Source organism: Aliiroseovarius marinus (assembly GCF_050881025.1).
Classification (GTDB): domain Bacteria; phylum Pseudomonadota; class Alphaproteobacteria; order Rhodobacterales; family Rhodobacteraceae; genus Aliiroseovarius; species Aliiroseovarius marinus_A.
Genome location: NZ_JBNNXQ010000001.1, coordinates 285497 through 341144 on the forward strand (window position 1 = coordinate 285497; position 55648 = coordinate 341144).

Sequence of the window (55648 nt, forward strand, 5' to 3'; positions counted from 1 at the left end):
GGCTGTTGTAGATGGCCTGCAGAAGAGGTTCGTATTCGTCTTTCAGGGTGCGTTCCAGATCAACCTCGGCCGCATTGGCACGGTCACCAAGGTCCTGCCCAGAACAAAAGGCCCGGCCGGACCCGGTGATCACCAGCGCGCGCGCCTTTTCGCCCGCTTCTTTCACCGCATGCGCAATTTCCGCCCGCATCTGGGTGTTCAGCGCGTTCATGACATCAGCACGGTTCAGGGTCAGCACCGCCAGATCGTCGGTGATCTCAAGCGTGATTGTATCGTAGTCCATCTCGTCCTCCCGGAGTTTGGCGCAGTTTAACCGACCAGCTGGTCAGGTAAAGATGAACGCCCCGTCATTTTGTGAAATTCCCCATCACCACAGGGTCAGTCTTTCAAAAGCTCCTGAAGCCGCGCTTCTTCGTCCGCATTCAGTGCCCCGGCCCCATCCTTGGCATTGGAGCGACGACGCAGATACAAGCCCCCCGCCACAAGGGCTGCCAGAAACAGCGCAGGGCCAGCAGCCCAAAGCACCAGATTGGCACCAGAGGTGTTGGGCTTCATCAAAACGTATTCGCCATAGCGCTCGACCACAAAATCCACGACCTGCGTGTTGCTGTCGCCTTCTTGCAGGCGTTCGCGCACCAAAAGGCGCAGATCGCGGGCAATCGCGGCATTGCTTTCATCGATGTTTTCACCCCGGCACACCACGCAGCGCAGCTGGGCCGAGATGTCGCGCGCGCGCGTCTCCAGCGCCGGGTCATCCAACACCTCGTCGGGGTTTACAGCCATGGCCGGCGTGCCCAACAGGGCTGCGGCCACGCAAAGCGATCGGATCAGCTGTTTCATTCTGCGGGCACTCCTTGAGCACGGGATTTTGCAGCCCCGGCAGCCACGCGGAACCGGCGGTCTGTCAGGCTGATCATCCCCCCCAAAGCCATCAGAGCGGACCCAAACCAGATCCAGTTGGCGAAGGGTTTCAGGAAGGTGCGCACGGCAAAACCGCCGCCTTCCTGCGGGTCCCCGATGACCAGATAGATATCGGTCCAGAACCCGTTCGAAATCGCCGCCTCGGTGGTGGGCATGGCCTGCACCGGATAGACGCGTTTTTCGGGATAAAGCGTGGTGACATGGTTGCCATCGCGCGTCACCCGCATTTCAGCCTGCGTCGAGATATAGTTCGGCCCTTGTTCACGGCCGACCGCCACAAGGGTAATCTCGTAGCCCGCCACCGGGAAGGTCTCGCCCACGCGGGCCACGCGAATATCCTCGACCTCCCACGCCATCAGGCCGGAAATGCCCATGAAGGTGATCCCCAACCCGGCATGTGCAGCCAGTTTTCCCCAATCAGCGCGCGGCAGCCGGGTCAGGCGTGACAGACGTGCAGACGGCGTGCCGCGGCCTGTGCGGCTGGCAATGTCGATCAGCGCGCCTGCCACCAGCCACGTGCCCAGGAACATGCCAATCGGACCCAATGCGGATTTGCCCGACTGCATGGCCCAGACCAGCGCCAGAACGGCCACGGCCAGAACAGCCGCCGGGATCAGCTGTTTCGCCACCCGCCCGATCTTGGCGCGTTTCCATGGCAACATGGCACCGATCGGAAGGACCAGCGCCAGCACGACCATGAACGGGGTGAAGGCGGCCTCGAAGAAGGGGGCGCCGACGGAAATTTTGCGGCCAAACAACTCGCCGATCAACGGCCAGATGGTGCCTACGAACACCACGAAGGATGACACCGCCAGCAGGATGTTGTTCACCACCAAAGCGCTTTCGCGACTGACCATTCCAAAGACGCCCTTGGCCTCCATGGCGCTGGCGCGTGCGGTGAAAAGGATCAGCGCACCCCCGGTGAAGAAGGCCAGGATCATCAGGATGAACACACCGCGCTCGGGGTCAGTTGCAAAGGCGTGCACCGAGGTGATGACGCCCGAGCGAACGATGAATGTGCCAATCAGGGAGAAGCCAAAGGCCAAAATCGCCAGCAGAATTGTCCAGCTTTTCAGGCTTTCGCGTTTTTCGACCACGATGGCCGAATGCAGAAGCGCTGCGGCAAAGAGCCAAGGCATGAACGAGGCGTTCTCGACCGGGTCCCAGAACCAAAAGCCGCCCCAGCCCAGCTCGTAATAGGCCCACCAGCTGCCCAGCGCGATGCCAATGGTCAAAAACACCCAGGCCGCCAGCGTCCAGGGCCGCACCCAGCGCCCCCAAGCCGCATCAATCCGCCCTTCGATCAGCGCGGCAACGGCAAAGGAAAACGCCATCGAAAGGCCCACATAGCCCAGATAAAGGAATGGCGGGTGAAAGGCCAAACCGGGGTCTTGCAACAGCGGGTTCAGGTCACGCCCGTCAAAGGGCGGCTGAGCAAGGCGCAAAAACGGGTTCGAGGTGAACAGGACAAAGCCCAGAAACGCCACCGCAATGGAGCTTTGCACCGCCAGAACGCGCGCTTTCAACGTTTTGGGCAGGTTGTCGCCAAACCACGCCGCCATCGCGCCAAACAGCGTGACAATCAACACCCACAAATGCATCGAGCCTTCGTGGTTTCCCCAAACGCCCGATATTTTGTAAAGCATCGGTTTTGCGGAATGCGAGTTCAGCGTGACCAGCTTGACCGAGAAGTCCGAGGTCACAAACGCATAGGTCAGCGCCAGAAACGAGGCAAAGACCAGTAGAAACTGGGCCGTTGCCGCGGGCACGGCCATCTCCATCCAGCTGGTCCAGCCCTTATGTGCCCCAATCAGCGGCACAATCGTTTGCACGATGGCCACGCCAAACGCCAAGATCAGCGCAAAATGTCCGAGTTCTGTAATCATAGGCGCGACACTACAGGGAGTCGCGCCCCGCCTCTAGCCCTGCAATGCGCAGATTTGGCACATGCGGCAGCAGGTCACGGGAAGTTGACGGTCAGACCAACAGGTAAATCACCGTGGACACCACCACGGCCCCGAAAACAGGCAACAAGAACGCCGCCCCGTGCAGCCCGAAAGAGCGATGGATCACGCTGAAATGCAAAAGCGCACCGGAGAGGTAAAGCGCAAGGGGGGCAAAATGCAGCGGGCTTTCGGCCATGGCGGCAGGTTCTCCGGCCAGCGAAAAAATCCACCACCACCCAAGAACAAGGCTTGCCCCCGACCAGCTATAGGCCATGCCCAGCGCAAGCGGCGTTGCGCGTTGCAGGTAAAGCCACAGGAAGGTCAGCGAAATCATCAGGCCCATCAGGGTGATTGCCCCGTATCCGATCTGATAAATGGCGTCGTAACCGGCCACCAGATAACCCGCCTGCAACAGCACAGCCAAAACCATCATCAGCGCAAATGCTTGTTTCATTTCTGCAAGACCTCTCGCACAGTGGCGTCTAATTCGGCCACCGCATGTTCGTTTCGTTCAATTGCGCGCTTCAGGCGATCCCCGGTCATCAGGTCCCGAAGGCGCGTTTTCAGGCAGGATATCCAGCGTCTGATCATCCCCGCCCCCCGCCTGCTGGCAGGCGTTCACGGATGATCGTGGTGATTTCGATCAACACGGATGAGTTCTTGTCCAGAACCGCCCGCGTGGCCTGATCTTTCTGCAAATCGCGATACAGAAGATAGAACACCAACAGCACCCACGGGCCATGTTCCGCCACCAGTTTCAGGATCAGATCACTTGCCACGGCGCGCCTCCTGCCAGTCGCGCAGTGCGGGATTGCCCTGCACATCGACCTGCCCCTTTGGCGTGACCGCAGGGGCCTTGCGCACAACCGAACGGGCGGTTGTTTTTGCGGGTTCGGGTTTCGAGAGGTCTTGTTTGACGGGTGACACCGAAGCATCGGGCGTGACCGCAAGCGTGGCGGGGCCTGCGGGCGGTTGCTTTGCCTTGGGCTTTGAGATCAGCGCGCCTTTCGGCGCGGGCAGGTCTTCAGCTTGGCGTGACCGGGTTTGAAACTCCTGCGCCTGCGCCAAGGTCCGGGCAATCGAGCGCTGAACCTCCTGCCCTTTCACCTGATGGCGCGCGCCGAAATAGAAGCTGACAATCGCCCCCATCAGCCACCAAAGCGGTTCAGGCACAAGAGCCACACCCTCCATCCGGCTGGCGAACCAGACAGGGTTGGTCATGGCCGCCACAAACAAGCCCAGCGTGGACAGCGCCAACGCCGGGCGCGGAACACGGTTCAACCCATCCATGAACCGGTCAAACCGTCCCTTTCGCGCATGGGTGAACTCGGCCGCGTAAGCCGCGATCGAGGCCGCCCGCAGATCATAGTCCCGTGCCGAGGCGGCCTCGGCATTTTCGCGGAAAACCTCTGCTGTTTCGCGCACCACATTGCCGCCCGATCCAAAAATCGTGCTGAAAACGCTTCCCATCAACCCCATGCGCGTGTCCTTTCGCGATGTTGTGCCTCGGTCAAATGATATTTCGCCGACATGAATTCTTCGGCGCGGATGATCCAGCCGCCCTTACCCCCCGATCTGCGCCGGGCATATTTGCGCGAGGCCCGACGCCGGTCGGCGAGGCGGTAATAATAGTTACGGCGTTCAATCCCGTAGGCGTCCACAAGGTGATCGGGGGCAAGGCGCATCGCCGCATGGGCAATGCCAATGGTCTGAGGCCCAATCGCGCCATCCTGAGACAGCTCGAACCCCATCTTGGCAAAGAGCTTTTGCAACAGGCGCACCGCATTGCCACCCGCATTCACATACATGTCGAACACCGACGCCTGCAGCGGCTCGGGCAAGTCACCGATCCGTGGCTTGTGATAGTAATGCCTCAGGAAAATATCGCGCGCCTGCGCCCGTGTCAGACGTTTCACATCCGCGGGCGTCACCTTGCCATCCCCTGTCAGGTCCATGCCCAACCGGCGCATCGTATGGATGGTCACCCCGAAATTGGTCGCCCCGCCGGGGTCATCGGGGTCGTTCACATAGCCGCCCTCGCGGGCGACAATCTGGTCGGCAATCTGTGTAACGCTTTGCATCCGGGCCTTTCCCCGCATCTGAAATACGGGGACAAGGCTGGTTAAGAAGCGTTAAGAAGCGTTAAATCAAGAGGACGGCTCGACGTAAACGCCGCTTTCCTTCAGGCTGTCCACGACCTCTTTCGGCATGTAATCTTCGTCGTGTTTCGCAAGAATTTCAGAGGCTTCAAAGACGCCATTCACATAGGTTCCGGTGCCGATCATGCCCTGGTTTTCCCCAAACAGATCCGGCAACACGCCCGTGTAGCTGACAGGCACCGTTTCGGCCCCATCCGTCACTGAAAACGTCACGGTTTCCCCCTGCCCGCGCACGATTGTGCCCTCGGCCACCAGCCCGCCCATGCGGAACACCTCGTTGGTGGCCGGCGGTTCCGCGATCACTTCAGCAGGCGAGCGGTAATAGTTGATCCCGTCTTGCAGCGCATAGCCAATCAACCCCGTCGACAGCGCAAGCGCCACGAAGGCCAGGACGATGATCTGAACACGCCGGGTTTTCTTCAGGTTCTTCAGGCCAGCCATATCTGCTTCCTTTTCAATCTGTTACGGGCCGTCACGGAAAGACCGGTGGCATCATAAGCCCCGTGGTCTCGTCTTCGCCCAGCATCAGGTTTGCGTTTTGCATCGCCTGCCCGGACGAGCCTTTGCACAGGTTGTCCAAAGCCGACACCACCAATGCGCGACCGGGGATACGGTCGCCTGACACGCCAAGATGGCACTGGTTCGACCCCATCACCTGCCCCATACCGGGCAATTTTCCCTTGGGTAGCACGGTCACAAAGGGCTCGTCTTGATATTGCTCAACCAGAGCTGCGTGGATCGCTTGCGGATCGCCATCCACATAACAATCGGCCAGAATGCCCCGGTTCACCGGCACCAGATGCGGCATGAACTGGATGCGCACGTCCCGTCCCGCCAGCATCGAGAACTCCTGATCAAACTCGCCCAGATGACGGTGCGTGCCGCCCTGCGCATAGCCCAGAACATCGGTCGAGCGTTCGGCAAAGAGCATATTTTCCTTCAGCGCACGCCCCGCCCCCGAGATGCCGTTTTTCAGGTCGCAGATGATCCGGTCCAGATCAATCAAACCGCCAGAGATCAACGGGCGCAGCGCATATTGCACCGTGGCCGCATTGCAGCCAGTGCCCGCCACAAGCCGCGCGTTCCGGATGTCGTTGCGATAGAACTCGGTCAGCCCATAGACCGCCGATTTCTGCAATTCGGTCGCCACATGGGGGGCGCCATACCACTTTTCGTACTCGGCCGGGTCACGCAGACGGAAATCCGCGCCCAAATCCACCACTTTCACGCTTTCGGGCAGGTCGCGCACCAACGCCTGAGACAGCCCATGCGGCAGCGCTGCGAAGGCCAGATCCACGCTAGAGAAATCAATCTCGTCCATCTTCACAAGCTTTGGCAGCTCCAGATGGCGCAGATGCGGATAGACATCTGCCATGTCCTGCCCGGCCTTCCGGTCCGCAGACAAAGCGACGATCTTCATCGTCGGGTGGGTGGCAATCAGCCGGACCAGTTCGGCGCCGGTATAGCCGGACGCGCCCAGAATGGCGATGTTATGGGTCATCAAGACCTCCTCGAACGTTCGTCGATCAGAAATAGGGGGTTTGGTTGCGCGCTGCAATCACGCAGCGTCGAAAGTGATCTTTCGTCGCAGGAACTGGGTCGCACGGTTGGAGACTTGAACCGGGTCACCGGTGGTCAGAAATTTGCTTTCTGTCCCGCTCCCGCGCATGTCGGGATGCCGTTCCAGGTAATCGGCAAGGCTGTCGGCCACCAGATTGGCCTGGCTATAGACCTTTACATCTGCGCCCAATGCATCCTGAAATTCCGTTTCCATCAACGGGTAGTGAGTGCAGCCCAGAATGGCGGCTTCAGGTTTGGGCATCTTGCGTTTCAAGGCGTCCACATGGCTGCGCACAAGGGCATCAGCCAGGATCATATCGCCGTCTTCAATCGCATCGACCACACCGCCGCAGGCCTGTGCCTCGACATCCACGCCAATGGCGCGGAAGGCCAGTTCGCGTTGGAAGGCACGGCTCGAGACCGTCGCGGGCGTGGCAAACAGCGCCACATGTTTCACCGCCACTTCACGCGGCGGGGTGTTGTCCCCCCAGTCCCGTTCGGTCATCGCCTCGATCAGGGGCACGAAGACACCCAAAACGCGCTTGTCAGCGGGGATCCAGCTTTCCTGCATCCGGCGCAGCGCCGCCGCCGAGGCGGTGTTACACGCCAAGATCACAAGGTCACACCCCTGATCCCACAGCGCCGAAACCGCCGTTTTGGTCAGCTCGTAGATGTCATCGGCATCACGCACCCCGTAAGGCGCATGTGCACTGTCGGCATAATAGACGAAATCCACATCCGGCAGACGCTTTGCAACCGCGTCCAGAACCGTCAACCCGCCCAGACCGCTATCAAATACGCCAACTGCCATTGTCTTCATGCCTTCTGCCAGAACATTCCACGCCCCGCGCAGGCAGGGCATGGTCTAGGCATAGGTCTGTTTGCGACGGAAATCCATCGCCTATTTGTCACGCAGGCCTACTCGGCAGCTTGCGTGACCGGAGCCGTCCCGTCGAAGGCGGCCCAAAGTGCGGCGCGGCGGGTGGCGGCGGCCTCGACGCTGGCCTCTTTCACCGGGCCAAAACCGCGGATTGACAGGGGCAGCTCGGCGATTTCCAGCGCAACTGACAGGTTGTCGTCGCCCAGCCCGGCCAGCAGCCGGTCCAAATCCGCCTCATATTCCGCAATCAAAGCACGCTCGGTGACCCGTTCTGCCGTGCGCCCGAAAGGATCAAACGCGGTGCCCCGCAGCCCTTTCATCCGCGCCAGAAGCGGGGCTGCGCGCTCAAACCACGCCCCGAACGCACGTTTCTTCGGGCGGCCATTGGCATCCGCCCCGCCCAGCATTGGCGGCGCAAGGTGATAGGTCAGCTTCAGATCGCCATCAAACTCATCCTCTGCCTTGGCCCGGGTTTCACACAAAAGCCGCGCGACCTCGTATTCATCTTTATATGCCAAGAGCTTATGATAGCCTTTCGCCACAGCTTCCTGCAGCGCTTCGGGCATATTGGACACCTGCGTGCGATACTTTGTGGCCAGCGCGTTGCCTTGGAATTTCACCAGATGATCCGCGCGGAAATCGACGATTTCGGCCAGCGTCTTGGGCAGGTCAACCACCTCGGCCTCAAGGCATTTCGCGGCATCTGCCGGATGCTCAATCGCCCAGCGCCCCAGCTCGAACGCGTGCTTGTTGCGATCCACCGCCTGCCCGTTCAGCGTGATGGCCTGCATCAGCGCCTCATAGGTCAGGGGCACATAGCCCGCCTGCCAGCTGGCCCCCAAGATCATCATGTTTGAAAAGATGCTGTCACCCATCAAAACGCGCGCCAATTCGGTGGCATCAAACATCGCCAGACGGTCGCGCAGACGTGCCTCAAGCGACAGTTTCAGCTGATCGCCGGGAATGGTGAAATCCGTGTCGCGGGTGAACTCGCCGGTCACGGTTTCATGGCTGTCCACCACCGCGCCGGTGCGCCCCGTTTTGGTCAGGCCCAGCGTATTTGATTGCGCCGAGACCACAAGCTCGCAGCCAATAAGCGCATCGCATTCGCCGGTCGCCACGCGGATGGCCGAGATATCCTCGGGCTTTTCGGCAAGGCGCAGGTGCACGGTGACCGCGCCACCCTTTTGGGCCAGCCCGGCCATTTCCATCATGCCCGCCCCTTTGCCATCGATATGGGCGGCCTGCGCCATGACGGCGCCAATGGTCACAACCCCCGTGCCGCCAACCCCGGTGATCACCGTGTTGTAGGTGCCGTTGATCGCGGGCAATTTGGGCAGGGGCAGCTCGGGCAGATCAACCTCGGCCGTGGCGGCTTTCTTCAGCTTGGCCCCTTCGACGGTCACAAAGCTGGGGCAGAAGCCGTTCACGCAGCTGAAATCCTTGTTGCAGCTGGACTGGTCGACGGCGCGTTTGCGGCCCAGTTCCGTGTCGACGGGCACGATCGAGACGCAGTTTGACTGCACCCCGCAATCGCCGCAGCCTTCGCAAATATCGGTGTTGATGAAGACGCGCTTGTCGGGGTCCGGGAATAGGCCCCGCTTGCGGCGGCGGCGCTTTTCGGCGGCACAGGTCTGGATATAGAGGATGACGGACACACCTTTGATATCACGACATTTTCGCTCAACTGCCAGCAACTCGTCACGGGTGTGAAAATCAATACCTTTGGGGAACTGGGCCGGGTCCACATCCTCTTTGTCATCATAGACGACATAGAGGTGTTTCACCCCCATGGCTTGGACTTCGCGGGCAATGCGCGGGGCATCCAGATCGCCTTCGTTGTCCTGCCCACCGGTCATTGCGACCGCATCATTGTAAAGGATCTTGTAGGTGATATTGGCATCAGACGCCAAAGCCGCGCGGATCGCCATATTGCCCGAGTGGTTATAGGTGCCGTCGCCGAGGTTCTGGAACACGTGCTCGGTGGTGGAGAACGGCGCCTCGCCGATCCAGTTCACGCCCTCGCCCCCCATGTGGGTGAAGCCGACCGTGTTTCGGTCCATCCACTGCACCATATAGTGACAGCCGATCCCGGCATAGGCGCGGCTGCCCTCGGGCAGTTTGGTCGAGGTATTATGCGGGCAACCTGAGCAGAAATAGGGCAGACGCGCGGCCAGCGCCGGGGCATTGTCGGCGGCTTTCGCCTGAGCCAGCATATCCAGCCCCGCCTTGACGGCTTCCGTGCCGCGCCCCTCTTCGATCAGGATGGCGCCCAGTTTTTCGGCGATCATGATCGGGTCCAGCGCATAGCGTGTCGGGAACAGCTCGATCCGGCGGCCGTTTTCCCACTGATCGCCCTTGTGCCAGCCATAGACACGGCGACCCCGGCGGTCGTCGAAAATGGCTTCCTTGATCTGCACTTCGATGAGCTTGCGCTTTTCTTCGACCACCACGATCAGGTCCAGCCCTTCGGCCCATTCATGGAACGAGGTCATGTCCAGCGGGAAGGTCTGGCCGATTTTGTAGGTGGTGATGCCCAACCGTTCGGCCTCGGCTTCATCAATACCCAGAAGGTTCAGGGCATGCACAAGGTCGAGCCAGTTTTTGCCAGCAGCAACAAAGCCGATCTTGGCCCCCGGCTTGCCCCACATGCGATTGTCGATCCGGTTGGCGCGGGCGTAAGCCTCTGCGGCGAAACGCTTATAGTCGATCATCCGCGCCTCTTGCAGCACCGGCTGATCGCCCACGCGGATGTTCAGCCCGCCCTCGGGCATGTCGAAATCGGGCGTGACCAGCTGCATACGATCCACGCGTCCGTCGATCACGCTTGTCGCCTCGACCGTGTCTTTCATCACCTTCAGGCCGGCCCAGACACCGGCAAAACGGCTGAGCCCGTAGCCATAGATGCCGAAATCGAGGATTTCCTGCACACCCGCCGGGCTGAGAACCGGGATATAGGCATCCACCATGGCCCAGTCGGATTGGTGCAACACGGTCGAGCTTTCACCCGTGTGGTCATCGCCCATGGCCATCAATACACCGCCATGCGGGCTGGTGCCGGCCATGTTGGCGTGGCGCATCACATCTCCCGTGCGATCCACCCCCGGCCCCTTGCCGTACCACAGGCCGAAAACACCATCATGCGCCCCTTCGCCGCGCAGCTCTGCCTGCTGGCTGCCCCACAGCGCCGTGGCCGCGAGGTCTTCGTTCAGGCCGGGGTGAAACTTGATGTCATTGGGCGCAAGCACTTTCTTGGCGCGATCCATCCACAGATCCACTGCCCCAACCGGAGAACCACGATAGCCCGTCACATAGCCCGCCGTGTCCAGCCCCGCGCGCCGGTCTCGCTCTTTTTGGGTCAGCATCAGGCGCACAAGCGCCTGCGTGCCATTCAACAGAACCTGCTCTTTAGACAGGTCAAACCGATCGTTCAGGGTGATTTCCGGCTTGCTCATGACGCACCTCCCAATACGTGACACATGCTTGCGTGCTGGCATCAGGTTAGGTCATAATTCCTGACCTTTCAACCGTTTTCACATCACAATCCGTGCTGGAAATCATAACGTTTCTGATGGTAACAAAGGGTCAAAATTATACACAAACAGGGATCGGTTGTTTCTTCATGGATTGGGACAAGCTCAGAATATTTCACGCAGTGGCTGATGCTGGGTCGCTGACCCATGCGGGTGACGCGCTGCATTTGTCGCAATCGGCCGTGTCGCGCCAGATCCGCGCGCTGGAAGAAAGCCTGAACGCAACCCTGTTCCACCGCCATGCCCGCGGGTTGATTCTAACCGAACAGGGCGAGCTTCTGTTTGACGCCACCCGCGCGATGAACCAGCGGCTTGAAGCCGCGGTGGCGCGCATTCGCGACAGCAAGGAAGAGGTGTTCGGCGAATTGCGTGTGACCACCACCACCGCATTCGGATCGCTCTGGCTGGCCCCGCGCCTGCCCAAGCTTTACGAGAAATACCCCGACCTGAAAATTGACCTGATGCTGGAAGAACGCGTGCTGGATCTGCCCATGCGCGAAGCCGACGTGGCCATCCGCATGAAAGAACCCAGCCAGGCCGACCTGATCCGCAAGCGCCTGATGGATGTGCATATGCGGCTCTATGCGACACCGCGCTATCTGGAGGAGCACGGGATTCCCGAAACGCTGGAAGATATGTCCAAACATCGTCTGATCTGCCAAAACACCTCCTCTGCGCAAGTCAGCGCAGGCGCGGCCCTTGTGCAGGAGCTGCTCACCTATGAAGTGAAATCGCTTTTGACCGTGAACAACTATTTCGGCGTCCTGCAGGCCGTTTTGCATGACCTTGGCATCGGGGTTCTGCCCGATTACGTCACGCAGGATTTCCCCGAGGTGCAGCGCGTCTTGCCGGATGCTGAAAGCAAGGACATTCCCGTATTTCTTGCCTATCCGGAAGAGCTGCGCGCGTCGAAACGGATCGAAGCCTTTCGCGATTTCGTCACCGAAGAGCTGATCGCCCAGCGGCGGAAAGCCTAAAAATTAGGCAATTTCAGCACCTCCAATCGGCACTGGACTGATGCATTTGCGTCACAACCGAAGGTCGAGCGAATTTCACACGGTATACAATTGTCCACAAAGCGGAGTGCGTAAACCGCTCAAATCACTTGCATTCTTGCGCATATTGCCCGTTTCACCGGCAAGCCATGCCGTGAAAACCCCAAAGCCATGCATTTTCCGCATAGCCGCAATGCAGCATTTTTCCTTGATGTGTTACGGACTGCCCCCTAAATCTGGATCAAAGCCGATGGTTGAGCATCGCTCTAGTCGGTTTTTACCTCCCTGTTGGACTTGGCCGGGCTTTGCCCGGCCTTTTTTTTGCGCAAAGCATAAACTTCCTGCAAAACAAGGCATCGAAGCCCTTTCCCAACGCCCCCCCTTCCCCTAAAAGCGCAGCAAATGACATTAACGTTGCGCGCCCGCGCGAGTCGATGTTGCTGCAACGCCGAAGGGGACCGAGTATGAGCGAGCCGAAGATCACCACCGACCTGATTGAATCCCATGGCCTTAAGCCCGACGAATACGAGCTGATCCTGGAAATCATCGGTCGTGAACCCAGCTTCACCGAGCTTGGCATCTTCTCGGCCATGTGGAACGAGCACTGTTCCTATAAGTCCTCCAAGAAATGGCTGCGCACCCTGCCCACCGAAGGCCCTCAGGTCATCTGCGGCCCCGGCGAAAACGCGGGCATCGTGGATATCGGCGACGGGCAGGCCGTGGTCTTCAAGATGGAAAGCCACAACCACCCCTCGTTTATCGAACCCTATCAGGGTGCGGCCACCGGCGTGGGCGGCATTCTGCGTGACGTCTTCACCATGGGCGCACGCCCGATTGCCGCGATGAACGCCCTAAGCTTTGGTGAAGTTGATCACCCCAAGACCAAGCAGCTGGTCAATGGTGTGGTTGAAGGCATCGGCGGATATGGCAACTGCTTCGGTGTTCCCAACGTAGGCGGAGAGGTTCGCTTTCACCCCGCCTATAACGGCAACTGCCTTGTGAACGCCTTTGCCGCCGGTTTGGCGGATGCAGACAAGATCTTCTATTCGGCCGCATCGGGCGTCGGCATGCCTGTTGTTTATCTGGGTGCCAAGACAGGCCGCGATGGTGTTGGCGGCGCGACCATGGCGTCGGCTGAGTTTGACGATACGATTGAAGAAAAGCGTCCCACCGTTCAGGTCGGCGACCCCTTCACTGAAAAGCGTCTGATGGAAGCCACGCTAGAGCTGATGCAGACCGGCGCCGTGATCTCGATCCAGGATATGGGCGCCGCTGGTCTGACCTGCTCGGCCGTGGAAATGGGCGACAAGGGCGGTTTGGGCGTGAAGCTTAACCTTGAAGACGTGCCCCAGCGCGAAGACAATATGACCGCCTACGAGATGATGCTGTCAGAAAGCCAGGAGCGCATGCTCATGGTTCTGAAGCCGGAAAAAGAAGCCGAAGCCCGCGCAGTGTTCGAAAAGTGGGATCTGGACTTCGCCATCGTGGGCGAAACGCTGGCAGAAGATCGCTTTTTGATCATGCATAATGGTGAAGTGAAGGCCGACCTGCCGCTGTCCCCCCTGTCGGGTCGCGCGCCGGAATATGATCGTCCGTGGGTGGAAACCCCTGCCGCCGAAGAGCTGGCCGATGTGCCGGAAATCGACGCGATTGACGGGCTGAAAGCCCTGATCGGCTCGGCCAACCATGCCGCCAAGCAGTGGGTTTACGAGCAGTATGACCACATGGTCATGGCCGACACCGTGCGTGCGCCCGGTCTGGGTGCGGGCATCGTGCGCGTGCATGGCACGGACAAGGCCGTGGCCTTCACCTCGGACGTGACGCCGCGCTATGTGAAAGCGAACCCGCTGGAGGGCGGTCGTCAGGCCGTGGCCGAGGCCTATCGCAACCTGACCGCTGTTGGCGCCAAACCGCTGGCCACCACCGACAACCTGAACTTCGGCAACCCCGAAAAGCCCGAGATCATGGGACAGTTCGTGGGCGCCATCAAAGGCATCGGCGAGGCCGTCGCCGCGCTGGACGTGCCGATCGTCTCGGGCAACGTGTCGCTTTACAATGAAACTGACGGTCAGGCGATCCTGCCCACACCCACCATTGGCGCTGTGGGGCTTCTGGACAGCCTTGATGACATGATCGGCGGCGTGGCTCGCGAAGGTCACGTGGCGCTGGTTGTCGGCGAAACGCAAGGCCATCTGGGTCAGTCCGCCCTTCTGGCCGAGGTCTTCAACCGCGAAGACGGCGACGCGCCGCATGTCGATCTTGAGGCCGAGAAGCGCAATGGCGACTTCATCCGCGCGAACCGCGAGCTGATCAAGGCCTGTTCGGACCTGTCGGATGGCGGTCTGGCGCTGGCGGCCTTCGAGATGGCCGAGGCTGGCGAGGTTGGCGTGCAGCTTGATGCCGCCGACACCCCCACGCTCTTTGGCGAAGATCAGGCGCGCTATCTGGTGGCCTGTAATTTTGATCAGGCCGAAGCTTTGATGATCGAAGCCGGGCGTGCCGGCGTGCCGATCACTTCGGTGGGCCGCTTCACCGGCGACAGCGTGAAGATGGGCGGTTCTGAAGCGCCCCTGGCCGAACTGGCCCAGATCTTCCGCACCGGGTTTGATCAGGCGCATTCCTAAGTGGAAGCGCCCGCCCCCCGCGACCTGACCCAGCTGGTGGCCGATTGCGCCGCCTGCGCGGGGCTGTGTTGTGTCTCGCCGGGATTTGATGCGGGCGACGACTTTGCCTTTGACAAACGCGCGCTGGCCCCCTGTCGCCACCTTGGCACGGACAACCTGTGCCGCATCCATGAAACGCTGGAAGATCAGGGGTTTCCCGGCTGTGCGCGGTTCGATTGCAAGGGCGCGGGGCCCTACGTCATGCGCCACATCTTTCCGCGCAAACGCTGGCGCAAGGATCGCGAAACGCTTGAGGCGATATCGGAGGCCTACCGCCGGATGCGCGCGATCTGCGATATGATCGAGCTTTTTCGCGTGGCACAGGCCCTTCCCCTGGCACCCGCACAAGAGGCCGCGCGGCAGGCGATGCTGGACCGGCTGTTGCCTGACCCGGCCTACACCGCCGAGACGCTGACCGAGGCGGAAGAAGGCGGGCTTTTGCGCGACGCCCGCGCGGTTTTGTCCAGCTTTCGCGATGCCGCAGAGCGCCGGTGACCCTTGCGGGTCCCTGCCCCTGCACATAGATTGATGAAAACACCAAGTGAGGATGCCACATGGCCATGGAAGCCCAACAAATCGAAGACCTGATCCGCGCAGGTTTTCCCGATGCCAAGATCACCATCACCGATCTGGCCGGAGACGGAAACCACTGGGCCGCCGAGGTCGTGGACGAGAGCTTTCGCGGCATGAACCGGGTGCAGCAACAACGCGCAGTAAATGCCACCGTACGCGCCCAGATCGACTCGGGCGAGCTGCACGCGCTGGCGCTGACCACCAAGGCGCCCGACTAAGACATCAGACATTGCGGGCCTGCCCGCACAGCGACCATCCAGGAAAGACAGACAATGACCGACGCAAAGACTCGAATCGACGACACCGTCAAAGCCAATGACGTGGTGCTTTACATGAAGGGCACAAAAGAAATGCCGCAATGCGGGTTTTCGTCCCGTGTGGCCGGTGTTCTGAACTACATGGGCGTGGACTATGCCGATGTAAACGTGCTGGCAGACGAAGAAATTCGCGAGGGCATCAAAGTCTATTCCGACTGGCCGACCATCCCCCAGCTCTACGTCAAAGGCGAATTTGTCGGTGGCTGTGACATCGTGACCGAGATGACCCTGTCAGGCGAGTTGGACACATTGTTTGCCGAGAACGGCGTGGGTTTCGACAAAGAGGCTGCCGACAAGATTCGCGAAGCGAACGGCTGACCTACCCATTGTTTTAAAACAAAAAAGCGCCCGTCATCCAACCATGACGGGCGCTTTTTCATTGTCTTTCGGCGTGATCAGCCAGCTTTGGCTTTTTCCTCGACCGACGCGGCCATCGCTTCGGCGCGCGCGGCAATCTCGGCCAGCGTATCCGTCACGGCCGCCGGGATCACCGGCACTTCAACCTTCACCGGCTCTGCGTTTTTCAGGGCGTCGAGCTCACGCTCCAACTCTGCCACACGCTGATCGGTGACCTTGACCTTGTCTTCCATACCGGCCGTGCGATCTGCCAGCATCAACCCGGCCATCAACAGCATCCGGCTTTCGGTCAGATTGGACATCTGGCTGGTCAGCACCGAGGCCTCGCCATCCAGCATGGCCGCCGCGGATTTCAGGAAGTGTTCTTCCCCATCCTGACAGGCCACATCGAAGTTTCGCCCGCCAATGGTGATCGTGACGTCAGGCATCCTGTGTCTCCTTCACGGTTTCACTTTCGGCAATCAACCCACCCAGCTCGGTCAGAACAGCCTCTAGCTCAACCCGGTCGGCCGCCTGCGCCGCACGCACGCCTTCCAGTTCGGCCATCATCGCCTTGTTGATCAGATGAGGTTCCGCAACGCCACCCGCGGCCGCCTCCCGCAGCGCCTGATTGTTGGCGCGCAATTCGTCATTCACCTTGCGCAGTCGGGCCAGCGCGGCCTCTTCCTGCGTCAAAAGCTCTTGCAGACGCTGGGTTTCCGCACGCATGTCTTCCAGCGCAGTCTCTTGCTGGGCTTTCACGTTTTGCAGCCTGTCCTCAAGCTGTGCGTTGGTGGTGCGCTCTTCTTCCAGCGCCGCCTGCATCTGGGTCAGCTTTTCATCGTCCCCAGAGGGCTGCGCCGCCATTGCGTCCAACCCCGTGCTGATCCGTTCCAGCGCGGTGGTGATGCGGGTTTCCAAATCGGAAATATCGTTCATCGTCTGCCCAAACTCATTTCGTCCCCCCATCCTGTCATAGTGCCGCCACCAAGGCAACGCATCGGCCCCGGGGCGAATCGGCACGATGCATGGATTGCAGCAATCTTAACCAATGCCCGCGCGAAATGCGCCCCCGTTCGTTTACAAGCACTTGGCCCCTTTCGTGCTGCTATGCTTGACCCGTGGCGCGGGGCTGTTATCAGGGGGCCGACCTGAACTTTTGCCAAAGGATCTGACCCTTGGATATTGCTGCGCTTGCCAAAGCCCACCCTGACCACTGGAAAAAAGCCGCTGCCATCCGTTCGCTGACGCTGGACGCTGTGGCTGCTGCAAACTCGGGCCATTCCGGCATGCCCATGGGCATGGCTGACGTGGCCACCGTGCTGTTTGAAAACCACCTGAAATTTGACCCGAAAGCGCCGCGCTGGGCGGATCGCGACCGGTTCATCCTGTCGGCGGGCCATGGCTCGATGCTGATCTATTCGCTGCTTTATCTGACCGGTTACGAAGACGTGACGCTGGATCAGATCAAGGACTTCCGCCAATGGGGCGCCATCACCGCCGGTCACCCGGAATATGGTCACGTCTCGGGCGTCGAGACCACTACGGGCCCCTTGGGTCAGGGCATTGCCAACGCTGTTGGGTTCGCCATGGCCGAAGAGATTCAGCGCGCGCGTTTTGGCAAGAAGATCGTCGATCACTATACCTATGTGATCGCCGGCGACGGCTGCCTGATGGAAGGCATCAGCCAGGAAGCCATCGGTCTGGCCGGGCGCCACGAGCTGTCCAAGCTGATCGTCCTGTGGGACAACAATGACATCACCATCGACGGCAAAGTATCGCTGTCGGACCGCACCGATCAGGTCATGCGCTTCAAGGCCTCGGGCTGGCATGTGCAGGAGATCGACGGCCATGACCCCGCCCAGATCGACGCGGCGATTGCCAAGGCCAAGTCGACCGGCAAACCCTCGATGATCGCCTGCAAGACCCATATTGCTTTGGGCCACGCCGCACAGGACACATCCAAAGGCCACGGCGCGCTGACCGATGCCGAGCAGCTGAAAGCCGCAAAAGAGGTCTATGGCGCACCACAGGGCGCCTTCGAGGTGCCTACTGACGTGAAAGCGCAGTGGGAAGCCATGGGTACTCGCGGTGCAGAGGCTCATGCTGAATGGGACGCCCGTTTTGCCAGCATTTCCGAGCGCAAGCAGGCCGAGTTCACCCGCGCCTATGACCTTGAGGCGCCCAAGAAACTGGCCGGTGTTGTGCGCAAGCTGAAGCGTGAAGTTGCAGAAAGCAAGCCGACCGTTGCAACCCGCAAATCTTCCGAAATGGCCCTGGCCGTGATCAACCCGGTGATGGGTGAAACCGTCGGCGGCTCGGCCGATCTGACCGGGTCCAACAACACCAAGACCGGCGATCTGGGCGTGTTTGATACCGACAACCGGGGCGGGCGCTACATCTATTGGGGCATCCGTGAACACGGTATGGCCGCCGCGATGAACGGCATGACCCTGCATGGCGGCATGCGTCCCTATGGCGGCACCTTCTTCTGCTTCACCGACTATGCGCGCCCCGCGATGCGCCTGGCCTCGCTGATGAAGATCCCGACGGTGTTCGTCATGACCCATGACAGCATCGGCGTTGGCGAAGACGGCCCGACCCACCAACCGGTCGAGCATCTGGCCATCTGCCGCGCGACGCCCAACAGCTACACGTTCCGCCCGGCGGACACGGTGGAAACGGCGGAAGCCTGGGAACTGGCGCTGACCGCGAAAGAGACGCCTTCGACCCTGGTTCTGACCCGTCAGAACCTGCCCACCCTGCGCACCGAGTATAAGCAAAAGAACCTGACCGCTCAGGGCGGTTATGTTCTGGCTGATGCCGAGGCCGGCAAACGTCAGGTGATCCTGATTGCCACCGGGTCCGAGGTGTCGCTGGCGATGGAAGCCCGCGCCAAGCTGGAAGCCGAGGGCATTGGCACCCGCGTTGTGTCCATGCCCTGCATGGAGCTGTTTGCCCAGCAGGACGAAAGCTATCGCCGCAAGGTGCTGCCTGCCGGCCCCGTGCGTGTGGGCATCGAAGCCGCCGTGCGTGACGGTGGCTGGGACCGCCTGCTTCTGGGGGAACGTGGCCGCGAAGCCAAGGCCGCTTTCGTGGGTATGGAGGGCTTCGGCGCCTCGGCCCCGGCAGCCACCCTGTTCGAAAAATTCGGCATCACGCCGGACAACACCATAGCCAAAGCCAAGGCGCTTTTGGGCTGATCTGGCAACGCTTCGGCAATACCTATCCTAAAGGCGGTCTTCGGGCCGCCTTTTTTCTTGCGTAGCGGCACAAATACCGCTCTGAATTCAGTTATTGTTTCTTTGTGGTCAACAATGAGTGGGGCGGCTTTCTGTGCCCTAAATGCCCTTTGGTAAAACGAGTTGGTTCATACTTTGCGGGTTTGATTTCTTTTCCCCGCCACAATCCCGGCGAAGCGTTGTCCAGCCTCATGGCCGCCTTCGTTGCCAAACTTTGCGCGCTGATTTTAGCCGTTGCCACCGTCAAACACCTGCTGATCGAGGCCTATCTGCTGGCGGGTCTTTGCGCCGTTCTTCTGGCGCTTCTTCTGATCGAGATGCATGGGTTCAAAACCCGCCGCACCCTGCCGGTGCCCGTCATCATCATCATGCTGATCACATTGGTCACCGTGCTTTTGACCTTGCAACAACAGGGTGCGTCAGCCGCGTTTTGGTTCTTTCCCCTGATGCTCGGCGGCTATTATGCCATGCCCACACGGCTGGCCAACAATTTCGCCGCTCTGGTCGTTGCGAGCAGCGCGGGATTGCTGTGGTGGCTTGGCGACAGCTGGTCCGTGATCCGCTACGTGCCCGCCATGACGATCTGTGCCCTTCTGATCCGTACAGCGATGTTGCAATCCAACCAACTGACCGCGCGCTTGTCTGATGCGGCCGAACGCGACCCTTTGACCGGTGCCTATAACCGGCGGCGACTGTCGCGGCTTCAAAGCGACTATGGGTACGGAACAGGGCAGCACGCCTTGCTTGTTCTGGACATCGACCACTTCAAAACCGTGAATGACCGCTTTGGTCATGCGGTCGGGGATCGCGTGCTGCGCGATGTTGTGCGTGTCATGCAAGACTGCATTCGCACCGAAGACACGTTGCTGCGCCTTGGCGGAGAGGAGTTCGCCATTCTGATGCGACGCGGAGGCGCCGGGAACTCATATGCGCTGGCCGAACGCATCCGTGATGCGGTGGCCGATGCACGGCTTCTTGGAGAGCACCAGATCACCGTCAGCATCGGCGTGTCGATGCTGCGCAGCCCGCAAGAGTTTGACAGCGCCCTGCGCCGCGCAGATCACATGCTGTTCATGGCCAAAAAGGCCGGGCGAAACCGAACCTGTCACGCGCAGGCCGCCTCGGCCCCTTAAAGCGTTTCGAGATTAAAGCGTTTCGGTTTTAACCTGTGTCAGGGGAAAACCGAAACGCGGCGAGAGATATCAGCATAGTGGGCGCTTCGGGATAAACATGTGCATCAAGTGTATCCCGAAACGCTTTAACTTGAGACACAAGTTGATTTCGAAACGCCCACAACATTGGTAGGGTCCGCGCGTTTCGTCTCATTGTTGGGCCTCAACAATAAGTCGAAACGCTCTAGGATCAGGCGCGCCCTTTGAACACGGCCGCCCAGATCGGGCCAATCACGCGGGTGGCGATCGGAATGATCAACACGCCCAAGGCCAGCCCAACCACGCCGTCCAGCCCGGCGGTGACCACCCATTCAACAAAGCCTGCAGCCTGTGGCACCGCCTGCGCCGCGGCCACCGCCGCGTGATGGATCAGGTCATAGGGGGCATGCCAGCCCAGCTCGTGCAACCCATGCACGATGATCGAGCCGCCCACCCAGATCATCGCCGCCGTGCCAACGACGGTCAGAAGCTTCATCAGGCCCGGCATGGCACTGACGATCCCGCGCCCCAGCGCCTGGGTCAGGCCAAGCCGCCCATTGCGCGCCATGTAAAGCCCCACGTCATCCGCTTTCACGATCAACGCGACAGATCCATAGACCGCAACCGTGATGCCCACGGCCACCACGGCTAGGGTGGCGGCCTCCATCCAGAAGCCGCTTTCAGGGATCGCCGCCAGCGAAATGGTCATGATTTCCGCCGACAGGATGAAGTCGGTCTTGATGGCGCCGGCGATCTTTTCCTCTTCCAGATGGGCCGGGTCGCCCTCGTCATGTTCGGCGTGATCCCATGTGTGTTCATGCGGGAAAAGCCAGTGCCAGACCTTCTCGGCCCCTTCGAAACACAGGTAAGAGCCGCCCAGCATCAAAAGGGGCGCGATCAGCCAAGGTGCGAAGGCCGACAGCAAAAGCGCAATTGGCAGAAGGATCAGAAGCTTGTTCTTGATCGACCCCCAGGCGATGCGCCCGATGATCGGCAGCTCGCGTTTCGCTTCGAACCCCTGCACGTATTTCGGGGTCACGGCGGCGTCGTCGATCACCGCGCCCGCAGCCTTGGCACCCGCTTTGGCCGCCTGCCCGGCCACATCATCAATCGATGCCGCCGCCACTTTGGCGATTCCCGCCACATCATCCAAAAGGGCAATCAAACCGCTCATACTCTGCCTCGTTCCACTTCATTTGTGCGTGTGGGCGAATCCTAGCGAAACCGTATGCGGGGGCAAGTGCCGGTCGGGATACCCGGCGGTTTTTATTCACCCTCGTGAAGGTTTGCGCTATCACGCTTAGCCCAGCGCCCAATACATGCCCGCCCTGCGCATGTTTTCGCTAACAGACTGTCAGTCAAGCCGTTTTCCGGGTTGGGTCAGCCCATACTCGGCGGTATACCGCGACAAACCATTGCGAAATTCTCGCGGCGCGAACACGGCGCCGCATCTCTGAGGGGAAATCAAATGACCGTCAAAGTCGGTATCAACGGATTTGGCCGCATCGGCCGCTGCACGCTGTCGCAAATCGCGGCCTCGGGGCGCGAGGACATTCAGGTCGTGAAACTGAATGCCACCGGCCCGCTGGAAACCGCCGCACACCTGCTGAAATATGACAGCGTCCACGGCCGTTTCCCGAACGAAGTTGTGCTGGGCGATGGCACCATGGATGTGGGTCAGGGACCGATGCAGGTCATGTCGACCTATGACATGGGTGAACTGGACTGGTCGGGCTGCGACGTGGTTCTGGAATGCACCGGCAAGTTCAATGACGGTGAAAAGGCCAAGGCCCACCTTGAACGCGGTGCAAAGAAAGTGCTGCTGTCGGCCCCCGGCAAGAATGTCGACAAAACCATCGTCTACGGTGTGAATGATGACGAGCTGCAAGCCTCGGACACGATGATTTCAAACGGGTCATGCACCACCAACTGCCTGGCGCCGGTCGCCAAAGTGCTGTTGAACGCCTTCGGCATCGAAAGCGGCATCATGACCACGATCCACGCCTATACCGGCGACCAGCCGACGCTGGACCGCCGTCACAAGGACCTCTATCGCGCCCGCGCTGCTGCCATGTCGATGATCCCGACCTCAACCGGCGCTGCGAAAGCCCTGGGCGAGGTTCTGCCCGCGCTGAAAGGCAAGCTGGATGGTTCGGCCGTGCGCGTGCCCACCCCGAATGTCTCGGCCGTGGATCTGACCGTTGTGTTGGAGCGTGACGTGACCGAAGCCGAGGTGAACGCGGTCATGAAAGAGATGTCCGAAGGTCCGATGAAGGGCGTTCTGGGCTATACGGAAGAACAGCTGGTGTCGACCGATTTCAACCACACCGAGGAAAGCTCGATCTTTGCGGCTGACCAGACCAAAGTCATCGGCGGCCGCTTGGTGCGCGTGTTGGCATGGTATGACAACGAATGGGGCTTCTCGACCCGTATGGGCGATGTGGCTGTGAAGATGGGCACCATCTGATCCCCATTCGCAGAACTGAATACACCCCCCCGCGGCCCCGGCTTGCGGGGGTTTTCTTTTGTCATGCCCCCATGCAAGAATGATGCAACCAGGCAGGAGAGACCCGTGACCAACCCAATTGCCATGACACTGGCCATTCTGATCCTGTCGTTGATCGGCTATGACTATTTTGTGCAGGATGGGATCAACCTGTTGTTTCTGGCCAAGAAACTGATGGAACTTACCGAATACCTCGCCTTTTGGCGCTAAGATCACCCCGCCTGATCTGCGCAGCCCCTTGACCTTTGCCTGAAAATGATGATGTTAGCGCTCACATTTCCCGGGCAACTGCCCCCATAAAAGGACGATGGACATGACGGTCAAAGTGGCAATCAACGGATTTGGACGGATCGGGCGACTGGTCCTGCGTGCCCTGATCGAAAGCGGTCGCAAAGACGTCGAGGTTGTGGCCATCAACGACCTTGGCCCGGTTGAAATGAATGCACACCTGCTGGAATTCGACAGCGTGCATGGCCGCCTGCGTGCGCCCGTCAGCTGGAGCGACACCACCATCGATGTCGGGCGCGGGCCAATTGCCGTCACGGCGCTGCGCAATCCGGCTGACCTGCCATGGGGCGATGTGGATATCGTTCTGGAATGCACCGGCATCTTCAAAGGCGACAAGGCGAAGGTGCATCTGGAAAACGGCGCCAGCCGGGTGCTGGTGTCAGCGCCCTCGACCGGTGCGGACAAAACCATCGTTTACGGTGTGAACCATGACACGCTGACAGCCGGTGACCTTCATGTCTCGAACGCGTCTTGCACCACCAACTGCCTCGCCCCCGTGGCCAAGGCCCTGCAGGATGCCATCGGCATCACCAAGGGTTTCATGACCACCATCCATTCCTACACGGGCGACCAGCCGACGCTGGACCGGATGCACAGCGATCCCTACCGCGCCCGCGCCGCCGCCATGAGCATGATCCCCACCACCACCGGTGCTGCACGCGCTGTCGGGCTGGTGCTGCCCGATCTGGCGGGCAAGCTTGACGGTGTGGCGATCCGCGTGCCCACCCCCAATGTCTCTTGCGTAGACCTGACCTTCGAAGCGGCCCGTGCCACCGATGCGGACGAGGTGAACGCAGCGATCCGCGCCGCCGCCGATGGACCGCTGAAGGGCATTCTGGGCGTGACAGACCGCCCGCTGGTCTCGACCGACTTCAACCACGACCCGCATTCTTCCACTTTCGCGCTGGATCAGACCAAGGTTCTGGACGGCAACATGGTGCGCATCCTCAGCTGGTATGACAATGAATGGGGCTTCTCGAACCGGATGCTGGATACAGCTGCCGAAATGGGCAAATACCTCTGATCAAGACCCTCCCAGGCCGTCCTGCCTGCGCGGTGACCCGCGCCACAGAATGAACAGCCCCGACAGAACGATCAACCCGCCCCCGATCACCATGCGCGGGGCAAGGGTTTCGTCGAATATCAGAATGCCCAAGGCCCCCCCGAACAAGAGGCGCGTATAGCGAAACGGCGTGACCGCCGAAACCTCGCCGGTGCGCATTGCCACCATCAGGGCTGCATAGGCCGCGACGCCACTGACCACCGCACCGGCCATGGCAAAGGCAATATCCGGCGCAGGCCAGACAAAGGCGCGGGCCTCCCATATGGCATAGAGCGCTCCCGCCACGATGACCGATAGGAATCCGTAAAACCCCAGAAGAACAGGGGAAATTGATGCTGGAGCCGCCCGGCTGGCCAGATCACGCCCGGCAAATCCCAGCATTCCCAGCACCGCGAGAAGCGAGAGGAGTGAAAACCCATCCGCGCCCGGCCTGAGCACGATGATCACCCCGATCAGCCCCAGACCGATCGCCGCCCAGCGCCGCCACCCAACCCGTTCTCCGAACACGATCGCCGCGCCCAACACCACCACAATTGGCGTGGCTTGCAAGATCACCGTGGCCGAAGACAGCGGCGTCAAGGCGATGGCGAGCACGTAAAACAACCGCCCTGAGATCTCGAAGCCCACACGGATACGCATCGGGCGCGACGCCACGTCCCGCGACCAGAGCACCTCGCCCCGCATAACCGCAACCAACGCAAACAGCGCAGCCCCACCTGCCCCGAACAGGATCAGAACCTGCGCGACCGGCAGGCTGACCGACGCGGCCTTCAGGAAAGCATCCTCTATGGCAAAGGCCGCCATCGCCGCCACCATGAAGGCGCTGCCTCTAAGGTTCGCCCCGTGTGTCTTGGAAATATGGTCTGTCACGCATGGCCCGCCCGGTTTCGCACCGGGACAGCGATAGACGGTTTTCGGTCGGGCGTCACGCCTGACAATGGTGTCGTCAGCCGATCTTGGCCAGAAGTTTCGCCTTCACCTCCGGCGTCACAAACTTGGACACATCCCCATCGAGCTTGGCGATTTCCTTGACCAGTTTCGAGGCAATCGCCTGATAGCGTGCTTCCGCCATCAGGAACACGGTCTCGACGCTGTCATCCATCGCGCGATTCATGCCAACCATCTGATATTCATATTCAAAATCAGTGACAGCCCGCAGGCCGCGAATGATGATCTGCGCGCCCACATCCTTGGCGCAATCAATCAGCAGGTTTTCAAACGGATGGGCCACGATCTCGGTGCCGGTTTCGGCCGACAGCTTGGCGCATTCCTCTTCGACCATCGCCACCCGCTCTTCCAGCGAAAACATCGGCCCTTTGCCAGTGTTGATCGCAACGCCAATGACCAGCCGGTCAACCAGCGCGCAGCCGCGACGGATAATGTCTGTGTGGCCCAGCGTGATGGGGTCAAAGGTTCCGGGATATAGTCCGACGCGCATGATCAGGTCTCCTTGCAGTGCGGGCACGCAACATTATGGCGCGCCCGAATGCAAGTTTTTTCCGCATTGCAGCGTATTCTTACCTAAAGCGCTTCGAGATATATTTGAATCACGAGTTTATCTCGAAACGCTCTAAGGTGCAGAAGTTACGCCTTAGTAGCCCATGATCATGTTTTTCAGCGCATCCGCCTGCTGTGACAGTTCGTCAAGACGCGCCTTGACCACATCGCCAATGGACACAAGGCCCACCATCTCGTCCCCATCCATGACCGGCATATGGCGAAAGCGGCCCTTGGTCATGGTCTGCAACACCTGAATGGCCCGGTCTCCGGGTGCACAGGTGATTAGCTCGGATGTCATCAGGTCATCCACCGGCTTGTCCAGACAGCCCGTGCCGACCTTACCCAGTTCGGACACGATATCACGTTCAGACAGAATGCCCTTGGGATGCACCCCATCCTCGGACACGATCACGGCGCCAATTTTCTTCTGAGACAGAAGATTTGCCGCATCCGCCACCTTGCTGCCCGGCTTGACTGTGGCCACCCCGTCAAGCGACTTGTCTTTGAGGATTTGGTGAATGAGCATCTGGCCCTCCCAGCTGGAATAATTGTATTTTTCTGTCTCCAGCGTCGCCTCAGGCGCAATAAAATGTCAAGGACTGTTTGCACCTGCAGCGCGATTTTACCGCCCGACCTCGGCCAGTGCCTCCAGCCGCTGCACCTCGTCACGGATGCCGCGCGCAAGTTCTTCCGCCACGCGCTGAAACCGTTCGACCCGCGCGTCGCCCTCGTGGCGCACCAGATAGAACGAGCGCGTGATCGACAGATCCTGGGTCAACACGCGCTTCAGACTGGGCGCAAACGGCAAAATGAAGTCATGGGTGACACCAACACCGCCACCCTCGCGCACCATTCCCAGTTGGACGGACACAAGGTTTGACGCCAGCGCCAGTTTTTCGATGCCCATATCATCCAGGAAATCCAACTCGGGATAAAAGATCATGTCCTGAATATAGCCCACCACCGGATGCTGGCGCAGATCGGCAAGGCACTCCAACCGGGGGGCCCCAGCCAGATAGGCTTCAGACGCCGCCAGATGCAGGTGATAATCCGTGATCCGCTGCACCGTGATCCGCCCGGTCTGTGGCGGCGAGACAGTTATGGCCATATCCGCCTCGCGCTTTGACAGGTTGATCACCCGCGGCAACGCCACAATCTGCAACTCCAGCTCGGGATGCTCGCGCTGGATTGCCGCGCAGACCTGCGGCAGGATGAAACTTGCACAGCCATCTGTCGCCCCGATCCGAACAACACCCGACAACTGCCCGCTATGCCCGGCCAGATCATCAAGCCCCGACATCACCGCCGCCTCGGCCCGTTCCGCATGGGCCAACAGGCGCAACCCGGCCTCGCTCAACGCATAGCCACGCGGCGATTTGATGAACAATGGCGCGCCCACATCCGCCTCCAGCTTCGCCACCCGCCGCCCCACGGTCGCCGCATCTTTCTTCAACACACGCCCCGCCCGCGACAGGCTTTCCCCCCGCGCGACCGCCAAAAACACCTTCAGATCATCCCAGTCCATTCAGAACCCTCACGCCCAACAACTTCCCGACCCCCATTTTCTTGTCCCAAATACCTTGGGGGAGCCGAAGGCGGGGGCAACGCCCCAGGCTCACGAAGTGAGCCACCTTCTGACGTGCTTCACGCATCGCACCTGCCGACCGCCAAGCCATCATTGCATTTTTGCAAAACCCTTTTGAGAAACTACCTCTTTTCCCGACAATTATGCAAGGCTATCCTCCGCCCAAATCTTTGGGAGAAGAACCATGCAAAAACTCGGACATTGGATCAACGGACAGATGGTCGACGGCACGTCGGGCCGCACCGCTGACGTCTACAACCCCGCCACCGGCGAAGTGCAGGCAGAGGTTGCCCTGGCCACCAAAGCAGAACTGGACGACGCTGTGGCCAAAGCCGCAGAGGCCCAGAAAGCCTGGGGCGCCACCAACCCGCAAAAACGCGGCCGCGTGATGATGGCGCTGGTTGGTCTTTTGAACCGCGACATGGACAAGCTGGCCGAGGCGCTGTCGCGCGAGCACGGCAAGACCATCCCCGACGCGAAGGGCGACGTGCAGCGTGGTCTGGAAGTGATCGAATACTGCATCGGGGCTGCCCAGATGATGAAGGGCGAGTTCACGGATTCGGCTGGTCCCGGCATCGACATGTATTCCATGCGCCAGCCGCTGGGCGTTGTCGCCTCGATCACGCCCTTCAACTTCCCCGCCATGATCCCGCTGTGGGGCATGGGCCCGGCCCTAGCCGCTGGCAACGCGATGATCCTGAAACCCTCCGAGCGTGACCCCTCGGTGCCGCTGATGCTGGCCGAGCTGTGCAAAGAGGCTGGCCTGCCCGACGGTGTGCTGCAGGTCGTGAATGGCGACAAAGATGCAGTTGACGCCATCCTCGACAACGAGACCATTCAGGGCGTGGCCTTTGTCGGCTCGACCCCGATTGCGCATTACATCTACTCGCGTGCCACCGCCAACGGCAAACGCGCGCAGTGCTTCGGCGGTGCGAAAAACCACATGATCATCATGCCCGACGCGGATATGGAGCAAGCAGCTGACGCTCTGGTCGGCGCAGGCTTCGGGGCTGCTGGCGAACGCTGCATGGCGATCTCGGTTGCCGTGCCGGTTGGCAATGAAACCGCTGACAAGCTGCGCGACGCGCTGGTCCCGCGCATCGAGAAGCTGAAAGTTGCCCCCTATACCGCAGGCGACGACGTCGACTACGGCCCCGTCGTGACCTCGGCCGCCAAGGAAAACATCCTGCGCCTGATCAACTCGGGCGTGGAGCAAGGTGCTGATCTGGTTGTAGATAACCGTGACTTCACGCTGCAGGGCTATGAAGACGGCTTCTTTGTTGGCCCGCACCTGTTTGACAATGTCACCACCGACATGGACATCTACAAACAGGAAATCTTTGGCCCGGTCCTGTCGATGGTCCGCGCGGAAACCTATGAAGAAGCCATCGGCCACGCCATGGATCACGAATACGGCAACGGCACCGCGATCTTCACCCGTGACGGTGACACTGCCCGTGACTTCGCCAACCGGATCAACATCGGCATGGTCGGCATCAACGTGCCGATCCCGGTGCCGCTGGCCTATCACACCTTTGGTGGCTGGAAGAAGTCGGGCTTTGGTGACCTGAACCAGCACGGTCCGGACGCGTTCAAATTCTACACGCGCACCAAGACCGTGACCCAGCGCTGGCCGTCGGGCATCAAAGAAGGTGGCGAGTTCAACTTCAAAGCCATGGACTGATCTTCAGCCCCTTGCAAAAACACAAAAGCCCCGGCATCGACCGGGGCTTTTTCGTTGGGCACGCGCGCCCGGGCCGGATTGAGAACGCCCCAGATTATCGAAGCGTCACCCCATGCCCCAATCCGGCAAGATGGCTGTCGAGGCTGCCAGCCTGCACCCCCAACGCCCCCAACACATCGGCCTCATCGCGCAGCACCGAAAAGACGGTGGGCACTTTCCCCTCTGACATTTGCTCCAGAATACGGGCAAAAACATAGCTTTCGGGCGAAGGCGCAAGGATGAGCATTCTATCTGCAGGCGCGTAATGCTGGTGCAGCTTTTCCTGCAGGGCCAGAAACTCCTCGAGCCCGTTCACGGGGCGATCCACGCTTTTGAACGCGCGCAGATCCATCACAACCGTGTAGCCCAACGGCACAGCCAGCGTGATCATCCATTCTGCCACCCGCGCAGATAGGCTCATCAACTCGATATCACCGCTGTAGTCCAAATAGACCAATGCATGATCAGGGTAGTATGTGACTGATTGTGACATGTTTTCCCCCAACACCCTCCGGCATAGTAGAAACCGAACATTACCTAAGGTAAAGTAGTAAAAACCCGACCATTTGCGCAGTAATTGCCCCCCTTACGCGTGAATTTGCAGGTTCAAAGCCACGCTTGTCCCCAACCGACCTTTTCTGCAAAGGTAAACCACGGCACCAAACACGCCGCGACATGGGAGAGACCAACATGGCAGCTCAGGAACCCCCTTTCTCCATCGGGATCGAAGAAGAATACCTGTTGGTGCATCTCGACAGTCTGGAACTGGCACAGGCCCCCGACGCCATGATGGAGGCCTGCGCGCGCGAACTGGAAGGTCAGGTCAGCCCGGAGTTCCTGCAGTGCCAGATCGAGATCGGCACCCGCGTCTGCCAAACCATCGGCGACGCCCGTGATGACCTGAAACGCCTGCGCGCAACGGTTGCGAAACACGCAAAAGCCCACGGTCTGGCCCCGATCGCGGCCTCCTGCCATCCGTTTGCAAACTGGAAAGACCAGCATCATGTGAACAAGGACCGCTATAACGATCTGCGCCGTGATCTGGCAGGTGTGGTGCGCCGCATGTTGATCTGCGGCATGCATGTGCATGTGGGCATTCCAGAGCCTGACACCCGCATCGATCTCGTAAACCAGCTCAGCTATTTCCTGCCTCATCTTCTGGCCATGTCCGCCAGCTCACCGTTCTGGCAGGGCGAGGATACCGGGCTGGCCTCGTACCGCCTGACCGTCTTTGACAACCTGCCCCGCACCGGGCTGCCGCCGCAACTGTCCGGCTGGTCGGAATATGAACGCTCGGTTCAGGCGCTGGTGGATATCGGCGTGATCGAAGACAGCTCGAAAATCTGGTGGGACCTGCGCCCGTCATCCCGTTTCCCCACGATCGAGGCGCGCATTTGTGATGTTCAGCCCCGGCTGGAAGACACGCTCAGCCTTGCCGCTTTGATCCAATGCCTGACCCGCATGCTTTGGCGCCTGAAGGCCCGCAACCAACGTTGGCGTCTGTATGACAACTTTCTGGTGGGCGAAAACCGCTGGCGCGCGCAGCGCTATGGCATCTCTGGGGGGCTGATTGATTTTGGTGTGGGCGAGATTGTGCCCTTTGACGAGCTTCTGGAAGAGATGATCAGCCTTGTGCGCGAAGACGCAGAGGTTCTGGGCTGCACGGCCGAAGTGGAAAACGCGCGGACGATCCTGTCGCGCGGCACCGCGGCCGACCGCCAACGTGCGGTTTTTCGCGATAGTGTGCAGGCGGAAAAGACACCAAAAGATGCGCTGCATGACGTGGTGCGTCACCTGATCGACGAATACCACGCCGATCTTTAAGGCGCCGCACGGGCAAGCCGTCCGTACCCACAGCTTCGCACCCTGCACCCCCCTGTCCAAACACAGTATTTCCCCCTTATAGCGGGGTCTGAAAAACTCCTGTAAGGATTGCGCCATAACGTGACCCGAAACGTGCACGGGAGGACCAGATGGATTTTGCGCTGACCGAGGAACAGACCCTCATTTTCGACATGGCCAAGGGCTTTGGCGAAGAGAATATCGCCCCCAATTCAGAGAAATGGGAGGCCGAGGGCACCATCCCGAAAGAGCTGTGGCCACAGCTGGCCGAGCTGGGCTTTGGTGGGCTTTACGTCTCTGAGGAATATGGCGGGTCGGGCCTGTCGCGTCTGGATGCCACGCTGGTTTTCGAAGCCCTGGCCATGGCCGACCCGGCGGTGGGATCGTTCCTGTCGATCCACAACATGTGCGGCGGCATGATCGACAAGTTCGGCAAGGAAGAAGACAAGCAAAAATGGCTGCCGGCGCTCTGCTCGATGGAGAAGGTCTTCTCCTACTGCCTGACCGAACCCGGATCAGGGTCGGACGCGGCTGCGCTCAAAACCCGCGCTGAAAAGACCAACGAAGGCTACGTGATGAACGGCAACAAAGCCTTCATCTCGGGCGGCAATTACTCGGATGTCTACGTGACCATGTGCCGGACCGGCGAAGATGGGCCCAAGGGCATCTCGACCGTGATTGTCGAAAACGGCACGCCGGGCCTGAGCTTTGGCGCCAATGAACGCAAGATGGGCTGGAAGGCGCAGCCGACCTCTCAGGTGCAATTCGACGATTGTGCGGTGCCGCATGAAAACCTGCTGGGCGAAGAGGGCAAAGGCTTTGTCTACGCGATGGCCGGGCTTGATGGCGGGCGTCTGAACATCTCGGCGGGTGCCTTGGGGGGCGCGCAAAAAGCGCTGGATTTGACCCTGCAATATATGGGCGAGCGGAAGGCCTTTGGCAAAACCATCGACCAATTCCAGGCGTTACAATTCCGTCTGGCGGAATATGAGACCAAGCTGCAAGCGGCCCGTACCTTCCTGCGTCAGGCCGCGTGGAAACTGGACAATGGCGCGCATGATGCGTCGAAATTCTGCGCCATGGCCAAGCTGATGGTCACCGATGTCTCTTTCGAGGTCGCCAATGGCTGTCTGCAGCTGCATGGCGGCTATGGCTACCTGTCCGATTATGGCATCGAAAAGATCGTGCGTGATCTGCGTGTGCACCAGATTCTGGAAGGCACCAACGAAATCATGCGCCTGATTGTCGGACGCCAGTTGCTGGCCGAACGCGACCGCAGCTAATGACGGACGTCCTGATACGGAAAGAAGGCAAAGCCGGGCGGATCACGCTGAACCGCCCGGATGCCCTGAACGCGCTGTCTTACGACATGTGCCTGAAGATCGACGCAGCCCTGATTGATTGGGCTGACGATGACGGTGTTGCATTGGTCCTGATCGACGCGGAAGGCGACCGTGCCTTCTGTGCGGGTGGGGATATCCGCGAAATCTATGACATCGGCCTGTCAGGCGATCCAACCCGCGCGCAAAACTTCTGGCGTGACGAATACCGCATGAACGCCCGCTTGTTCGAGTTTGCCAAACCCGTGGTCAGCCTGATGCAGGGCTACACTATGGGTGGCGGTGTTGGCGTCGGGTGCCACGGATCGCACCGCGTGATGGCCCGGTCGTCGCGCATGGCCATGCCCGAATGCGGCATTGGGCTTGTGCCAGATGTGGGCGGGTCACTGATCCTTGCCGGGGCACCGGGCCATCTGGGCACCTATATCGGCACCACGGGCGCGCGTCTGGCACCGGGTGATGCCATCCATGCGGGTTTCGCCGACCATGTCATCCCGCAGGCGGAATGGCCTGCCCTGATCGACACACTCGTGGCAACCGGCACACCGGATGTGATCCTTGAAGCCGCCATTCCCCCTATTCCCGGCAATATTTCGGCGTTGCAGCCCATGATCGACGCCCATTTCGGCAAAGACACTCTGGCCGAGATCGTCGCATCGCTGAAAGCCGAAGACAGCCAGTTTTCTCAAAATGCGCTGGAACAGCTGGCGCGCAATTCCCCCCTGTCCATGGCCGCAACCGTTCGGATGCTGCGCCAGTTGGGTCGGACCGAAGACGTGCGCAAAGCGCTGGAGTTGGAGTATCGGTTTGTGTTTCGCGCCCTGACGCATTCTGACCTGATCGAGGGCATCCGGGCCGCTGTGATAGACAAGGACCGCAGCCCCAACTGGAAACACGGGCTTGATGGGCCGCTTGACGACGCATTGAACGGGGACGTGGACGCGATGCTCGCGCCTTTGGGCGACAACACTTTGACATTCTGAGGAGAAAGCTCATGAAAATCGGATTTATCGGACTGGGCAATATGGGTGGCCCAATGGCGGCGAACCTTGCCAAGGCGGGTCACGAGGTGACGGGCTTTGACATGGCCCCGGTCGACATCGAGGGTGTGGCGCTGGCCAGCTCGGGTGCCGAGGCGGCTGCGGGCAAAGACGTGGTCGTGACCATGCTGCCCAACGGCCAGATCCTGCGCGCCGTCGCCGCCGAGATCGTGCCGGTGATGGACAAAGGTGCGGCTTTTGTGGATTGCTCGACCGTTGACGTCGAAAGCGCACGCGCGGTGGCTGAACAGGCCGCAGCCGCTGGCCTTTTGCCCGTGGATGCGCCCGTGTCAGGTGGCGTGGGCGGCGCTTCGGGCGGCACGCTTACCTTCATGGCAGGCGGCTCGGCAGACGCCTTTGCAAAAGCCGATCCGCTTTTCGACATCATGGGTCAGAAAGCCGTGCACTGCGGTGACAGCGGTGCAGGTCAAGCGGCCAAGATCTGCAACAACATGATCCTTGGCATCACCATGATCGGCACCTGTGAAGCCTTCGCGCTGGCTGACAAGCTGGGGCTGGACCGCCAGAAAATGTTCGACGTCGTGTCGACCTCGTCAGGCTACAGCTGGACAATGAATGCCTATTGCCCCGCCCCGGGCGTTGGCCCTGCCTCGCCTGCCGACAATGACTATCAGCCGGGCTTTGCCGCCGAACTGATGCTGAAGGACCTCCGCCTGAGCCAACAGGCCGCCGAAGCCGCAGATGCCGACACCCCGATGGGTCAGGCCGCAACTGATCTTTATACGCAATTCGTCGAAAACGAAGACGGGTTGGGCATGGATTTCTCGGCCATGTTGCCGCGGTTTGAGAAGCGCGGGCGCAGCTGAGGCACCTGCGACAAAAGGGGCGCTGCCCCCGGGTCGCCCTTGCGGGGCGACCCTCCCCCGAGGTATTTGGAACAAGAAAATAAGGCGGCGCGCTGCTCCTTTTTCTTGTCATCGATACCTCTGCCAGAGGCCTGAACGCTCATGAGCTGGACCCAGGACACACAAGACATTGCCAAACTGGACGCGCCCGCGCGTGCTCTTCTGGACACGCTTGAGCCAATGGACGTGCCCAAGGATGCGGTTCTGTTTTGTCCCGGCGAGGCGGTGAAAGGTTATGTCGTGATGCTGTCCGGTCAGGTTGACGTAAATCTGATCGGACCCAATGGGCGGGACATTCTGCTTTACCGCGTGGCACCCGGACAAAGCTGCATCCAATCCACATTGGGGCTGCTGGGCGGGGATGACTATACCGCAGAGGCGACCGCCGAAACCCCGGCCCGCCTTGTCGTGATCCCCCGCGATATCTTCTTTGCACTTCTGGACAGTTCATCGGGGTTCCGCCGGCTGGTCTTTGCGGCCTTCGCGGAACGCATGCAATCGATGATGCAGTTGATTGAAAACGTGTCCTTCATGAAGGTCGAGGCCCGTCTGGCCGCTTTGGTGCTGGAACGCGCGGGACCGGATGGATGCTTGCACATGACACAGGCCGAAATGGCCACAGCCGTTGGCAGCGCGCGCGAGGTGATTTCGCGCCGGCTTGAGAAGATGGCACAGGCGGGATTGGTGTCCCATGGGCGCGGCACCGTCACGGTGCTGGACGCGCGTGGCCTGCAAAACCTGATCCACGGCACCGCTTTCTGAGCCTCTGTGTGACCTCGTCACATGCCTTGTTTCACCGCGCATGTTAGGTGTCTTTCAAACGAGGAAAGGAAGTTGACATGTTGAAACGTAACGAAGGCACCATCGATCGCGCCCTGCGCATCATCGCAGGCCTTGCTCTTCTGGGCTGGTATTTCTTTGCAGGTGGCCCGATCTGGGCGCTGATCGGTATCGTGCCACTGGCCACCGGGGCGATGGGTTCCTGCCCGCTCTATTCGATCTTTGGGATCAACACCTGCAAGCTGAAAAATTAACCGCCTGCTTTCAGAGTTTTGCAACCTTTCCTGAATAAAAGAGGCAAGGTAGCAAGTGAATAAGTAAGCGCCGGGACCGAAAGGACCCGGCGTTGTGTTTTGAGAAGGGCGGATAGACAACGCTCGTTCATCAATTGTCGCAGGCATGCGGCCATAGCCGCACCGCACCGCTTGCAAAGACCCGCCGCGTTGACCATCCTGCGGGGATGAAACGTTTTTCCCAATCTCCGACCGACCCGGATTTCATCCAAGACCCCTATGCGTTCTATGATCTGGCCCGTGCAGCAGGTGATATTTTCTACTGGGAAGACTACGATCTGCCCATGGCCGTCAGCTTTCGTGCGGTGAACGCGCTGTTGCGCGATCGTCGGTTTGGGCGGGAACCCGTCACGCCACGCGACATTCCTGATCACCTGAAGCCCTTTTACGATGTCGAAGCGCATTCCATGCTGGAGCTGGAGGCCCCGCGCCACACCCGGCTGCGCAAGCTGGTGCTGCGGGCCTTCACATCGCGACGTATTGCCGGGCTTGGGCCCGAGATTGAAGCCCTTGCGCAGGGCTTGATCGACCAATTCCCCGACACAGAGTTTGACCTTCTGCCTGCTTTCGCCACCCGTATTCCGGTGATCATCATTTGCCGCCTTCTGGGCGTGCCTGAAGACCGTGCCGATGACCTTCTGAACTGGTCCAACGCCATGGTGTCAATGTATCAGGCCCGCCGCACACGCGAGATCGAAGATACGGCCATCGCAGCCACAGAGGCCTTTGTAAGCTTCATGCGCAGCTATATCGACGAACGGCGCAACGATCCGCGCGACGATCTGATCACAGAACTGATTGCGGCCGAAGAAGATGGTGAAAAACTCTCCTCGGACGAGTTGATTTCAACCTGTATCCTGCTCTTGAACGCCGGCCATGAAGCCACGGTACATGCGCTGGCCATCGCCGTGAAAACCCTGCTTGAGCAGGGAGCTGCCCCTGCCCTGCTGTCGCCTGATCAGGTGGACGCCACGGTGGAAGAGGTTCTGCGTATCGATCCGCCCCTGCATATGTTCACCCGCCATGTCTATGAAGATACACGACTTTATGGGCATGACTTCAAACGCGGCGACGAGATCGGCTTGCTTCTGGGTGCCGCCAACCGCGATCCCGACATCTGGGATGACCCTTCAACATTCGACCCCGCGCGCCCGGTAAAGCAAAACACGTCTTTCGGGGCTGGCGCGCATTTTTGCATCGGTGCGCCCCTTGCCCGGCTCGAGCTGGCACACGCGCTGCCGATCTTGTTTGACCGCTGCCCAGATTTGCAAATGACCGCTCCGCCACAATTTGGAAATGTCTATCATTTCCACGGGTTGGAACGGCTGATGGTGCGCGTGTGATCAGATCGGCAGCTCGGTGGAGAACTTGATCTCTTCCATCGACAAAAGCGCGGTGACGTTGAAGATTTTCACCTCGGAAATCAGCGCCTGATAGAAAACATCATAGGCACGCGCGTTTTCGACGCGGACCTTCAGGATATAGTCGATCTCGCCTGCCAGCCGGTGCGCTTCCATCACTTCGGGGCGCGCATGCAGGGCTTTCAGGAAATCCTCCTGCCAGCCCGCATCATGTTCGGCCGTTCGGATCAGCACGAAGAAACAAGCCTCGAACCCAAGGCTTTCGGCATCCATCACCATGGTGTTCTGACCGATCACACCGCCTTCGCGCATCTTGCGAATCCGGTTCCAGACCGGCGTCTTCGACGATCCGACCTTCTTCGCGATCACATCCAGCGACTGGCCTGCATCGCGTTGCAGCTCCCGCAGGATTTTCCGGTCGATATCATCCAGCCGAACAGACATTCTGCTTTTTCCCCTCTTCTGGTCCGCCCGTTCCAAACTGCGCGCAAACCGAAACAACATTCCTTATTCGCCGCGCCACCTCGCGGATTACAGGGAAAATGTCCTATATAGAGCGGGAACGCAACCGGAAAGGACATGCTATGCCCCGCCCATTTAGCCCCAAAGTGGTAACCGCCAACGACCTGATCGAAGGCGACGTGATCTATTTGGCCCGTGACGGGTCATGGGTGCGCGATATGTGTATGGCGTGGCTGATCGAGGATGAGGCAGAGGCCACCGCCCAACTGGCCCGCGCGGAAGCTGATCCTGCGGTGGCCGTTGGCCCCTATCTGGCTGACGCCGCCGCCGGTGCGACCGGACCCGTCCCGACCCATTTCCGCGAAACGTTCCGTGCCACCGGCCCATCGAACCGTTTCCACGGTAAGCAAACACAGCAAGCGGCATCGGAGGCCGTGGCCAATGTATGATTACAACCATTTCGACGAAGGCTTCGTGCGCAACCGTGTGGCACAGTTCCGCGAACAAGTTGGCCGCCGCATCTCGGGGGCGCTGACCGAAGACGAGTTTAAACCGCTGCGCCTGATGAACGGCGTCTATCTGCAGCTGCACGCCTACATGCTGCGCGTCGCGATCCCCTATGGGTCATTGAACCCGCACCAGATGCGCCAGCTGGCGATGATTGCTGAGCGTTGGGACAAGGGCTATGGCCACTGGACCACGCGCCAGAACATCCAGTTCAACTGGCCGCGCCTGTCAGACATCCCGGACATGCTGGACGCGCTGGCAGATGTGGGCATGCACGCGATCCAAACCTCGGGCAACACGATCCGCAACGTGACAGCTGATCACTTTGCTGGTGCGGCTGCGGACGAGGTGGAAGACCCCCGCCCCACGGCGGAGCTTTTGCGCCAGTGGTCCACTGACCACCCGGAATTCCAATTCCTGCCGCGCAAATTCAAGCTGGCTGTGACCGGATCGAAAGCCGACCGTGCTGTCACAAAGGCGCATGACATCGGTATCCGCATCGTGAAAAACGACGCCGGAGAGGTGGGCTACCAAATCCTCGTCGGGGGCGGTCTTGGCCGCACGCCCGTCGTCGGTCAGGTCCTGAAAGACTTCCTGCCGCGCGCCGATCTCTTGCCTTATGTCGAGGCCGTCGTCAGCGTCTACAACACGCTGGGTCGCCGCGATAACAAGTACAAAGCCCGCATCAAGATCACCACGATGGAGAACGGGATCGACAAGATCTTTGATCTGGTCGAAGCCCGCTTTGCCCAACTGCGTCCGCTGTTTTCCGGTGTGGACCAGGAGCACTTCGCAGGTATCGCCGCGGATTTCACGGCCCCTGACTTCAAAACCGCATCGCTGGCGCATTACCACGCAGCGCGCGACACAGACCCGGTCTTCCGGTCGTGGAGCGACACCAACGTGGATGACCACCGCGCCGAGGGCTACGGGATCGTCACGATCTCGATGAAGGCCCATGGGGCCACGCCGGGGGATGCCAGCGCGGATCAGATGCGTGTTCTGGCCGATCTGGCAGAAGAGTTCGGTCATGGCGACATCCGCATCAGCCACGAGCAAAACGTGATCTTCCCGCATGTCCACCGTTCGGACCTGCCTGCGATCTTTGCGGCTCTGCGCGCGCATGGCATGGCGACCGCAAATGCCGGTCTGATCTCGGACATCATCGCCTGCCCGGGCATGGACTACTGCGCGCTGGCCACGGCCCGCTCAATCCCCGTCGCGCAAGAGATTGCAGAACGTTTCGACGCGTTGAAGATCGAGCATGATATCGGTCACCTGCAGATCAAAATCTCGGGCTGCATCAACGCCTGTGGGCACCACCACCTGGGCCATATCGGCATTCTGGGGCTGGATCGCGCGGGCGTGGAAAACTACCAGATCACCCTTGGCGGTGACGCGGGCCCCGACACGGTGATTGGCAAACGGGCAGGTCCCGGCTTTGCCTACGACCAGATCGTGCCAGCCATCGAACGCCTTGTGCTGGCCTATCTGGAACTGCGCGAGGACGAAAGCGAGACCTTCATCGACGCCTATCGCCGTCTGGGCGAAGCGCCGTTCAAAGCCGCCCTTTATCCAGAGGAGGACAAGACACATGCCGCTTGAAATCCCCCTCCCCCCCGCGGCCGAGCGGGCGACTGATCTTAACCTGCGCTACCGGCACCATTCCGCAACATCTGTCGTGGAACGGGCGCTGTCAGATAGCACCATTGGCGCGCTTGCTCTTGTCTCCAGCTTCGGCGCGGAAAGCGTTGTGCTTTTGCATCTGGTGGCCAAGGTCGACCGCACCGTTCCGGTGATCTTTCTGGACACGCAGATGCTGTTTCAGGAAACGCTCGACTATCAGGTTGAGGTGGCCGAGAAACTGGGCCTGACCGACGTGCGGGTTATTCACCCGGACCCGGAAGAGCTGTTCGCCCGCGACCCGGACAACATTCTGCATCTGGCCGACACGGACGCCTGCTGCGCGTTGCGCAAGGTCGAGCCGCTGGACCGGGCGCTCAAAGGGTTTGACGGCTGGATCACCGGACGCAAACGCTTTCAGGGTGGCAAACGTGTCGATCTGGAGTTTTTCGAGGCTGAAGATGGTCTGCTGAAGGTCAACCCGCTGGCCCATTGGGCGGCGTCAGACGTGCAGGACTACCTGATCAACAACCGCCTGCCCAAGCACCCGCTGGTCTCGCGGGGCTTCCCGTCGATCGGCTGTGCGCCCTGTACATCGGCTGTGAAACCCGGCGAAGACCCCCGCGCCGGACGTTGGCGTGGGGCTGAGAAGACGGAATGCGGCATTCACTTTGTCGACGGAAAGATGGTTAGAATTGGAGCAGAAGCATGAGCGTGATTGTAACCGATAACGGCTTTGCCCGTGACGACTGGACCGAAGGGTTCGCCAGCCCGAACGAGCGCGCCGCCAATGACACGCGCGGGTTGCACATTGCCTCGGACGCCGATCCGACAGCGCTGGCTGATCTGATGGTGGGCGTGCCCGCCATTCGCATCGACTTTCCGTCCTTCGCGGATGGGCGCGGCTTCACGCTGGGTCGTCAGCTGCGCCTTCTGGGCTATGACGGTCGCCTGCGCGCCCATGGCCATGTGATTTCGGACCAATACGCCATGGCGCGTCGCTCGGGCTTTGACGAGGTCGAGATTTCGGACGAGCTGGCCCAGCGCCAGCCCGAAGCCGAATGGCAATACCGGGCCGACTGGAAAGCCTATGACTATAGGTCGCGGATGACCGGCTAGACCGCCCGTCGCGACCTCCCTATATACACTGACAAGAAAGGGCGGGGCATCGTGCCTCGCTTTACGCTGATGAATGAAGTGACGCCCGTTATGGATGCTGAAACCAAAGTAAAACCGGTCCCCACCCTGCCCGACGCGCAGACCGTGACCGATGTGGAACATTACACCGATCGCCTGTTTCGGTTCCGCTGCACACGGCCGCAGACCCTGCGGTTCCGGTCCGGCGAGTTTGTGATGATCGGCCTGATGGGCGACCCTGATCCCAAAACCGGCAAGCAAAAGCCGCTTCTGCGCGCCTATTCGATCGCCTCGCCCAGCTGGGATGAAGAGCTGGAGTTTTACTCGATCAAAGTGCCCGATGGCCCGCTGACATCGAAGCTGCAGCACATCAAGGTGGGGGATGAGATCATCCTGCGCCCCAAACCCGTGGGCACCTTGGTGCATGACGCGCTGATCCCCGGCAAACGCATCTGGTTCTTTGCCACCGGCACCGGCTTTGCCCCCTTCGCCTCGCTTCTGCGCGAACCGCAGACATACGAGGATTACGACGAGGTGATCATCACCCATACCTGCCGCGAAGTGGGCGAGCTGACCTATGGCGCCAACCTGATCGAGGCGCTGAAGGAAGACGAGCTTCTGAACGAGGTGATCGGCGAGGGTTTCTGGAAGAAGATCAAATACTACCCGACCACCACCCGCGAAGAGAGCCCCAAAATGGGCCGCATCACCGACCTGATGCGCTCGGGCGAGGCGTTCAAAGATCTGGGTGTCGAACCGATCTGCCCCAAAAACGATCGCGCGATGATCTGCGGCAATCTGGCTTTCAACCTGGAACTCAAGGACATGCTTGAGGAATACGGGCTTGAAGAAGGGGCAAACTCCAAACCCGCACAATATGTGGTTGAGAAAGCCTTCCTGGACTAAGGAAGACGCAATCCCTCGGAGTTCGGCGAGGCGGTGCGACAGCACCGCCTTTCTTTTTTGAACACATAAAGCGCAGCGCATTGCCCGAGCTGACGCCTGTCATACATATTCAATCGCCCACAAAAAAACCGCGCGGTGGGAACCGCGCGGTTTTGTGTCTTGCAGTTGCCTTTGGCTTACATGCCAAGCGCGCCTTTGATCTGCTCAATGGCAGCCTGCAGAAGTGCCGGGTTGTTGGCGGCAGCGTCAGCAGCGGTTTTCAGAGCCATCTTGGTTTGATCGTTCAGGTTGGAGCCGTCGATCATCTCGCCCACTTTGGCTGCGTCGAACCCTTCCGGGGTCAGCAGGGTCTTGGCGGCGTCCATCATACCAGCTTCTTCCGCCGGTGCTTCTTCTGCAGCGGCTTCCTCTGCAGGCGCTTCAGCAGCAGGAGCTTCCTCGGCGGGGGCTTCCTCTGCAGGAGCTTCAGCAGCGGGGGCTTCTTCAGCAGCGGCGGGTGCAGCGGCTTCTTCACCGGTGACCGTCTGTGCAACATTGCCCGCGGCCTCACCTGCGGCTTCTGCAGCCCCTTCGGCCGCGCCTGCAACCGCGTCTTTGGCGGCGTCGGCAAGCGACCCGATGGCGTTGGTCACGGCTTCGCTTTCACCCACCACGCCGGTGACGGCTTCGGTTACAGCGTCTACGGCGCCGTCCACAGCGTTGCCTGCCGCTTCGGTCACAGCTTGCGCTGCATCGCTGGCGGCTTCAGTCGCGGCACTTGCGGCGGCTTCGGCAGCGCTTGCGGCTTCTTCGGCAGCACTTGCGGCGGCTTCAGCAGCGGCAGCAGCTTCGGCGGCAGCGGCTTCTTCTGCAGCTTTGGCTTCGGCCTCTGCCTGAGCAGCGGCAGCAGCGGCGGCTTCTTCAGCGGCTTTGGTTTCCGCTTCAGCTGTCGCAGCAGCCTCTTCGGCAGCCATTTTCGCCTGATTGCCTTCGTACCACTTGTATCCGCCAAAGGCGGCAGCGATCACAACCAGGACAGCAATGATGGATTTGTTCATGTCGACTTCCTCAAACTTGTCTTTACAGGCGCAACAACATCCCTTGCCGCGCAATAACAGGCTTGATGTGAGCCTTTCAACGCGTGGGTGCAAGGGGAGTTTCGCCGAATGCGCGTCAAAACGCCCAGATTGACGCAACTATCGGCTTGAAAGGCAGCGCTGGCGGCTTTACCTTCCCACCCGGCAACTTTGCGAAACCACAGAAGGAATGGCACCATAGCCCGCAGACCTCATAACGCGCCCCCGCAGCGCGACACCGGCCCCCGCGTCAACGGACGCATCCGGGCCACTGAAATCCGACTGATCGGCGCCGATGGCGAAAACGAGGGCGTTGTGACGCCCGCGCGTGGCATGGAGCTTGCTGAACAGGCAGGGCTCGACCTGGTGGAAATCTCGCCCAACGCGAACCCGCCCGTGTGCAAGATCATGGATTTCGGCAAGTTCAAATATGAACAGCAGAAACGCGAAAGCGAAGCGCGCAAAAAGCAAAAGACCATCGAGGTCAAAGAGGTCAAGTTCCGCCCGAACACCGACACGCATGACTATGACGTGAAGATGCGCAACGTGGTGAAATTCCTTGAAAACGGCGACAAGGTGAAGGTGACCTTGCGGTTCCGTGGCCGCGAGATGGCGCACCAGAATCTGGGCCGTGAGCTTTTGGAACGTGTGGCTGAAGACATCAAGGAATTGGGCAAGGTTGAAAACATGCCCAAGATGGAAGGCCGCCAGATGGTCATGATGATCGGCCCGATGCCGAAATAAGCCCATAACGAACAGATAGGAAAACGCCCCGCCCTAGCGGGGCGTTTTTTTGTTGAGCAACAGAGATTGCGCGGATGCACCCGCCCGCTAGAGTGACCATATGGAAACGCTCTCATTTGTCATCCTCATACTCACCTTGCTGGCAACAGCGGTGATGGCGGCCTCGGCCTCGATCCAGGCACATCGCGCCGGGATGGACGCCTTTGGGGCCACTGTACTTGCCATCGCGACCGGCATGGGGGGCGGCACGTTGCGCGACCTGTTCTTGGGACGGACCCCGGTGTTCTGGATCACCGATATGCGCTATTTCGCGGTGGCCGTTCCCGTGGCATTGATCGGGTTCCTTGTCGCCAGCCGCATGACGGCGGGCAATGGGCGACGGTTGACCGTTCTGATGCATCTGGACGCGGTTGGCCTTGCGCTTTTCACACTGACCGGCGTGAATATCGCGCTGGAGGCCGGCACCCATCCCCTGATGGCAGTGGTTCTGGGGTGCATCACGGGCACAGCCGGCGGGATGATCCGGGATCTTCTGTGCAACATGACCCCAAGCCTTCTGAAAGAAGACCTCTATGCCACGATCTCTATTGTTGGCGGCGGAATATACCTGCTGTTGCTGCCAATGATGGGCGAGACCACAGCGCTGGCGGTCGGCTTTTCTGCCATCCTTTGTGCACGATTCCTTGTGTTGGCCCGTCAGGGTTGAGCGCGCTGCCGGGCCACCAGCTCGGCCATGATCGACACGGCGATTTCCGCCGGTCCAACTGATCCGATATCAAGCCCCACCGGACCGTGAATGCGCCTGAGCTGCTCGGGCGAGAACCCGCGCGCGGCCAGCCGGTCCAGCCGTTGCCCCTGCGTGCGGCGAGAGCCAAGCGACCCGATATAGAAAACCGGCGCGTTCAACCCGGCCTCCAACGCCGGATCGTCAATTTTCGGATCATGGGCCAGCGTGACAATGGCGGTGCGGCGGTCCAGCGACAGATCAGCCAGCACCTCGTCGGGGTAGTCCTCATAGAGGGTCACGCCGGGAAAGCGGTCGGCGGTGGCAAATGCGCCGCGGGGATCAATCAGGGTCACATCATAGCCAACAATCTGCGCCATCGGGATCAACGCCTGTGCCACATGCACCGCGCCGGCAATGATCAAGCGCAAAGGCGGGGCATGCAGATGGGCAAACAGCTCTTCAGACAGGCTGGTTTCATCGCCGCCATGCGCCGGGCGCAGCGCGCGCCGCCACCCATCAAACTGCAAATGGTATGAAACAGTTTGGCGCGCGGCACGGGCGGCCACCAGATCCCGCAACATTGCCAATGGCAGACCCTGACCCGCGCCAATGTCCTCGCCCACCGGTTCGACCAACACTTTGATTTCACCACCACAGGCAAGCCCTGCGGAAAACGCATCCTCGCCCGAGACGCCAAATTCCAACACCCGGCAGCGGCCATCGCGCAGCGCCTCTTGTGCTTCCAGCACGACCGCGCCCTCGACACATCCGCCCGAAACCGAGCCTTCAATCTCGCCACTGTCGGCAATCAGCATCTGGCTTCCCGTGGGGCGTGGGGCGCTGCCCCATGTATAGGCGACGGTGGCAATGGCGACCGCGCGGCCTTTCGCAATCCAGTCCAGCGCCAGCTCGGGGATGCGGTCGAAGCTTGAAGGGGGAATATGTGTCACAGTGGTCTCCACGGTGGCCTCCACGGTGGCCTCGGGGTTGGTTTTGCCCTATGTGGGCTGTCCCCGCATGCCTTGCAAGGGAAAGGGCCGCAGGTGGCGGCCCTTTCTGAAGGTCATGTCATGGATGGGATCACTCGGCCGGGGCCGGGATTGCATCACCGCGCGGCGCTTCGGGGACCGCAAAAGCCACGGCCACGAAGATCAGGCCCAAGACGATGCCCAGCACGTCCCCCGGCAGCGCCATGAGGCCCTCGTATTTCGCCCCCGGTACGGTGCCCAGCGTGACCTTGCCGCCTGCGATGGCATCCAGCATCCCGGTGGCTTTCACCGACGGGTAGGTGATCATGTAAGCCGCAGCGCCCAGCAACCCGCCGAGGATGAAGAACAGCGCATCCTTGCGACCCGTTGCTGCCGCCGCAACGCCGGTGCCCGGACAAAAACCCGACAGCGCCCAGCCCGCACCCAGAAGAAGCCCGCCGACAAAGACACCCACATAGGCGGTTTTCACCGACATATGGCCCACATCGACCAGACCGGCCATCTGGCCACCAAACATCAGGATCGACCCGACACCAATGGCCAGAAGGATCGCTTTCATCAGGCCCAGCGCGCGCAGGCTCAGCATGCGGATCAGAACCGAGGGGTTGGTGGCGCCGATCCGGTCAAGGACAAAGCCAAACGCCGCACCGATCACCAAAGCAAGTACAATCTGCATGTCTTATCCTTTCCTGTAAGTCATCATGGCCACGGGCACCGCCGCCGCAAAAGCGCCAGCGGCAAAGATGTAGCCCGACAGCGAGGTTTGCATCATGCCCGACATCATGTGGCCCGAGGTGCACCCCCCCGCCAGACGCGCACCATAAACCACGATAAGCCCGCCGACAAAGGCGATGGCATAGCGCGTCATTGGCGTGTCGCCGAAGTTTTCATAGTGGATCGCAGGCAGTTTGTTTTCATCCGCCCCATTGCCGCCACGCAGGATTGCCGACAGGAAGGCCCCGACCATCATCGCAATGACAAAGACAAAGCTGTAGTTCAGCGGATTGGCCACGGATTTCGCGTATTTGCCGTTCGATTTGGCGAGATAGGCGTTGGTCGAGCTATAGCCGTCCTCGGTCTTGGTCACCAGATCCGGGTTCACCGCATCTGCAATGATCCCATCAAGGATCACGAACTGGGTCGACACCCCGATCGGCTTGACCAGCAGCACGGCCAGGAAGAACACAAGGCCCAGCGCCAGCCCACCGATTTTCCAATTCAGTGTCATGAGACACCCCCTTTTGCATTCATTAATGTGAATATGTTATTCATCCGAAATGCAACGAAGTCAATGGACGGATTGACGCGCAGGCCCGGGGGCGGGTTGACAGGGGGCCATTCGGCTGGCTTGCTTGGCCATCTTTCATAGGAGCTTGTGATGCCTCTGGACCTTTGGCTTGCCTTCGTCGCCACCTGTATTCTCTTCCTGCCCATCCCCGGACCGACCGTGCTTTTGGTGATGAGCTATGCGCTGACACAGGGGCGCCGCGTGGCCGTGGGCATGGCGCTTGGCGTGGCACTGGGGGATCTGGTGGCCATGGTCACCTGCCTTGTGGGGCTGGGGGCGTTGGTCATGGCCTCTGCCACATTGTTCACGGTGCTGAAATGGGTGGGCGCGGTCTATCTGGTTTATCTGGGCGTGAAGCTTTTGCGCGCGCCCCCCGCCCGCATGGACCTAACCGCCCCGGATGAGAAACCCGCGCGCGATGTATTCTGGCACGCCGCCGCCGTCACGGCACTGAACCCCAAATCCATCCCCTTCTTCATCGCCTTCGTGCCGCAGTTCATGTCAACTGACAGCGCCTTTGCCCCGCAAGCCGCGATCCTGACGGCCACATTTGTCGGGCTGGCGGCGGTGAATGCGCTGGCCTATGCGCTGCTTGCCGACAAGCTGCGCCGCCAGATCCGCCGCCCATCGGTGCTGACATGGATGAACCGGATGGGTGCGGGTGTGTTGATCACCATGGGCCTGATGACCACGCGACTCAGTCGCACCTGAACCCGCCCCGACGTTGACAGGGGGCCAAGGCTCTGACACCCATGAGGAAAACCACGGGGTCGACCTTATGCGCATCACCGCCATTCTCTGCGTGAAAAACGAAGGGGCTTTTTTGCTGGAATGGCTGGCCCATCACAAAGGCATTGGTGTGACCGATGTGGTGGTTCTGTCCAATGACTGCGACGATGGCACGGATGCCATGCTGGACCGGCTCGACGAGATGGGCGAGATCGCCCATATCCGCAATGACGGCCCCTATGATCAGGGCGGCATCCAGTTCACCGGCCTGAAACGCGCCGACAAACATCCGCTGGTCAAAGATGCGGATTGGCTGGTGGTGCTGGATATAGACGAGTTCGTGAACGTGCATGTGGGCGACCGCACCCTGCCCGCGCTTGTGGGCGCTTTGCCCGATGCCGATGCCATCACCCTGACATGGCGCATGTTCGGCAATGCGGGCATCGTGCGCTATCGTGACGTGCCCGTGACGCAAGAGTTTACCCGCGCGGCACCTGCAGTGATGCTCTGGCCGTGGCGCGCCTTTCTGTTCAAAACGCTCTATCGCAACACGGGGGCTTACGCGAAACTGGGCGTGCACCGCCCACGTGCCCCGAAAGAGGGCGCGGACAGCACGCGCTGGTTTGACGGCTGTGGGCGCGAGCTTGCCCCCCGGTTCCGCCGGCAGGGCATCTTCTCGGCCTTCAACCAGCCCAACTATGACCTTGTGCAGCTTAATCACTATGCGCTGGGGGCGATGGAAAGCTACCTTCTGAAACGCGACCGTGGCCGGGTGAACCGGGGCGAGGATCTGATGGGCATGGATTATTGGTGCGAACGCAACTGGTCGGATGAAGATGACCCGTCGATCCTGAAGGCCACCCATCTGAGCCAGCCCATCCTGAGCCGTTTTCACGCCGATCCCACGCTGTCCAGCCTGCACCAAACCGCCGTGACATGGCGCACAAAACGCTATGAAACCCTGATGAAAGACGAGGCCTGCCGCGCCCTTATGGGACGGTTGATGATGACCCCGCCTGCGCAGCCATTGCAGCCGCACATTGCGGCCGAGTTGCTGAAACACACGCAAATCCAAGGCGGTGGTCGTGATTGACCACCAACAGGCAACAAAGTAGCAATTTATTAATAGTTTTCCCTGCTTTTGCCCTATTGCCCACGCAAACGCGCCCGCATTACTCTATAGCAAAGCCGTTGATGACAGTTTGATTTCGAGGAACCGCCATGCAGGAAACCCTGCCAGCCACTGACAAGAGCTCTGCGCAGGCCCATGCCGAAGCGCAGGATGAGCTTTGGCTTGAGCGCCTCGAAGAGGACGGCGACCTGCGTGGATATTTCGAACCCGTCGGCCCGAACCATTCGGCGATCCTGACGGATGAAGGCACCACGCTTCTGGTCACCTTCGAACGTGCCGCTGACCTGAGAACGGAAGATGGCGATGGCGATCCGCTGGGATGGTCACTTGTGGCCGAAAACGGCTGGTCGCACCTGTGCCTTTTGGCGCATGAAGACAGCTGGTTTCGCGACAAAGCGGTGTTTGGCTATTTTGACCGGCTCGTCGAAGACGGCTTCTTTGAAGAATTTGAGAAGGTCGTTTTTTATGGCGCGGGCATGTGCGGCTATGCCGCCGCAGCTTTCTCGGTCGTGGCACCGGATGTGACAGTGATTGCCGTACAACCTCAGGCGACGCTCGACCCGGCGCGCGCGGAATGGGACCAGCGCTTCCCCGCGATGCGGCGGACCTCGTTCACGGATCGATATGGCTATGCGCCGGACATGGTGGAAATGGCCGAAGATGTCTTCATCTTCTATGATCCCGAACTGCCCGAAGACAGCATGCACGCCTCGCTGTTTGATGGCGAAAACATCCATCGTATTCTGTGCCGCCGCATGGGCGAAAACATTGGCGAAACGCTTGAAAAAATGGATGTTCTGCCCGAGCTGATCGAGCTTGCAGGCGCCAGCGCTTTGGACGCTCAGACCTGCCACGAGCTTTTGCGCGCGCGCCGCGATCACGGGCCATATCTGCACCGGCTTCTGAACCGGCTGGAAGAAGACAAGCGCCATCTTTTGGTGAAAGCGCTGGCCGGAAATGTGGCCTCGCGCCGCCATGCTCCGCGCTTCAAACGGTCCCTGAAACGCGCTGAAGCCGCGCTTGAGGCCGAATTGGCGCAGGGCTGAAAAGGGTCACTGGGACCCACCGAATTCTACAGTTTGAAGTAAACGTTTCTTAACCACGCCCGCCGCAAGATGAGGGCATGAAACAGATTCGCACCCCCATTTCTGGCACCCCGATCGCCTTGCCCGGCGCAACCCAACCCCGCGGCTCAGCGCAGGATATGCCCCTTCACCCCGCTGATGAACTGGCCCATATCCGGGCCGAACTGCGCCGCCTGCACGCGCGTGAAGACGAGTTGAAACGTCACTACCGCGAAGATGCGAGCGATGCTGACCTGACGGGCGCTACCTTCGAGGTATCCGTCATGCGCCACGCAAAGCGCGTCTTTGACCCCTCGCTGCTGCCTCAAGCGATCCTGTCAAACCCACGTTTCTATCGTGCGCAGGCCACCACACTGGTTACAACCACACCAAAGGCGCCAAAGATCCCGTTTCAGGCGCTTTTGCCCGGCATGGTCGCAAGCGAAGAGGATGAGGCCGAAGATTTCGACCTCATCGAAATGCTGCCAAACTAGAGCCTCTCGGTTCTAGCCTGAGACAGCAGAAAACCGAAACGCAGTAAGAGATATCAATGTCGTGGGCGCTTCGGAACAAGCATGTCCTCAAGCCTATCCCGAAACGCTCTAACACAGAACCAGCGCGCCACTTTGTGATAGGCATCGTGTTGCGCTTTCCACTGGAACGCGGCGCGGCGCTGCGTTAAAGCTCTGGGCGATGACCCAGACACTTACGATCCGCCGCCCCGACGACTGGCACCTGCATCTGCGCGATGGCGAGATGCTGAAGACCGTCCTGCCTGAAACCGCACGGCACTTTGCCCGTGCCATTGTCATGCCGAACCTCGTGCCGCCCGTGGTGACCGGGGCCGATGCCACTGCCTATCGCGACCGCATCATGACCGCCCTGCCCGCCGGCATGTCGTTCGAGCCGCTGATGACGCTTTATCTGACCGAGGAAACGGACCCGGACGATCTGGCCGCTGCCCATGCGTCGGGCCTGATCACCTCGGTGAAGCTTTACCCCGCTGGCGCCACGACGAACTCCTCCAGCGGCGTGCAGAACTTCGACAAAGTGCGCCCGGTGCTGGAAAAGATGGCTGAAATTGGCTGCCCCCTGTGCGTTCACGGCGAAGTCACCGACAAAGAGATAGACATTTTCGACCGCGAGGCGGTGTTCATCGACCGTGTGCTCGATCCGATCCGCCGCGCCACGCCCGACCTGCGCGTGGTGATGGAGCATATCACCACCAAAAACGGTGCCGATTACGTGAAAGCCAATGACACCGGTCTTGGCGCCACCATCACCGTGCAGCACCTGATCCTTGACCGCAATGACATGTTGGTTGGCGGCATGCGCCCGCATTATTATTGCCTGCCAATCCTGAAACGCGGCGAACACCGCGAGGCGCTGATGGCTGCGGCCACATCCGGCGACCCACGGTTTTTCCTGGGCACTGACAGCGCCCCGCACCCGACCCATGCCAAGGAAAGCGAATGCTGTTCAGCGGGGTGCTTTACCGCGCCCAACGCCCTGTCGATCCTTGCCGAAGCCTTCGAGGCCGAAGGCGCGCTGGACAAGCTCGAGGGCTTTACTTCGCTGCACGGCCCCGCCTTCTATGGCCTGCCGGTGAACGAAGACACGATCACGCTCACCAAGGGCGACGCGCCCGTCATCTATCCCGCGACCCTGCAAGCGGGCGAACACACGGTGACCACGTTTGACCCCGGCTTCCCTCTGCATTGGCGCGTTGACGCCTGAGCCGACCACCTGAACAGACCGCCCGACCACATAGGACCACTGCCATGATCCCTTCGACCTTCCCCGCGAAAGAAGAAATCGCCCGCCTGACCGCCCGCATGCTGCTGGAAATCGGCGCGGTGAACTTCAACACGGATGAACCCTTCACGCTGGCCTCGGGCCTGCCCAGCCCCAGCTATATCGACTGCCGCAAGCTGATCAGCTTCCCGCGCATCCGCTCAACGCTGATGGATTTCATGGCCGTGACGATCATGCGCGAAGCCGGTTTCGAGGCGTTTGACAACATCGCAGGCGGCGAAACCGCGGGCATTCCCTTTGGGGCCTGGGTGGCCGAACGTCTGGCCCTGCCGATGACCTATGTGCGTAAGAAACCCAAGGGCTACGGCAAAAACGCCCGGATCGAAGGCGCGATGAGCGACGATCAGCGCGTGCTTTTGGTCGAGGATCTGACCACCGATGGTGGATCAAAGCTGTCCTTTGTCGACGCGATTCGCGACACCGGCGCCACCTGTGGTGCCACGGCGGTGATCTTTTACTACGACATCTTCCCCGAGACGGAAAAAACCCTGTCCGATCATGGCGTTCAGCTCATTCACCTGTGCACATGGTGGGATGTTTTGGCCGAGGCGAAGGCGCAAGGCGCCTTTACAACCGAGACGCTAGACGAGGTGGAACGGTTCCTGAAAGACCCGCGCGGCTGGCAGGCCGAGCGGATGAAATCCTGACAGAACCCACTTCATCTGGGAAATACCGTGCCTCGGCACACCAAATATGGTAGGCTGTTATCCACAGGTTTCCCACAGGAACATACATTTTGCCATGACCATGGTCAGGGCATAATACTCCGCCTCGAAGGGGCACATGGGCATGAACGAGATCAGCAGCATTCAGCAGGGCGAAAACGCAGGCAAGAGTGGTGAGGTGCAGGACAGCCTGCCCCACCACATCGAGGCGGAACAGCAGCTGCTGGGCGCGATCCTGACCAATAATGACGTCTATGACCGCGTGGCCTCGATCATCAATGCGGGCCATTTCTATGAACCCGTGCACGCGCGCATCTGGGAGATTGCCGCCAGCCGCATTTCCAAGAACGCGCTGGCCAGCCCCGTGACGCTGAAGACCTTCATGGAAGATGATGAGGGGCTGAAGGAGCTGGGCGGTCCGGCCTATCTGGCCCGTCTTGCGGGGGCTGCAATCTCAAGCTTTGCAGCGCGTGACTATGCCCAGATGATCTATGATCTGGCGATCCGCCGCGAGCTGATCCAGCTGGGGCAGGACATTTCGGCCAAGGCGCTGAAGGTCGACATCTCGTCCGAGCCGAAAGAGCAGATCGTCGAGGCCGAACAGGCGCTTTATAAACTGGGCGAGGCCGGACAGGCCGACACCGGGTTTCAAAGCTTCCTGAAAGCCGTTACCGACGCGGTGCAGGTCGCCAATGCCGCCTATCAACGCGAAGGCGGGTTGGCCGGGATTTCCACCGGGTTGACGGATATGGACGGCAAACTGGGTGGGCTGCACCCATCTGACCTTCTGATCCTCGCTGGTCGCCCTTCGATGGGGAAAACCTCGCTGGCCACCAACATCGCCTTCAACGTGGCCAAAGCCTATAAGAAAGGCACCAAGCCCGACGGGTCCGAAGGGGCCATTTCCGGCGGCGTGGTTGGGTTTTTCTCGCTCGAGATGTCAGCCGAGCAGCTTGCAGGTCGTATCCTCGCCGAGGCGTCTGAAATCTCGTCCCACAAGATCCGTCAAGGTGACATGGACGAAGGTGAGTTTCGCCGGTTCGTGCAGGCCGCCAAAGATCTGGAAAGCTGCCCGCTGTTCATTGACGACACCCCTGCCCTGCCGATCAGCCAGTTGGCCGCCCGCGCGCGCCGCCTGAAACGCACCCATGGGTTGGACCTTTTGATCATCGACTATCTGCAGCTCTGCCGCGGCATGTCCGACAACCGGGTGAACGAGATTGCCGAGATTTCGATGGGGATGAAAGCCATCGCCAAAGAGCTGAACATCCCGGTCATCGCCCTGTCCCAGCTGTCGCGTCAGGTGGAAAGCCGTGATGATAAACGCCCGCAGCTGTCTGACCTCAGGGAATCGGGCTCGATCGAGCAGGACGCCGATGTGGTCATGTTCGTGTTCCGCGAGGAATATTACAAAGAGCGCGAAAAGCCCGGCGATCACGAGCTGGACCGCATGGCGGCCTGGCAGGAAGAAATGTCCAACTTGCACGGCAAGGCCGAGGTCATCATCGGCAAGCAGCGCCACGGTCCAATCGGCACGGTCGAACTGTCCTTCGAGGCACAGTTCACCCGCTTCGGCAACCTGGTCAAAGCCTGGCAACAGGGCGCAAACGACGGGTTCTGATCATGATCACCGGGGTGAACCACATCACCCTTGCGGTGAACGACCTTCCGCGATCCATTTGGTTTTACACGGATATTCTGGGCGGGACCCTGCGCGCGGACTGGCCGCGCGGGGCCTATCTGGAATTGGGCGAGTTGTGGTTGTGCCTGACCCTGTCAGACGCGCCTATTGCACCGCGCAACGACTACACCCATATCGCGCTAACCTGTTCAGAGGCCGATTTCCCGAGGCTTTCCGAACTGATCGCAAATCACGCCGAACTTTGGCAGGACAACAGCTCCGAAGGTGCCTCGCTCTACTTCCGCGACCCTGATGGCCACAAGTTGGAACTCCACACAGGCACCCTCGCCTCGCGCCTCGACCACTACCGTGCGCAGTCCGAAAGCCGAATGCGTATCCACTGATCACATTTTCTTGTCATAAGTACCTTGGGGGAGCGCCGTATGGCGCGGGGGCAAAGCCCCCACAGGCTCACGAAGTGAGCCATCGAACCCTATCGCCAGTACCGCGTCACCATCCGATAATCCTTGCGCGGCCCTGACACAGTCCACGAGGATGACCAGTTTGGCCAATCCCCGAAACTGTAGGAAACGTGATACATATCCGGGTCACACCAGTGCTGATCACGGGGCTGACCGCCTTCAAGGTCGACATAGTGAAAGTCACGCCCATCCTCGAACAGCACCTGAATTTGCCCCGCACCGGCATCGCGCCAATGATAGATACGGCTTGCGCTGAAACTGTGGCCCTGTGCCGTCACAAGCTGCCCCTCCTCGCGATAAAGCAGCCCCTCCGGCACGGCGGAGAACGTGGCCGTCCCAGACAGGCGATGCACCGCTCCTGCCTGCTCGACAATCTCACGCTCAATGCGCCAATGCCCCAAAAAATCCACGAGTTTCACCCCGTACTCCCCTTTTTCGTCGCAAACATTGGCCCCGCGCGCCCATTCCCGGCACGCATCCCTTGTTCGCTGCATCGCGGCAGTTTATGAGAAGCGCGACTGCCAACCAACCGAAAAAGGCTTCGCCGATGATCCCTCGTTATGCCCGCCCCGACATGGTCGCCATCTGGTCGCCCGAAACCAAGTTCAAAATCTGGTACGAGATCGAGGCACATGCCTGCGATGCCATGGCCGATCTGGGCGTGATCCCGCGCGAAAATGCAGACGCCGTGTGGAAAGCCAAAGATGTCGAGTTCGACGTGGCCCGCATCGACGAGATCGAAGCCGTGACCAAGCACGACGTCATCGCCTTCCTGACCCATCTGGCTGAACATGTGGGCTCGGAAGAGGCGCGTTTTGTGCACCAGGGCATGACCTCGTCCGACGTGCTCGACACCTGCCTGAACGTGCAGCTGGTGCGCGCCGCCGACCTGCTTCTGGTGGGCATGGACAAGCTGCTGGCCGCTTTGAAGAAACGCGCGCTGGAGCACAAAGATACCGTTCGCGTGGGCCGCAGCCACGGCATCCACGCCGAACCCACCACCATGGGCCTGACCTTCGCGCGCTTCTATGCGGAAATGGACCGCAACAAGAACCGTCTGGAAAAAGCCCGCTGGGAAGTGGCCACCGGCGCGATCTCGGGCGCGGTTGGCACCTTCGCCAATATCGACCCGGCTGTTGAAGAGCATGTCTGCGAAAAGCTGGGCCTGCGCCCCGAGCCGATCTCGACGCAGGTGATCCCGCGCGATCGCCACGCCATGTTCTTCGCCACGCTGGGCGTGATCGCCTCCTCGATTGAAAACATTGCTGTAGAAATCCGCCACATGCAGCGCACCGAGGTTCTGGAAGGCGCCGAATTCTTCTCGATGGGTCAAAAAGGCTCATCCGCCATGCCGCACAAGAAAAACCCGGTTCTGACCGAGAACCTGACCGGTCTGGCCCGTTTGGTGCGCATGACCGTGATCCCCGCGATGGAAAACGTGGCGCTGTGGCACGAGCGTGACATCTCGCATTCGTCGGTCGAGCGCGGCATCGGCCCCGACGCCACCGTCACGCTGGACTTCGCCCTGCACCGTCTGGCCGGTGTCATCGACAAGATGCTGGTCTTCCCGGACAACATGCTGGACAACATGAATAAATTCCCCGGTCTGGTGATGTCCCAGCGCGTTCTGCTGGCCCTGACGCAGGCTGGCGTATCGCGTGAAGACGCCTATTCGATGGTTCAGCGCAACGCATTGAAGGTCTGGGAGGAACGTCTGGATTTCCGCGAGCTGCTCTTGGCCGACGAAGCCGTGGTTGAAGCCCTTGGTGTCGACGCGATCAACGAGAAATTTGACATGGGTTATCACACCAAACATGTCGACACGATTTTCAAGCGGGTTTTCGGCGAAAGCTGATCGCAGTTTCAAGCATCTGAAAGCGCCGGTCCCCGTGGCCGGCGTTTTCTTTTTCAAACCACACAGCAACCCGCTCAATTTTCGAGAAATTTCCGAAAATTCCCGGCGTAGGGTAAGCCCCTCTTAACCCCCCATGGGCAAACTGGCGCAAACAACAGCGCGAAACCGCATGCCCAACGATATGACCACCCTTGGAACCGACATGTTGCCCGGCGTAGCCGATGGCGAGATTATGCCCGACCTTGCCGATCTGGGCCTGCCCACCACGCCCGGTCAGCCGATCGCGCTGACGAAACGGCAAAAAGCGGCCATCATTGTCCGGCTTTTGCTGGCCGAGGGCGCCGAGCTGTCGCTTCAGGATCTGCCAGACAAGCTGCAAACCGA

The 55648-nt window shown here is 60.3% G+C and carries 61 protein-coding genes (2 of these 61 cut by a window edge); 35 read left to right on the forward strand and 26 right to left on the reverse strand.

Annotated features, from left to right (window positions below):
* The 12 genes from ACRY08_RS01285 to ACRY08_RS01340 all read right to left on the reverse strand — a co-directional run.
* Positions 1 to 283 carry the 5' portion of an enoyl-CoA hydratase-related protein gene (locus ACRY08_RS01285; protein WP_432448001.1) on the reverse strand. The gene continues 494 nt to the left of window position 1, outside the view, so the window shows 283 of its 777 coding nt (coding positions 1-283); its start codon is at positions 281 to 283; its stop codon lies off the left edge, out of view.
* Between the two features lie 95 nt (positions 284 to 378).
* The gene (locus tag ACRY08_RS01290) at positions 379 to 840 is read right to left on the reverse strand and encodes a cytochrome c-type biogenesis protein (RefSeq protein WP_432448002.1); all 462 of its coding nucleotides are present in this window, start codon (positions 838 to 840) and stop codon (positions 379 to 381) included.
* Complete coding sequence (locus ACRY08_RS01295; RefSeq protein ID WP_432448003.1) at positions 837 to 2807, reverse strand: heme lyase CcmF/NrfE family subunit; 1971 nt, start codon at positions 2805 to 2807, stop codon at positions 837 to 839. The genes ACRY08_RS01290 and ACRY08_RS01295 overlap by 4 nt, the downstream gene beginning before the upstream one ends.
* Positions 2808 to 2898: 91 nt before the next feature.
* Entirely contained in the window at positions 2899 to 3321 is a 423-nt protein-coding gene (locus ACRY08_RS01300; protein WP_432448004.1) for a hypothetical protein, read from the reverse strand.
* A complete protein-coding gene (locus tag ACRY08_RS01305; RefSeq protein WP_432448005.1) occupies positions 3318 to 3458 on the reverse strand; it encodes a hypothetical protein in 141 nt (46 codons plus the stop codon). The genes ACRY08_RS01300 and ACRY08_RS01305 overlap by 4 nt, the downstream gene beginning before the upstream one ends.
* On the reverse strand, positions 3455 to 3646 hold the full coding sequence (locus ACRY08_RS01310) for a hypothetical protein (RefSeq protein ID WP_432448006.1): 192 nt from the start codon (positions 3644 to 3646) through the stop codon (positions 3455 to 3457). Before ACRY08_RS01310 ends, ACRY08_RS01305 begins: the two co-directional genes overlap by 4 nt.
* Positions 3636 to 4346 (reverse strand): holin family protein, encoded by a 711-nt coding sequence (locus ACRY08_RS01315; protein WP_432448007.1) that lies wholly within the window; start codon positions 4344 to 4346, stop codon positions 3636 to 3638. The genes ACRY08_RS01310 and ACRY08_RS01315 overlap by 11 nt, the downstream gene beginning before the upstream one ends.
* Positions 4337 to 4948, reverse strand: coding sequence for a holin-associated N-acetylmuramidase (locus ACRY08_RS01320; RefSeq protein ID WP_432448008.1), 612 nt, complete (start codon positions 4946 to 4948; stop codon positions 4337 to 4339). Before ACRY08_RS01320 ends, ACRY08_RS01315 begins: the two co-directional genes overlap by 10 nt.
* Before the next feature lie 66 nt (positions 4949 to 5014).
* The gene (gene ccmE / locus ACRY08_RS01325; RefSeq protein ID WP_432448830.1) at positions 5015 to 5458 is read right to left on the reverse strand and encodes a cytochrome c maturation protein CcmE; all 444 of its coding nucleotides are present in this window, start codon (positions 5456 to 5458) and stop codon (positions 5015 to 5017) included.
* Between the two features lie 40 nt (positions 5459 to 5498).
* On the reverse strand, positions 5499 to 6527 hold the full coding sequence (gene argC, locus ACRY08_RS01330; RefSeq protein ID WP_432448009.1) for an N-acetyl-gamma-glutamyl-phosphate reductase: 1029 nt from the start codon (positions 6525 to 6527) through the stop codon (positions 5499 to 5501).
* A gap of 57 nt (positions 6528 to 6584) precedes the next feature.
* Complete coding sequence (gene murI / locus ACRY08_RS01335) at positions 6585 to 7397, reverse strand: glutamate racemase (RefSeq protein WP_432448831.1); 813 nt, start codon at positions 7395 to 7397, stop codon at positions 6585 to 6587.
* Positions 7398 to 7504: 107 nt separating this feature from the next.
* Positions 7505 to 10921, reverse strand: coding sequence for an indolepyruvate ferredoxin oxidoreductase family protein (locus ACRY08_RS01340; protein ID WP_432448010.1), 3417 nt, complete (start codon positions 10919 to 10921; stop codon positions 7505 to 7507).
* 167 nt (positions 10922 to 11088) lie between these two features.
* Between ACRY08_RS01340 and ACRY08_RS01345 the strand changes: the two genes are divergently transcribed.
* From ACRY08_RS01345 to grxD, 5 genes are all read left to right on the forward strand, one after another.
* The gene (locus tag ACRY08_RS01345; protein WP_432448011.1) at positions 11089 to 11976 is read left to right on the forward strand and encodes a LysR family transcriptional regulator; all 888 of its coding nucleotides are present in this window, start codon (positions 11089 to 11091) and stop codon (positions 11974 to 11976) included.
* A 482-nt stretch (positions 11977 to 12458) separates the two neighbouring features.
* Positions 12459 to 14618, forward strand: a complete 2160-nt coding sequence (gene purL, locus ACRY08_RS01350) for a phosphoribosylformylglycinamidine synthase subunit PurL (protein ID WP_432448012.1) — start codon at positions 12459 to 12461, stop codon at positions 14616 to 14618.
* The gene (locus tag ACRY08_RS01355) at positions 14619 to 15152 is read left to right on the forward strand and encodes a hypothetical protein (protein WP_432448013.1); all 534 of its coding nucleotides are present in this window, start codon (positions 14619 to 14621) and stop codon (positions 15150 to 15152) included.
* A gap of 59 nt (positions 15153 to 15211) precedes the next feature.
* Complete coding sequence (locus ACRY08_RS01360; protein WP_432448014.1) at positions 15212 to 15448, forward strand: BolA family protein; 237 nt, start codon at positions 15212 to 15214, stop codon at positions 15446 to 15448.
* A 54-nt stretch (positions 15449 to 15502) separates the two neighbouring features.
* Positions 15503 to 15865 carry a Grx4 family monothiol glutaredoxin gene (gene grxD, locus ACRY08_RS01365; RefSeq protein ID WP_432448015.1) on the forward strand — a complete coding sequence of 121 codons (363 nt, stop codon included), beginning with the start codon at positions 15503 to 15505 and terminating at the stop codon, positions 15863 to 15865.
* Between the two features lie 77 nt (positions 15866 to 15942).
* Here the strand turns inward: grxD and ACRY08_RS01370 are convergent, their stop codons facing one another.
* Positions 15943 to 16332: a cell division protein ZapA gene (locus ACRY08_RS01370; RefSeq protein WP_432448016.1), complete on the reverse strand. Its 390-nt coding sequence runs from the start codon at positions 16330 to 16332 to the stop codon at positions 15943 to 15945.
* Positions 16325 to 16822, reverse strand: a complete 498-nt coding sequence (locus ACRY08_RS01375) for a hypothetical protein (protein WP_432448017.1) — start codon at positions 16820 to 16822, stop codon at positions 16325 to 16327. Before ACRY08_RS01375 ends, ACRY08_RS01370 begins: the two co-directional genes overlap by 8 nt.
* A 239-nt stretch (positions 16823 to 17061) precedes the next feature.
* On the opposite strand from ACRY08_RS01375, the gene tkt reads away from it, so the two are divergent.
* The gene (tkt, locus tag ACRY08_RS01380; RefSeq protein WP_432448018.1) at positions 17062 to 19086 is read left to right on the forward strand and encodes a transketolase; all 2025 of its coding nucleotides are present in this window, start codon (positions 17062 to 17064) and stop codon (positions 19084 to 19086) included.
* A 230-nt stretch (positions 19087 to 19316) separates the two neighbouring features.
* Entirely contained in the window at positions 19317 to 20258 is a 942-nt protein-coding gene (locus tag ACRY08_RS01385; RefSeq protein WP_432448019.1) for a GGDEF domain-containing protein, read from the forward strand.
* Between the two features lie 229 nt (positions 20259 to 20487).
* On the opposite strand, the gene ACRY08_RS01390 is transcribed toward ACRY08_RS01385, so the two are convergent.
* The gene (locus tag ACRY08_RS01390; protein ID WP_432448020.1) at positions 20488 to 21450 is read right to left on the reverse strand and encodes a DUF808 domain-containing protein; all 963 of its coding nucleotides are present in this window, start codon (positions 21448 to 21450) and stop codon (positions 20488 to 20490) included.
* Between the two features lie 294 nt (positions 21451 to 21744).
* Between ACRY08_RS01390 and gap (ACRY08_RS01395) the strand changes: the two genes are divergently transcribed.
* From gap (ACRY08_RS01395) to gap (ACRY08_RS01405), 3 genes are all read left to right on the forward strand, one after another.
* Complete coding sequence (gene gap, locus ACRY08_RS01395) at positions 21745 to 22743, forward strand: type I glyceraldehyde-3-phosphate dehydrogenase (protein ID WP_432448021.1); 999 nt, start codon at positions 21745 to 21747, stop codon at positions 22741 to 22743.
* Between the two features lie 105 nt (positions 22744 to 22848).
* On the forward strand, positions 22849 to 22992 hold the full coding sequence (locus ACRY08_RS01400) for a hypothetical protein (protein ID WP_432448022.1): 144 nt from the start codon (positions 22849 to 22851) through the stop codon (positions 22990 to 22992).
* A 103-nt stretch (positions 22993 to 23095) separates the two neighbouring features.
* Positions 23096 to 24094, forward strand: coding sequence for a type I glyceraldehyde-3-phosphate dehydrogenase (gap, locus tag ACRY08_RS01405; RefSeq protein WP_432448023.1), 999 nt, complete (start codon positions 23096 to 23098; stop codon positions 24092 to 24094).
* Here the strand turns inward: gap (ACRY08_RS01405) and ACRY08_RS01410 are convergent, their stop codons facing one another.
* The 4 genes from ACRY08_RS01410 to ACRY08_RS01425 form a co-directional block, all read right to left on the reverse strand.
* Entirely contained in the window at positions 24095 to 25003 is a 909-nt protein-coding gene (locus ACRY08_RS01410) for a DMT family transporter (RefSeq protein ID WP_432448024.1), read from the reverse strand. It abuts the gene before it with no gap.
* Positions 25004 to 25079: 76 nt separating this feature from the next.
* Complete coding sequence (gene coaD / locus ACRY08_RS01415) at positions 25080 to 25571, reverse strand: pantetheine-phosphate adenylyltransferase (RefSeq protein ID WP_432448025.1); 492 nt, start codon at positions 25569 to 25571, stop codon at positions 25080 to 25082.
* Between the two features lie 153 nt (positions 25572 to 25724).
* Entirely contained in the window at positions 25725 to 26159 is a 435-nt protein-coding gene (locus tag ACRY08_RS01420; RefSeq protein ID WP_432448026.1) for a CBS domain-containing protein, read from the reverse strand.
* A gap of 96 nt (positions 26160 to 26255) precedes the next feature.
* Positions 26256 to 27158: a LysR family transcriptional regulator gene (locus tag ACRY08_RS01425; protein WP_432448027.1), complete on the reverse strand. Its 903-nt coding sequence runs from the start codon at positions 27156 to 27158 to the stop codon at positions 26256 to 26258.
* A gap of 244 nt (positions 27159 to 27402) precedes the next feature.
* Here ACRY08_RS01425 and ACRY08_RS01430 point away from each other — a divergent pair, with 244 nt between their 5' ends.
* The gene (locus ACRY08_RS01430; protein WP_432448028.1) at positions 27403 to 28902 is read left to right on the forward strand and encodes a CoA-acylating methylmalonate-semialdehyde dehydrogenase; all 1500 of its coding nucleotides are present in this window, start codon (positions 27403 to 27405) and stop codon (positions 28900 to 28902) included.
* Positions 28903 to 28996: 94 nt separating this feature from the next.
* Here the strand turns inward: ACRY08_RS01430 and ACRY08_RS01435 are convergent, their stop codons facing one another.
* Positions 28997 to 29434, reverse strand: a complete 438-nt coding sequence (locus ACRY08_RS01435) for a hypothetical protein (protein ID WP_432448029.1) — start codon at positions 29432 to 29434, stop codon at positions 28997 to 28999.
* A 197-nt stretch (positions 29435 to 29631) separates the two neighbouring features.
* Here ACRY08_RS01435 and ACRY08_RS01440 point away from each other — a divergent pair, with 197 nt between their 5' ends.
* The 7 genes from ACRY08_RS01440 (at position 29632) to ACRY08_RS01470 (ending at position 36445) form a co-directional block, all read left to right on the forward strand.
* Positions 29632 to 30765 (forward strand): carboxylate-amine ligase, encoded by a 1134-nt coding sequence (locus ACRY08_RS01440; RefSeq protein ID WP_432448030.1) that lies wholly within the window; start codon positions 29632 to 29634, stop codon positions 30763 to 30765.
* A gap of 149 nt (positions 30766 to 30914) precedes the next feature.
* Positions 30915 to 32066 (forward strand): acyl-CoA dehydrogenase family protein, encoded by a 1152-nt coding sequence (locus ACRY08_RS01445; RefSeq protein ID WP_432448031.1) that lies wholly within the window; start codon positions 30915 to 30917, stop codon positions 32064 to 32066.
* Entirely contained in the window at positions 32066 to 33106 is a 1041-nt protein-coding gene (locus tag ACRY08_RS01450; RefSeq protein WP_432448032.1) for an enoyl-CoA hydratase/isomerase family protein, read from the forward strand. Before ACRY08_RS01445 ends, ACRY08_RS01450 begins: the two co-directional genes overlap by 1 nt.
* An 11-nt stretch (positions 33107 to 33117) precedes the next feature.
* Entirely contained in the window at positions 33118 to 33990 is an 873-nt protein-coding gene (gene mmsB, locus ACRY08_RS01455; protein ID WP_432448033.1) for a 3-hydroxyisobutyrate dehydrogenase, read from the forward strand.
* A gap of 141 nt (positions 33991 to 34131) precedes the next feature.
* Positions 34132 to 34791: a Crp/Fnr family transcriptional regulator gene (locus ACRY08_RS01460; protein WP_432448034.1), complete on the forward strand. Its 660-nt coding sequence runs from the start codon at positions 34132 to 34134 to the stop codon at positions 34789 to 34791.
* A 77-nt stretch (positions 34792 to 34868) separates the two neighbouring features.
* Positions 34869 to 35063 (forward strand): YgaP family membrane protein, encoded by a 195-nt coding sequence (locus ACRY08_RS01465; RefSeq protein WP_432448035.1) that lies wholly within the window; start codon positions 34869 to 34871, stop codon positions 35061 to 35063.
* A 206-nt stretch (positions 35064 to 35269) separates the two neighbouring features.
* The gene (locus ACRY08_RS01470; RefSeq protein WP_432448036.1) at positions 35270 to 36445 is read left to right on the forward strand and encodes a cytochrome P450; all 1176 of its coding nucleotides are present in this window, start codon (positions 35270 to 35272) and stop codon (positions 36443 to 36445) included.
* On the opposite strand, the gene ACRY08_RS01475 is transcribed toward ACRY08_RS01470, so the two are convergent.
* A complete protein-coding gene (locus ACRY08_RS01475) occupies positions 36446 to 36907 on the reverse strand; it encodes an Lrp/AsnC family transcriptional regulator (protein WP_432448037.1) in 462 nt (153 codons plus the stop codon).
* Positions 36908 to 37047: 140 nt separating this feature from the next.
* Here ACRY08_RS01475 and ACRY08_RS01480 point away from each other — a divergent pair, with 140 nt between their 5' ends.
* From ACRY08_RS01480 to ACRY08_RS01500, 5 genes are all read left to right on the forward strand, one after another.
* On the forward strand, positions 37048 to 37374 hold the full coding sequence (locus ACRY08_RS01480; protein WP_432448038.1) for a DUF2849 domain-containing protein: 327 nt from the start codon (positions 37048 to 37050) through the stop codon (positions 37372 to 37374).
* On the forward strand, positions 37367 to 39037 hold the full coding sequence (locus tag ACRY08_RS01485) for a nitrite/sulfite reductase (RefSeq protein ID WP_432448039.1): 1671 nt from the start codon (positions 37367 to 37369) through the stop codon (positions 39035 to 39037). The genes ACRY08_RS01480 and ACRY08_RS01485 overlap by 8 nt, the downstream gene beginning before the upstream one ends.
* Entirely contained in the window at positions 39027 to 39767 is a 741-nt protein-coding gene (locus ACRY08_RS01490; protein ID WP_432448040.1) for a phosphoadenylyl-sulfate reductase, read from the forward strand. Before ACRY08_RS01485 ends, ACRY08_RS01490 begins: the two co-directional genes overlap by 11 nt.
* Positions 39764 to 40174 (forward strand): DUF934 domain-containing protein, encoded by a 411-nt coding sequence (locus ACRY08_RS01495; RefSeq protein ID WP_432448041.1) that lies wholly within the window; start codon positions 39764 to 39766, stop codon positions 40172 to 40174. The genes ACRY08_RS01490 and ACRY08_RS01495 overlap by 4 nt, the downstream gene beginning before the upstream one ends.
* Positions 40175 to 40243: 69 nt before the next feature.
* Entirely contained in the window at positions 40244 to 41098 is an 855-nt protein-coding gene (locus ACRY08_RS01500) for a ferredoxin--NADP reductase (RefSeq protein ID WP_432448832.1), read from the forward strand.
* A 176-nt stretch (positions 41099 to 41274) separates the two neighbouring features.
* Here ACRY08_RS01500 and ACRY08_RS01505 read toward each other — a convergent pair whose 3' ends face one another.
* A complete protein-coding gene (locus tag ACRY08_RS01505; RefSeq protein ID WP_432448042.1) occupies positions 41275 to 42135 on the reverse strand; it encodes a hypothetical protein in 861 nt (286 codons plus the stop codon).
* A 189-nt stretch (positions 42136 to 42324) separates the two neighbouring features.
* On the opposite strand from ACRY08_RS01505, the gene infC reads away from it, so the two are divergent.
* Together infC and ACRY08_RS01515 are read left to right on the forward strand one after the other, a co-directional pair.
* Positions 42325 to 42897 (forward strand): translation initiation factor IF-3, encoded by a 573-nt coding sequence (gene infC, locus ACRY08_RS01510; RefSeq protein WP_432448043.1) that lies wholly within the window; start codon positions 42325 to 42327, stop codon positions 42895 to 42897.
* A gap of 100 nt (positions 42898 to 42997) precedes the next feature.
* Complete coding sequence (locus ACRY08_RS01515; protein WP_432448044.1) at positions 42998 to 43603, forward strand: trimeric intracellular cation channel family protein; 606 nt, start codon at positions 42998 to 43000, stop codon at positions 43601 to 43603.
* On the opposite strand, the gene ACRY08_RS01520 is transcribed toward ACRY08_RS01515, so the two are convergent.
* The 3 genes from ACRY08_RS01520 to ACRY08_RS01530 form a co-directional block, all read right to left on the reverse strand.
* Positions 43594 to 44574 carry an XdhC family protein gene (locus ACRY08_RS01520; protein WP_432448045.1) on the reverse strand — a complete coding sequence of 327 codons (981 nt, stop codon included), beginning with the start codon at positions 44572 to 44574 and terminating at the stop codon, positions 43594 to 43596. The two genes, ACRY08_RS01515 and ACRY08_RS01520, sit on opposite strands and share 10 nt — an antisense overlap.
* A 130-nt stretch (positions 44575 to 44704) precedes the next feature.
* Positions 44705 to 45289 (reverse strand): DUF6691 family protein, encoded by a 585-nt coding sequence (locus ACRY08_RS01525; protein ID WP_432448046.1) that lies wholly within the window; start codon positions 45287 to 45289, stop codon positions 44705 to 44707.
* A 3-nt stretch (positions 45290 to 45292) separates the two neighbouring features.
* Entirely contained in the window at positions 45293 to 45841 is a 549-nt protein-coding gene (locus ACRY08_RS01530; RefSeq protein ID WP_432448047.1) for a YeeE/YedE thiosulfate transporter family protein, read from the reverse strand.
* Between the two features lie 150 nt (positions 45842 to 45991).
* Here ACRY08_RS01530 and ACRY08_RS01535 point away from each other — a divergent pair, with 150 nt between their 5' ends.
* The 8 genes from ACRY08_RS01535 (at position 45992) to ACRY08_RS01570 (ending at position 53331) form a co-directional block, all read left to right on the forward strand.
* Positions 45992 to 46612 (forward strand): LysE family translocator, encoded by a 621-nt coding sequence (locus tag ACRY08_RS01535; RefSeq protein ID WP_432448048.1) that lies wholly within the window; start codon positions 45992 to 45994, stop codon positions 46610 to 46612.
* A 67-nt stretch (positions 46613 to 46679) separates the two neighbouring features.
* Entirely contained in the window at positions 46680 to 47723 is a 1044-nt protein-coding gene (locus ACRY08_RS01540) for a glycosyltransferase family 2 protein (protein ID WP_432448049.1), read from the forward strand.
* Positions 47724 to 47851: 128 nt separating this feature from the next.
* A complete protein-coding gene (locus ACRY08_RS01545) occupies positions 47852 to 48808 on the forward strand; it encodes a phosphoadenosine phosphosulfate reductase (RefSeq protein WP_432448051.1) in 957 nt (318 codons plus the stop codon).
* Positions 48809 to 48885: 77 nt separating this feature from the next.
* Complete coding sequence (locus tag ACRY08_RS01550) at positions 48886 to 49320, forward strand: hypothetical protein (protein WP_432448052.1); 435 nt, start codon at positions 48886 to 48888, stop codon at positions 49318 to 49320.
* A gap of 199 nt (positions 49321 to 49519) precedes the next feature.
* Positions 49520 to 50563, forward strand: coding sequence for a dihydroorotase (gene pyrC / locus ACRY08_RS01555; RefSeq protein ID WP_432448053.1), 1044 nt, complete (start codon positions 49520 to 49522; stop codon positions 50561 to 50563).
* A 44-nt stretch (positions 50564 to 50607) separates the two neighbouring features.
* Positions 50608 to 51288, forward strand: coding sequence for an orotate phosphoribosyltransferase (locus ACRY08_RS01560; RefSeq protein WP_432448054.1), 681 nt, complete (start codon positions 50608 to 50610; stop codon positions 51286 to 51288).
* Between the two features lie 142 nt (positions 51289 to 51430).
* A complete protein-coding gene (locus ACRY08_RS01565) occupies positions 51431 to 52927 on the forward strand; it encodes a replicative DNA helicase (RefSeq protein ID WP_432448055.1) in 1497 nt (498 codons plus the stop codon).
* Positions 52928 to 52929: 2 nt separating this feature from the next.
* Positions 52930 to 53331: a VOC family protein gene (locus tag ACRY08_RS01570; RefSeq protein ID WP_432448056.1), complete on the forward strand. Its 402-nt coding sequence runs from the start codon at positions 52930 to 52932 to the stop codon at positions 53329 to 53331.
* 89 nt (positions 53332 to 53420) lie between these two features.
* Here ACRY08_RS01570 and ACRY08_RS01575 read toward each other — a convergent pair whose 3' ends face one another.
* On the reverse strand, positions 53421 to 53828 hold the full coding sequence (locus tag ACRY08_RS01575) for a DUF6314 family protein (RefSeq protein ID WP_432448057.1): 408 nt from the start codon (positions 53826 to 53828) through the stop codon (positions 53421 to 53423).
* A gap of 128 nt (positions 53829 to 53956) precedes the next feature.
* Here ACRY08_RS01575 and purB point away from each other — a divergent pair, with 128 nt between their 5' ends.
* Both purB and ACRY08_RS01585 read left to right on the forward strand, forming a co-directional pair.
* Positions 53957 to 55264, forward strand: a complete 1308-nt coding sequence (purB, locus tag ACRY08_RS01580; protein ID WP_432448059.1) for an adenylosuccinate lyase — start codon at positions 53957 to 53959, stop codon at positions 55262 to 55264.
* A gap of 169 nt (positions 55265 to 55433) precedes the next feature.
* Positions 55434 to 55648: the 5' portion of a flagellar motor switch protein FliG gene (locus ACRY08_RS01585; protein ID WP_432448061.1), read on the forward strand. 892 nt of this gene lie beyond the right edge of the window; 215 of the gene's 1107 nt are visible here — the first part of the coding sequence; it begins with the start codon at positions 55434 to 55436; its stop codon lies off the right edge, out of view.

Bases quoted from the DNA above. Each gene is read 5' to 3' on its own strand.
- ACRY08_RS01445 (WP_432448031.1), top strand. From the start codon at position 30,915: ATGGATTTTGCGCTGACCGAGGAACAGACCCTCATTTTCGACATGGCC.
- ACRY08_RS01385 (WP_432448019.1), top strand. From the start codon at position 19,317: ATGGCCGCCTTCGTTGCCAAACTTTGCGCGCTGATTTTAGCCGTTGCC.
- gap (WP_432448021.1), top strand. From the start codon at position 21,745: ATGACCGTCAAAGTCGGTATCAACGGATTTGGCCGCATCGGCCGCTGC.
- ACRY08_RS01305 (WP_432448005.1), bottom strand. From the start codon at position 3,458: ATGATCAGACGCTGGATATCCTGCCTGAAAACGCGCCTTCGGGACCTG.
- ACRY08_RS01320 (WP_432448008.1), bottom strand. From the start codon at position 4,948: ATGCAAAGCGTTACACAGATTGCCGACCAGATTGTCGCCCGCGAGGGC.
- ACRY08_RS01295 (WP_432448003.1), bottom strand. From the start codon at position 2,807: ATGATTACAGAACTCGGACATTTTGCGCTGATCTTGGCGTTTGGCGTG.
- ACRY08_RS01505 (WP_432448042.1), bottom strand. From the start codon at position 42,135: ATGAACAAATCCATCATTGCTGTCCTGGTTGTGATCGCTGCCGCCTTT.
- ACRY08_RS01435 (WP_432448029.1), bottom strand. From the start codon at position 29,434: ATGTCACAATCAGTCACATACTACCCTGATCATGCATTGGTCTATTTG.
- ACRY08_RS01515 (WP_432448044.1), top strand. From the start codon at position 42,998: ATGGAAACGCTCTCATTTGTCATCCTCATACTCACCTTGCTGGCAACA.
- argC (WP_432448009.1), bottom strand. From the start codon at position 6,527: ATGACCCATAACATCGCCATTCTGGGCGCGTCCGGCTATACCGGCGCC.
- grxD (WP_432448015.1), top strand. From the start codon at position 15,503: ATGACCGACGCAAAGACTCGAATCGACGACACCGTCAAAGCCAATGAC.
- ACRY08_RS01345 (WP_432448011.1), top strand. From the start codon at position 11,089: ATGGATTGGGACAAGCTCAGAATATTTCACGCAGTGGCTGATGCTGGG.
- ACRY08_RS01465 (WP_432448035.1), top strand. From the start codon at position 34,869: ATGTTGAAACGTAACGAAGGCACCATCGATCGCGCCCTGCGCATCATC.
- ACRY08_RS01300 (WP_432448004.1), bottom strand. From the start codon at position 3,321: ATGAAACAAGCATTTGCGCTGATGATGGTTTTGGCTGTGCTGTTGCAG.
- mmsB (WP_432448033.1), top strand. From the start codon at position 33,118: ATGAAAATCGGATTTATCGGACTGGGCAATATGGGTGGCCCAATGGCG.
- ACRY08_RS01540 (WP_432448049.1), top strand. From the start codon at position 46,680: ATGCGCATCACCGCCATTCTCTGCGTGAAAAACGAAGGGGCTTTTTTG.
- ACRY08_RS01315 (WP_432448007.1), bottom strand. From the start codon at position 4,346: ATGGGGTTGATGGGAAGCGTTTTCAGCACGATTTTTGGATCGGGCGGC.
- ACRY08_RS01475 (WP_432448037.1), bottom strand. From the start codon at position 36,907: ATGTCTGTTCGGCTGGATGATATCGACCGGAAAATCCTGCGGGAGCTG.
- ACRY08_RS01375 (WP_432448017.1), bottom strand. From the start codon at position 16,822: ATGAACGATATTTCCGATTTGGAAACCCGCATCACCACCGCGCTGGAA.
- murI (WP_432448831.1), bottom strand. From the start codon at position 7,397: ATGGCAGTTGGCGTATTTGATAGCGGTCTGGGCGGGTTGACGGTTCTG.
- ACRY08_RS01530 (WP_432448047.1), bottom strand. From the start codon at position 45,841: ATGACACTGAATTGGAAAATCGGTGGGCTGGCGCTGGGCCTTGTGTTC.
- ACRY08_RS01440 (WP_432448030.1), top strand. From the start codon at position 29,632: ATGGCAGCTCAGGAACCCCCTTTCTCCATCGGGATCGAAGAAGAATAC.
- ACRY08_RS01290 (WP_432448002.1), bottom strand. From the start codon at position 840: ATGAAACAGCTGATCCGATCGCTTTGCGTGGCCGCAGCCCTGTTGGGC.
- ACRY08_RS01570 (WP_432448056.1), top strand. From the start codon at position 52,930: ATGATCACCGGGGTGAACCACATCACCCTTGCGGTGAACGACCTTCCG.
- ACRY08_RS01525 (WP_432448046.1), bottom strand. From the start codon at position 45,289: ATGCAGATTGTACTTGCTTTGGTGATCGGTGCGGCGTTTGGCTTTGTC.
- ACRY08_RS01430 (WP_432448028.1), top strand. From the start codon at position 27,403: ATGCAAAAACTCGGACATTGGATCAACGGACAGATGGTCGACGGCACG.
- ACRY08_RS01450 (WP_432448032.1), top strand. From the start codon at position 32,066: ATGACGGACGTCCTGATACGGAAAGAAGGCAAAGCCGGGCGGATCACG.
- ACRY08_RS01480 (WP_432448038.1), top strand. From the start codon at position 37,048: ATGCCCCGCCCATTTAGCCCCAAAGTGGTAACCGCCAACGACCTGATC.
- ACRY08_RS01565 (WP_432448055.1), top strand. From the start codon at position 51,431: ATGAACGAGATCAGCAGCATTCAGCAGGGCGAAAACGCAGGCAAGAGT.
- ACRY08_RS01360 (WP_432448014.1), top strand. From the start codon at position 15,212: ATGGCCATGGAAGCCCAACAAATCGAAGACCTGATCCGCGCAGGTTTT.
- ACRY08_RS01560 (WP_432448054.1), top strand. From the start codon at position 50,608: ATGATCCCTTCGACCTTCCCCGCGAAAGAAGAAATCGCCCGCCTGACC.
- gap (WP_432448023.1), top strand. From the start codon at position 23,096: ATGACGGTCAAAGTGGCAATCAACGGATTTGGACGGATCGGGCGACTG.
- ACRY08_RS01495 (WP_432448041.1), top strand. From the start codon at position 39,764: ATGAGCGTGATTGTAACCGATAACGGCTTTGCCCGTGACGACTGGACC.
- coaD (WP_432448025.1), bottom strand. From the start codon at position 25,571: ATGCGCGTCGGACTATATCCCGGAACCTTTGACCCCATCACGCTGGGC.
- ACRY08_RS01500 (WP_432448832.1), top strand. From the start codon at position 40,244: ATGAATGAAGTGACGCCCGTTATGGATGCTGAAACCAAAGTAAAACCG.
- ACRY08_RS01485 (WP_432448039.1), top strand. From the start codon at position 37,367: ATGTATGATTACAACCATTTCGACGAAGGCTTCGTGCGCAACCGTGTG.
- ACRY08_RS01420 (WP_432448026.1), bottom strand. From the start codon at position 26,159: ATGCTCATTCACCAAATCCTCAAAGACAAGTCGCTTGACGGGGTGGCC.
- ACRY08_RS01460 (WP_432448034.1), top strand. From the start codon at position 34,132: ATGAGCTGGACCCAGGACACACAAGACATTGCCAAACTGGACGCGCCC.
- pyrC (WP_432448053.1), top strand. From the start codon at position 49,520: ATGACCCAGACACTTACGATCCGCCGCCCCGACGACTGGCACCTGCAT.
- ACRY08_RS01390 (WP_432448020.1), bottom strand. From the start codon at position 21,450: ATGAGCGGTTTGATTGCCCTTTTGGATGATGTGGCGGGAATCGCCAAA.
- ACRY08_RS01370 (WP_432448016.1), bottom strand. From the start codon at position 16,332: ATGCCTGACGTCACGATCACCATTGGCGGGCGAAACTTCGATGTGGCC.
- purL (WP_432448012.1), top strand. From the start codon at position 12,459: ATGAGCGAGCCGAAGATCACCACCGACCTGATTGAATCCCATGGCCTT.
- ACRY08_RS01425 (WP_432448027.1), bottom strand. From the start codon at position 27,158: ATGGACTGGGATGATCTGAAGGTGTTTTTGGCGGTCGCGCGGGGGGAA.
- ACRY08_RS01545 (WP_432448051.1), top strand. From the start codon at position 47,852: ATGCAGGAAACCCTGCCAGCCACTGACAAGAGCTCTGCGCAGGCCCAT.
- ACRY08_RS01490 (WP_432448040.1), top strand. From the start codon at position 39,027: ATGCCGCTTGAAATCCCCCTCCCCCCCGCGGCCGAGCGGGCGACTGAT.
- ACRY08_RS01550 (WP_432448052.1), top strand. From the start codon at position 48,886: ATGAAACAGATTCGCACCCCCATTTCTGGCACCCCGATCGCCTTGCCC.
- ACRY08_RS01535 (WP_432448048.1), top strand. From the start codon at position 45,992: ATGCCTCTGGACCTTTGGCTTGCCTTCGTCGCCACCTGTATTCTCTTC.
- ACRY08_RS01340 (WP_432448010.1), bottom strand. From the start codon at position 10,921: ATGAGCAAGCCGGAAATCACCCTGAACGATCGGTTTGACCTGTCTAAA.
- ACRY08_RS01470 (WP_432448036.1), top strand. From the start codon at position 35,270: ATGAAACGTTTTTCCCAATCTCCGACCGACCCGGATTTCATCCAAGAC.
- purB (WP_432448059.1), top strand. From the start codon at position 53,957: ATGATCCCTCGTTATGCCCGCCCCGACATGGTCGCCATCTGGTCGCCC.